We start from the raw sequence: 56053 nt of genomic DNA, 5'->3' as shown, positions 1-56053 counted from the left end.
CGCTCGGCCGGTCACCCTCGATGAACAGAAACGGGCTGCTGTTGTCGGGGCCGGCTTCTGTTACAACCAGACTCAATGCTGGCGGCACGCGATTGACAATTACGAGGCTGTCGCTGTCGAGTGCTTCACGCCCCGAATAAGTTACCTGCGTCCGGAACTCGACGATCGAACCCTGCAATGTTTTCGGATTGCTACTGCTCACCGGGTCGGAAATGACCTGTCCGGTCATCGATATTCTGACGTCCGGGCTGGCCATTGCCGAAGGGCTGATCAGCATCAGGCACAGTGGAAATATGGTTACAAGCTGCCGCAGCCAGTCTGCGTAAACCGGTAAAGCCAGCGCGCGCGCTGCCATGAGGATCTGCGAATATTGGCTCATGGCAAATCGATGATGAACTGCCATGTCGCGGGTCGCTCCGAAGTCAGCCGATCCCCAACCAGACGCCTCCGCACGGGGTGCCGTGTTCCATTGATCGAGATTTCTGTGCTCCGGCCATCGGTGAGCAGACGGGAACTGACGATAATTGGACTGAGGATTTCCACGCGTGCGTCTGCTTTCTCGATATTGATCTGCGCCGGAGCCTGTGGAAGTGGGAAAGGCCCCGGCGCAGATGCGAAAGCGACTGCGCCCATGATGCACCCACGTAGGACCAGTACAGGTGGAGTGGCGGCAGACAGTGCTTCCATGAGAGGGATAATGACCGGTCAAGGCATCATTGCGCAGTTTTACACGGTTGCAGAACGAAATTAGGTCGCATCTTGTTAGTCAATGGATAATGACCACTATATATAGTAGTTGAACTGTAACTGGGTTAATTTCGATTAACGATTGTAACGGCTGGTAAAGCGGCAGATCTCGGTCATGCAGGAGGCAGCACGGTCATGAGCCGCAGATAGGCGATCGTGCGGTCACGCACCTGCCGCGACAGGATCAGCGGCTGCATCATCTCGTCCGGCGTGCCGTCAGGTGCAGCTGAAACCGCAGCAAATTTTTGCCATTGCGCCCTTGCTCCTGGCAGGTCACCCGATGCAGCGGCAATCAGCGTTTCGCACAGATGGTGGTAGGCAGGGTTTGTGCCGGGGATGTTTTCGGCTTCGGCAGACAGCGAACCCAGCAAATCGGTTCGCCCGCTTCGTATTGCCGCGAGGATGAGCGAGAGCCGGGCATAGGATTCGCCAGGTGACCTGACCGCGAACGCCCGGGCCAGCAGCTGCTCACCTCGGGGATCGCCGCACAGCGCGGAAAAATTGCCAAGTACTGCCAGCAATACGGGGTCATAGGGATTGGCTTCGGCGGCGTGACCGGTATGCAGCACGCCCTTTGGGCAATTGCCCGACACGAAATAGATACGGGCCATCGCAAAATGGCCGTAAGCCTCTTTGGGATCTGACCGTATCGCCTGTTGCGCAAGCGACAGCGCATTGCCCATTGCAGCGCTCCGGCCCGACAGTGGCGCGGTCTCGACGACATGGAAGGACAATAGGCCGAGACGAACGGCATCGAGACGGCCGTCGCCGATCGGTACTTTCAGACAGTCGGAAAGCTGCGAACGCAGCGCCATATCCTGCGTATTCAGAAAATCGAGATAGCCGAGCAGACAGGGATATCCGGGCCCGTAAACGCGCCTGCTGGCTTTTGTTTCTCTGGCGGCGATCATGCCAAATGGTCCGGCCAGCTGTACGATGCTCCTGCCTAGATTGTCCGAAAGCGGTTTCACAGAATCGAAGCTCGCGCTACTTGACCATAAGAGCTCATCGCTGCGGTTGTCGGTCAGTCTAAGGTAAAGCGAGCGTTCGCCTGCCTGCGGCTCACCCAGCTGTAACGCCAGACGGTAGCTGGCTTTTCCTGATTGCGATGCCGCGGCTCCCGGTTCGTCCAGAAGCAGGCGCACCACCCAGGAGCGGCTGATGCTGTCGGCAAGTTTGGCATGGACTTCCCCAGCAATGGCCTGCGACTGCGTATCGGACGCTGAGCCGGGTCGCTCGAGGAACAATATGGGGCGTTCGGCTGTCGCGCTCACTTTCGCAGCAGGAGGCGCAGCGTTGCCCCACAGATAATAGCCGCCTGCAAGTCCTGCGATCAGCGTCAGTAGCGCAAACAGCGCCCATGGGAATTCGGGCCAGCTGCGGCGCCGACCCTCGGGCTGAAAGACCGGGCGAGCTTCGATATCCTGTGCATGGCTGATTGAGACGGTATTTTCGTTCGCTTCTGCCGGTGCGGGAAATTCCGGCACCCGGCTGCTACCGGCACGGGTCTCGCCGGGAGAACTTATCAGTTCGGGATAGGCCTTTGCCCGGCGTGCCAGCCGGACGCCATAGCTTCCTCCGGGAATATACAGGCACATGTCGCCGACAGGATCATGCCGCGCATAATAACCTTCGAGCATCTTGCGCAGCCGCAGCACCTGCACTCTTGGATAGCTGTCGATATTGGGATCGAAATCGGGAGTTCTGCCCAATCCGTCGACGCCCACTACATAGCTTTTGAGAAGTTCGCCCTTACCCTCCAGCGTCTGCTCGACAAGATAGCTGAGCAGTCGCTCCAGCTTCGGCGCTTTCCTGAAATGGCCGCATGCCAGTATGGCAGCAAGCTCGGCCCGAGCAGCACTGACCCAGCGCGGGTTCTTATTGTCCTGTCCGGTCAAAGCCGCACGACTGGCCCATGCATCGTCACCCATATCTGTTCCCTGGTAACGGCTTAAGCCGTTGGTAAATTGAATGATGTGGCCGCTGGATCATCCCCACGGATCGATCGACCTGTGAAATCGCATGCTGTGATAACTTCTGGAGGAGACGATGAAGTGATCGTGAAATGCAATGCCGAGTGTGTCGGCGGCGGTAAGAAGCCTGCGCGTCATCTCAATATCGGCCTGGCTTGGCAGCACCGCATGGCTCGGGTGGTTATGGGCTGCAATAAACGCCGAACAGTCCAGCTCGAGCGCCCTGCGCATGACCTCCCGCGGATATACCTGAACCTCTGAAACGGTGCCCCTCCAGAGCAGCTCGTCCGCAATGATCCTGTTATGGGCATCGAGAAACAGCACGCGGAAGCTCTCGACCCGGCCATCACCCATCGTTGCCTGCAGATAGTGCACGAGATCGACGCAGTTTTTGATCGCCGGATGTTCGATAGTGGTCGGCTTGCCGATTTCAGCGGCAATCTGAAGAATCGCTTTGAGCTTTGCTGCCTGTTGCGGGTCATGAATGATCTCGGTGAGCTCGTGCAGATCCACAAAATACAGGCTTGCCGCATTGCCGAAGCGCGCAATGAGCGCGCGGAGTTTTTCGTCGCCGATGTCGGGTCCGAGAACCGTTCGCAGAAGGTCTACTTCTGTTTGCGGCGTGCCAGCATGGTAGCTGCGAATATTGTCCCGAACTGCAGATAGGCCCAGATTCCCTGGCTGATCCCATAGGCCCTGGGCAGCAGGTTCTGCGCAAAACTGCTCGCTATGTGAATTGTCACTGCGGCTAGTTGCCAGCCCACGAGCAGAAGAGGCCAGACTTCGCGCGAGCGCACCGCGATCCATATGAACGCCAGAAGCGCGATCACATCGATCACCAGTACGCTGATATTTAGGGGGAGCCATTTATGACTTCCTGTCACGTAAACGAGAGTGGTCGCGAGTATGCCGGCAATCATGACGCCGATTGCCGCCCGCTTCTGGTGGTCGCCCCTGACCAGCACATAACCCGCCGCCGAGAGAAAAAGCAGCCAGAAGATCATGCCCCATAACATGCCGCTAAATCAGCATGTACGGGCCTGCCGGTCAAGGGTGTGCACGGCGATCAGGCAGCCTGCTCTGTCACCAGCGTCAGCCGCTCGGCCTGGCCTTTTTCGAAAATCTTCCAGCCATCGCCCATGGCATAAGCGCCGAGCCCGATATCGCGCTGGGTGCCAGCCAGGACTTCATGGGCTTCGACGGTCTGTCTGCGGCACTCGATCAGCGAATGCAGAGCCTGAGCCGACAGATCGAAGGCGGGCTGGCAGACGGTTGCCGAGAGCCTGGCTTCCATCCGCGCTGCCGGCAGTTCGCTGTTCAGTTCGGACAGCTTTATGATTGCGAGATCGATGGCTTCTTCTGCTGCATGGAGCTTGGCTGCAACACCCCGTACGACGGCTATTTTGGTGGATAAATCGGCTCGACGGTCAGACATGACAATTCCTTTCAGCACACGCAGTGCTTCCAAAATCAGGCAATATTGCCTTTGATTAAATGCGGGAGAGAACCTCTAACGCGGCTATGGCTGCTGCGAAGGCCAGAAGCGAAATTGCGGCGATGCCGACAATGATCACTGACTTTGCACGCAGGCTAAGCGGCGATGACGGCGCTTTCCCAGTTGGGACCGGTACGGAAAACAGCGCCTCGATCTTCGACGCGTCACCGAACATATATGGTGTCTGCGCATCGTGTAATTTCGAGCTTGCTGTGCCGGAGAGCAGGTCCTTTTCACGACCCGGCCCACCATCCCTAGCGCCATCGGCGTTAACCGGAATATACGCCGTGTCGTATAATACCGGATCGCATAAATCGGATCGTTGTGCGATCTGCCCTATGTCGTCGTCGCAGAAGCGACGGGCAGCCTCGAACCTCGATGCAGCCCCCATCTGCCGGGTGGCAAAACGCAGTCTCTGATCGACGGTATGTTTGGAGATGCCCAGCAAACGAGCAATTTCCTTGGAACTATAATGTCGACCGGCGAGCCTGAGGCATTCCTTGTGAATGTCCTTAAGCCCGGTCGGTCCCAATTCGGTTGGTCCCATCGTAACACCTGCGGTCAATATTTCCGGATTATGTGCGGCGGCGCACAATTTTGCAATGAGAGACTCGGCGCTGCCTGACGGATTAACGGGGTGGATGGCCGTCGGCCAGGCCGTCCGGTGACAGAATCCACCGCGCTTTACCCGCGCCGAAAAGTTACCGGCATTGCAGCGCAATGCCGGTAACTCCCCCAGCAGTCGGTAGCCCTGTCTTCCGTAAGTGCGACCCGGACGAAGAAACTACCGACTGATAGCTCTTAGAACGCAGCCGACAGCGAGACGCGGGCACCCACAACTACGTTGTCTTGTTGTTCTTCAACATTGACCTCACCGCCGATACGAAAGCCTTCGCCTCCGCCAGAGAGACGTGCAGCACCGGTCCAGCCGCTCGTGCGTTCTTCAGGGGTCAGCGTGAAGCTGGTGCCGTTTTTGAACTTCGCGATTGTCGCTCCGAGGTCGCCGCTCAGGATCTGCCGGCGTCCGCCTTCGATCTCGATACGCGGACGACCGATGCCATCTTCGACTTCACCAAAATCATAGGCCACGGCAAGTCCGGCATTCAGAGCGAGTTCGTCGCTACGTCGCTTTTCGACAAACAGGTCAATTGCATCGCCGCCGCCAGTTTCCTGATGCGCGTCTTCGGTAAGGCGGTAATAATCCAGCGACGCCGATGGACGAATGCTCAGTCGGCCAGCCGGGATCGCATATGATAGTCCACCGGAGGCCGTGATCAGCTTCCCATCCCATTCGGCTTCCGAAGTCTTTTGAACCGCACCTTGCAAATCCGTTCCGAAGAAATTGCGCGTGCTGTCAAATCCGATTTGACCGTAACCAGCCTTGGCGAATGTGTGGAGGCCAGGGTAGACAACCGCGGCTTGCTCAACATTGTTAGGGCCGACAGCACGGTCCAACCCTCTCACTTAAACCTGGCAATCGAATGTCGTGCTATGAGGCTGCGCCGCGGGAAAGCAATGCGACTTGTCATACCTGCGCCATCATCAGGTGACGCCATTCAGATGCGAGATGACAAGCTGATCGCGCTAATTGCTGAATCACGAACTATCATGGCGCAGATCACCGATAACCCAGGCAAATCAATCCCTATTCTCGCCGCGGAGCAAGGCCGCTGCCGTGTTCGGATGATGAAGATTGCAAAGCTGGCTTGCCTCGACCCCGATATTGTTGCCGCAATTGTTAACGGGCGGCAGCCACTAAAACTCACACCAGCCAAGCTCCTTGCCAACGAACTCCCCCTCGCGTGGGCTGAACAGAAGCGCACGCTCGGATTCGGCTGACCGCTTCCGACAATCCAACAGAAGTCTGTTTTTTGGGCCCCTGAGACGGGCCCTATTTTTTTGCCAAATGAGATCGCAACAGAGACCGTTTTGGCTTCTGGACGAATTTTGCACCGGCGGAAGCCCGCAGAACTCCGCCGTAATTGGCGCTATGCATCAAAAGTCTCTGGATAACTGTGATTTTAAGGACTGCGTGGCGCGCCCTACAGGAGTCGAACCTGTGGCCTCAAGATTAGAAGTCTCGCGCTCTATCCAGCTGAGCTAAGGGCGCGCGCCGTGGAGCGCAATAACCACTTTGCGCGCGCCTGCAAAGCTGCTTATGACGACAAATATGCAAGACACCTCAATTATCGCCGAAAGCGCCAGTGCTTCGACCGGTCGCCACTTTCGATATTATGATTTTGTCATGGCCGCGTTTGTTGCTGTGCTGTTGCTGTCCAACGTTATAGGCGCGGCCAAGCCGGCTGCCCTTACACTTGGCGGGGAACAATGGGTTTTTGGTGCCGGAATTTTGTTTTTCCCTCTCGGTTATGTGATCGGTGATGTTTTAACCGAAGTCTATGGATACGCCCGCGCGCGCCGGGTGATTTGGGCCGGTTTCGTAGGTCTTATTTTTATGGCATTCATGAGCTGGGTTGTCGTTGCCCTGCCGCCCGCGTCCGGTTGGGAAGGGCAAGCGGCTTATGAAGCGGTTTTTGGTCAGGTCTGGCGGATTGTGGCCGCGTCCATAACCGCGTTTTGGGCAGGCGAGTTCGTCAATAGCTATGTGATGGCAAGGATGAAAGTCTGGACCGCTGGCAAGCATTTGTGGACACGGACAATTGGCTCCACGGTGGTGGGCCAAGGGGTAGATAGCGTGATTTTCTATCCGCTTGCCTTTTGGGGGGTGTGGTCGAACGAACAAGTCATTATTGTCATGATAACCAACTGGCTGTTGAAAGTGGGTTGGGAAGTGGTGCTGACGCCGGTTACGTATCTGGTGGTCGGATGGCTGAAGAATAAAGAAGGTGTCGACATTTTTGACCAGGACACCGATTTCTCCCCGTTCAAGACGAAAGTATGATGCAGGAAATCTTACAGAAATTGGCCGATCAATGGATCGGTTATAAAATCTGGCTGACTGATTTTGTCGGCTTAACCAATGATGCGATGCACATTCACGGTTCGATTTTGATTCTATTCGTTTCGGCCGTACTGCTTCGACGCCGACCGGATAGCTTATGGTGCTGGTTTATTGTTTTGATTGCTGAATTGTTTAACGAATATGCCGACTTTCATGGTGTGGCTCCCGCCGAGGCAACGATCGATGCTGCGGTCCACGATCTTTATAATACAATGTTTTGGCCAACAGTAATTGTGGTGCTTGGACGTTTTCTGTTTCCACCGCAAAGGAAGCTGCGCGAACCCGAACCTGATGTTTCAGGCGATCTCGCGGATGAGTCCTTCAAAGAGCCTGCGGCCGTCTGATCCACCTTGCAGTGGCTCAATCATGCGTTCGGGGTGGGGCATCATACCTAGGACATTCCCCGAAAGATTCAGAATTCCGGCAATATTGCGCGCTGAACCGTTTACAGGCTCGGCGTAACGAAATGCAATTCGGCCATCGCCTTCAAGACGGTTAAGGGTTTCATCATCAGCAAAATAATTACCGTCATGATGGGCGACAGGACAGATAATTGACTGGCCTGCTTCATATTGATTTGTAAAAGTCGATTGGCTGTTTTCGACCGTCAATTGCACATTACGACAGACAAAGCGGATTCCTGCGTTACGCATCAATGCGCCGGGCAATAGGCCGGCCTCGGTCAATATCTGGAAACCGTTACACACGCCCAATACAGGCACGCCGCGATGCGCAGTAGCAACCACAGCCTGCATGATTGGCGACCGCGCCGCCATTGCGCCTGAACGGAGATAATCGCCGTAAGAAAATCCTCCGGGAATGGCTATCAGGTCCAGCTTCTCCGGCAGCTCCGTCTCGCGGTGCCACATTATGCGCGTATCAGCGCCGGTTATCTGACGTATCGCCACCGCCATGTCGCGGTCACAATTTGAACCGGGAAATTGTATGACGGCCGCGCGCATCAGGCGGCCTGCTCAATCTCGAAGTTTTCGATGACCATATTGGCGAGCAACTTGGTGCACATCGCTTCTATATCGGTAGCCGAAAGGCCCGGCTCATGTTCGATTTCAAAAAGTCGGCCCGCGCGCACATCATTTACGCCCGAAAAACCGAGACTTTCGATTGCGTGATGAATGGCTTTGCCTTGCGGATCAAGCACGCCATTTTTTAAGGTTACGAAGACGCGGGTTTTCATGGCACTCACCTGTGTTGCTTGTCTTGCGTTTCCTATAGAAGGCACGCGAATTGAAACAAGAGGGCAGGTGTCCGATAACCAGATTTTAACCATGTTAGGCAATGCTGTATTGAGGGTAATGGGTTTAAGCGCATTCACCACAATTAGTTCGTGGAAGTAATTGCGCTGATCGGAGGGACCTATGGTTGGGCTGGCAACTGCGATGTTTATAGGGCTATTTGCTTTCGGGCATGAAATGCTCGGCTGGAGTGGTGTGCCCAATGATGAGGTTCAACTGGGACTGTTTATCGCGTTCATTTTGGGTATTGTCTGCGGCTATAAAACCAGAGGATAGGGATGTAATGCCCCGAACCTCGTTAGTTGCCTACCTCCAGAGAGTTCACCGCATTTTTATCGACCAATTCGTCGGGTAAAGCCCGGAACGTAAACGGCGCCGGCTTGCCGATCCACTTAATTGCCAATTGCCATATATCGTCCGCTGTGATCGATTTGAACAGATCCTCGCTTTTACGAAACCGGTTCAGCCTTTCCGGCTTGCTTTGGGCAATTGAGGCGATGCCGATCCATGTGCCATTTTGCCTTTTCCAGTCGGCATAACTTTCCAGCACTGGTTTGCGAGCCCGTTCGAAGAGGTCGGCTTCGACCGGTTTTGCCAGAATTTCCGATATGATCGCATCTACAGTTGCTTCGATTACCGGAAGATCTTTGGGATCGCCGCTTGTGCCGATGGTGAAAGTTCCCCGGCCCGGATACACGCCCGACATAAATGAATTGGCACCGCCGCCATAAGTCGCGCCTAGCTTTTCGCGCAACTCATCGGTCAGCCGCAAAGTGATGACCCGCGCGAGCAGATCCATGCCTTGGCTGGTCTTCTGGTCACTGTCGTCAGTCGTGGTCCATATTCTGCGCCAGCCCAATTGGTTGGCTTCACCTTTGTGGGGCAGGTCGAACTTCCCACCGGCTTTGTTCCACGCCGTTTTACGTTGTTCGGTATATCCGTTTTTATCGGAACTGCGGTGGGGCAGGGCACCAAAGGTGCGGGCAACGCTCGCAATTGCAGCGTCTTCGTCAATATCGCCTACAAGCGCGATTTCGACCGGGTTTTTTGTCAAGGCGTCGCCCAGGATCGACTTGAGTGATGCAAAATCGAGAGCTTGCATCGTTGCAAGGGGTGCAATGCTAAAACGCGGGTCGTTGTCGGTTATGACTTTGATCGAGGATACACCCAATACCGAACCTGGCGTTGCATCAAGCCGGGCGTAAAATTCGGGCAATGGCCGCTGAAATAAACGAAGTGCGTTGTCCGAATAGCCGGGATATTTTGTAAAAGCCGCCATAACCTGTAACTGTCGTTCAAGGTCGGCTGGCGCGATGGAGCCTGAGCTACCAAAATATTCATCGGCTACACTTAAGCTTGCGGAAACGGTTGTACCCGCCAGCAACGAACGCAAATCCTCTACATCATGCGCTTCGAGGCCACCAGAAACAAAAGCGCCGGACATCAAAGCGGCCATTGCGGCATGGTCCTTACCGAAATGCAATTCACCGCCATCGATTCGCAGGGAATAACGCAGTCTATTATCTTCAAAATCGGTTTTTTTAATGTTGAGCAAAACACCGTTGGCAAATTTCAGGGTACGGATGCCGAGGTCAGCAACGGTGATATCGCTGACCACGATACCTGCCGAACCGAAGTCGGTATAGGCGAATAGCTGCTCTTTTCGTGCCGCCGGAGGCGCGACCGCCACATTGCGGCTTGCCGTAAACTGGGTGAGCAGTTGTTCGCCGGTAAAACCCTCATCCTTTTTTGTGGTGTAAAATATGATTGGCTGCTCCAGCTTGCCAAACCATTGCGAAAAAATGCTGTCGATTGCCGTTTTTGTCATGAAAGGTCGCAACTGTCGCCAAAGCAGGAGGCGATAGGCGGCGGAATTCAGAACATCGTCGTCCAGTCCGGCCAGTTCATTGGCAAATGTGACGCTGAGTTTGGTAGCTTCGCTTTTCGCCGCATTATCAAAGGCAGAATCAAGCCGCTTTATTTGTTCGGCAATTTCGGTTTCGTTAAAGCCATATTGGGTGGCCTGACGGACAATCTGTTCGGCAAATGGCAGCAATTCCTGCCAGCTTCCGTCTTTTCCAGATGCACCAAATCCGATACGTGCATATTGGTCACAAAAGCCGACATCGAAACTCGTTCCGCCACCCAGAAATGCGACATCATTCTCCCGCGACTTGCGGCTCATCCGTTGGGCGATGATAGAGGACGCGATCTGCATTTTCAGGTCTAACAACGCACGGTCAACTGTATCGGGACGGGGTTGATCCGGAATGAATTGCTGAATGTTGATGGCTTCCCCGATTTTCGGATGCACAAAAAAGCTGCTGGCTCCGCCGCGATTTGTGTCGATGGTGCACGTGTCAAAATCGGGTAAGGCCGGGTCTTTATTTTCCCAATCGGCGAATTTACGAACTATTTCCCGTTCGATTGCGCCAACGTCGATAGGGCCCACGATGATAATTCTGGTGCGGTCCGGCCTATACCATTTTTTGTAAAGCGCGCGCATCCGTTCCGCCGGGGCGGTTTCCAGTATTTCCTGTTGTCCGATCGGATACCGGGTTGCGTAATACGTTCCGGGATAGAAAAGGTCGTTGGCGGCACGTGCACTTTGAAAACCATAATTTTCCCGTTCGCGCTTTTCAGCGATCACGATACCGCGTTCTCTATCGACTGCGCCGGCATTGAACAGAACTTCACTGGCAGTTTCCCGCATCAGGAAGAGTGCGCGCTCGATCAAAGATGTATCAGCACGCGGCAGGTCCAGCTTATATTGTGTCTGGGTATAGCCCGTGGACGCATTGGTGTCGGCGCCAAAAGATAGCCCCAGCCGTTCGAGCATCTTGACCATTTCGCCTTCGGGCACATGAGTCGTCCCGTTAAAGGCCATATGCTCGATAAAATGGGCGAGCCCTTGTTCGTCATCGGCTTCTGCGGCAGACCCGAAGTCGATCGCCATTCTGACAATGACCTGATTTTCAGGCCTTTGGTTCGGTCGGATAGCATAACGCAACCCGTTGGAAAGCCTCCCATAAACTATGCTTGGGTCAGGTTCTAGATTAGACGTTTCGGCATTCCACGGAGCCGTCCGTTCCGCCCCCTCAGGGGCCTTTCCCGATGCCGCAGACACAGGCGCAGCGATTATCAGCAAAGCCGATAGCGCTAACCCCAAAATTCCGCACTTTAGCACCCCGGCTTATTTCCCCTTGCGAAGGCGATGGCTAACCATGTCGAGAACCGCCCCTTCGTTTTCGTCGGGCATCAGTCCCAAACGGCGGGCCACTTCCTGATATGCTTCGGCCTCTCCGCCTAAATCGCGGCGGAACCGGTCTTTATCAAGTTTTTCCCCGGTCTCGATATCCCATAAGCGGCAACCATCCGGGCTGATTTCGTCCGCCAGGATAATCCGTGAAAAATCGCCATCGAACAATCGGCCAAATTCAAGTTTGAAGTCGATAAGCCGGATGCCAATCGCCGCGAACATACCGCACATGAAATCGTTGATCCTGATGGCCATCGAGCTGATGTCCTGCATCTCTTCTTGTGTCGCCCATCCGAAGCAGGCGATATGTTCCTCGGCGACCAACGGATCACCCAAAGCGTCATCTTTGTAGCAATATTCAAGCAGGGTATGCGGTAAAGGCGTGCCTTCTTCGATACCGAGCCGCTTCGACAAAGACCCTGCGGCGACATTCCGTACGATGACTTCGATAGGAACAATTTCCACCTGCCGGACCAATTGTTCGCGCATATTGAGGCGGCGGATGAAATGGGTCGGGATTCCGATATGCGACAGTCGCGTAAAAACATGTTCTGACACGCGATTGTTTATGACGCCCTTACCGGAAATCGTACCCTTTTTCTGGGCATTGAATGCGGTCGCATCATCCTTGAAATATTGGATAATCGTGCCCGGTTCAGGACCTTCATAAAGGATCTTGGCCTTGCCTTCATAGATTTTGCGACGGCGGGTCATATATGGTCCCTGACTTACCTAGAAATGATAGGCCCCGGCAGTGAAGGTCCTATACGGACTCAACACAGCCGGGGCTAATTTGTGTTCTATAATCCATTGCATGCGCCGGTGCAATTCGAGATAGGATATTAGGCGTAATTGCCAAGCAGCAGAGGATCGCTATTGCCCATCGACCTGAATTTACTGATGCGCGCTTATGCCAGCGGGATATTTCCGATGTCGGATGCCAGAGATGATCCCGATACATTCTGGATTGAGCCCGAACAAAGAGCAATATTGCCATTGAACGGCTTCAAATTGTCAAAGTCCCTGGCCAAAACGATCCGGCAAGATCGGTTTAGGGTAACAGCCGATACTGCCTTTGCTCGGGTAATTGCGACCTGCGCTGAATCGCGCGAGGATCGCCGGGATACTTGGATAAACCCGGACATCGAAAATGCTTTTTGCGAATTGCATCAACGCGGCCATGCCCATAGCATCGAATGCTGGGTTGGTGACGAGTTGGTTGGCGGACTTTACGGCATGGCGATGGGCCGGGCATTTTTTGGCGAAAGTATGTTTTCGCGCGCGACCGATGCCTCAAAAGTCGCTTTGGCGTGGCTTGTGGCACGACTAAAAATTGGCGGTTTCGTACTTCTCGATTGCCAGTTTATTACCGATCATCTGCAAAGTTTGGGCGCAATCGAAATCAGCCAGGTCGATTATCTGGTGCTTCTGGAAGAAGCACTCGGGCGCGACTTTCAAGTTTCTGTAGTATTTTCAGTATCGCCCGCTGCATCAGCAGCAGGGGCTTCTGGGGCGGGTGACTGGGGCGCGCTTGATGGCTTTTTGGCTTCGGGTGCTGCATCGACACCAGAGGATTTTTCTTCGTCTTCCTCGCCGGGGAAGGTCATTTTGCAGGCTTTGACCCAAATATCATAAATGGGGTGTTCAACGACATTTGCGGCGGGATTTTCCTTGAACAACCATCCCGAAAAAACCTGACGCCAGCGCTCGGGCTGTGTTGTGCCTTGCGGACGTTCGTTGATTATGAGCTGGACGAATGCCCCTTCATCTGGATGCGTTTCCCAAGGGGCCGTTTTTTCACAAGCACGCACTCTTACTACGACCTTGCCAAATCTGATGGCTTCCCCCGGCTTCAACTCGATATCGCGGGTTTGGCCGTTGCGTTTGTTCAGCATTCCCAGAACCGCGACGCGTTCTGCCATCGGTGTGCCCAATGTTGTGCTGGTAGAAACAGATATTTTATCACGCGTTACCTGCGCTTTTCCGGATTTAACCGGGGCCAGCGCATCGTCACTCTCTTTTGGCGATCCGCACGCAGCCACCATTGCCAAAAATGGCATCAGCATCAGACCGCGAAGCAGCGTCATGATGCGTCGGGACTCCACGCGTCATAATCACCGGTAGCGCGGGCGCGACGGCCGCCATGTTCGATGGCACCGTTTGGACGATAGGCACTGTCAGTGCCCGTCAGGTTCGGAACCGGGGCAGTTTTGAAGCCCCGGACGGGCGGCAAGTAGCTTTCAGGTTCCCCGTCATGGGTTCCATGCAGCCATCCATGCCAGTCGGGCGAGACCCGGCTTGCGTCATTTGCACCATTATAAATGACCCAGCGGCGCTTGCCATCGACGGACTGATAATAATTGTTTCCGGCATCATCCTGCCCAACCGGCTTGCCTTTGCGCCAGCTATAGATGGATGTGCCAATGGTGGCGCCGTCCCACCAGGTGAAGATTTTTCCGAGAATTCCCATGCTTGTGCGATTAGGGCGAAGCGGTCGCGTGTGCAATCCCTATTTGGCCTGCCAAATGACCTTGTCGCCCGCTTTGATGCCAAGTTCAAAGGTCAGTCCTCCCCGTAATTCGAGAACGGAGACGACAGGCTCACCGGCACTCACCGGCTCGGTCGAATAAGGGATAGTATTTTCCGCAATGCTCTCGATTGTCCCATTTTCGCGGATGAAGATGATGTCTAATGGAATGACGGTATTCTTCATCCAGAAACTTGCAACCTTCGGCTCAGGAAATGGAAAAATCATGCCTGCGTCATCTGCTAGCTCGGTTCGGAACATCATGCCCTTGGCTTGTTCCATCGAACTGCGCGCAATTTCGACAGTGAAGGTGTGTTTCTTGGTACCGCTGGTGATACATAACTGTGTTTGCGACAGCCCGGCCGCGGATGGTGCCAATGCTGCACCGGTTGCACAAGCATTGGCTTTGCTGCCTCCATTAGCTGGCAGTGTGCAAGCTGATATCGCCAATGCGAAAATTAAGCCGCCATATTTCATGAATTCTTCGCACTTCATTTGCTCGAACCAGTGTCTATTTTTGCACAGTTGATAGCTGCCGCGCCAGCCTGTTTTATAAAGCAAGTGCCTTTGCCACTTATGCTGATTTTGCCGGAGCCACGATTATAAATATCGGTTCCTTCCCGGACAGTTGCGGTTGAAACAGCATTGCCGATATGTTCAAGGTGCAACTTTCGCATGGATACTTTCTCTGCTTCGAAAGATCCTGATCCATCGACTGTCACTCGCCCATCGCTGATGTCACCACCGCCCAAAAGGATTTTACCGTTACCAATGATATTAGCGGTAAACTGGTCAGCTACCAATTTACCGATATCGATCGAACCATTCCCGGACAGCAATATCCGTGCGAGATTCTGTTGCCGCACTTCTGATATATTAAGCTTGCCATTTCCGCTTAGGGTGATGTCCTTGATATCTTGCGTTGTCAGCTTTAGCTGCAAGGGTGCGGTGATGGGAACGCCGCGGTTGTTGTTGATTATGTTTTGCAACCGGACGCGCAATGTCGTGCCGACCCGCTCCAGCTTGAGCGATTCAAGCACACGCTTGTCCCCATTGGCAATTGCCGAGGGTGACTTTCCGGTCACGATGGTGACATCGATATCGCCGATCACCACGATGTTTTCAAAGCTGGCGACCAATAATTTGCGTTCAATCGGCTTGTTGGTTTGAGCCATCGACGAACTGCCAACACATATAATTGATATTAAGAAGCCAATCGCGCCTCGCCCCATTCGACCCAGCCCAGCCATCGCGGTGTCCTTTTCATATATTGCCCTTGCGTCGCATTGGTCGCAAAGCCTGCGGATGATATGGCGCTTGTTACTGGACGGGTCAAATGGCAACCGCCTGCGATATGTTTCCATGCAGGCTCGATCCGTTCCTGCCATTTGGCAGGAGCCGAATCCGGAGCAAGGCCATGTTCGGCAAATAGCAGCTTTCCACCCGGTTTAAGGACCCGCCTTGCCTCGGCCAGAGCGGCGTCCGGGTCTTGCACCGAGCACAGCGTGAAAGTCGTGACAATGGTGTCAAAACTGCCGCTTGCATAGGGCAGAGCCTCGGCAATGCCAGTTATGAAATTTGCCCGTCGTCCCTGTTGCATCAATTCCGCATTGGCACGTTCCAGCAATTCTGCGGATGGATCTATGCCTGAAAGACTGCGTATCTTGTACCAATCATAAAATTGCAGATTGGCCGCGCCGCCACAGCCCAGTTCAAGGACATCGCCCGATGCTTGGGGAATTATCTTGGCGCGGCTTTTCATGATGCCCGGCTGTCGGCAGGCACAGCCGATCAGTCTGGGTACAACATGCTTGTCCCAAAAACTGCTCATGAACAAGTGACGTTGCCCGACCCCATTTTTGAAGTCGTGCATTTTGCTCCGCCAGTCACCTCGACATCGCCGCTACCTGCGATGCTGACTTCCACTGTACCTGTGGCGTTCAGTTTCAGGTCACCCGATCCGGCGATGGACACTTCGGCGTCGGTAGTCGCTAGCTTGGCAGCATCTACGGTGCCTGCGCCTGCGATGGAATATTCTGCTTTGTCAACTTTTCCGGCCAGTGTTGCTTCGCCCGAACCGGCGATGCTGACGTCGAGCTTTTTACCGGTAAGCGCGCCGACTTTGATGTTGCCCGATCCGGCAATGGACAGGTCAAGGCCGTCGGCCGTCATGGCGTCTGCGGTAAAGTCACCCGATCCCGCCATTGCGGCTTTGTCGAGGAACGGGGCGGTGATTGTGATATTGGCGGCATTGGCACTGTTGCCGAACCATTTGCCCCTGGTGCGACCAATGCGGAGTGAACCTTCTTCCAGTTTATAGCGCAAGGTGGCGAGGGCTTCGTCATTCCCTTCGGCCTTGATGCTGAAAGTGTCGCCGACGACGTAGATGATATTGTCCGGTCCGACACCTTCGAGTTCGGTAAACGCGCCAATTTTTGTATTAGCGGTGCTAATCTTGGTTCCGTTGGCAAGGCCGTTATCCGATCCGGAAATATCCTCCGCCGCATCCATGACCGAATAGCCGCAGGCCGAAACTGTTAATGCGGCTGAAGCTACAAGCAGTAATTTTGTTTTCATGATCCACTCCATCTGTATTGCGTACATAATACACTGAGTTGGCTTGAAAACAAGAAAAAAGGGACGCCGTTGCCAGCGCCCCTCCAGTTTTCCGGTAAGGAAAGTCTTTGGCCTCAGGCCTTATTCCGCTTTTTCGTAATATTGTGGCGCTGCTTCGTTAAGAACGGCCAGGATTTTCTGGAGAGCCGCCTTTTCGTCAGTCTTTTCCAAAGCGGCCAGTTCGCGGGCCAAACGGCTTGATGCCGCTTCAAAAATCTGGCGCTCGGAATAGCTTTGCTCTGGCTGGTCGTCCGGACGGAACAGGTCGCGCGTCACTTCGGCAATGGATACCAGATCGCCTGAATTGATCTTCGCTTCATATTCCTGTGCACGACGCGACCACATGGTGCGCTTTACCTTTGGCTTGCCGGTCAGCGTGAACATCGCCTCTTTCAGCGTCTTGTCCGACGAAAGCTTCCGCATTCCGACGCCTTCGGCCTTGTTGAAAGGAACGCGCAGGGTCATTTTTTCTTTTTCGAAACGCAGCACGTAAAGTTGAAGCTGCATCCCTGCGATTTCGGAGTCTTGCAGTTCAATCACACGGCCTACGCCATGCTTTGGATAAACTACATAATCACCTACATCAAATATCGCCGCGTTGGACGTCATGTTCGGACCCTTTCTGATTTTTCGGGATAAATTAGCTTTGACGGTAACGTAGGGTTACCCATAAGACTGATCTGTTTATCCCTTGCGCTTGTCGTTTGCAGGACCCTATAGCCCTTGCAAATCCTGACCATTTTTGGCCTGTTGACACCTAGTGTAACAGATTCGCAATAAAATTTCAATGCCTGCTTTACAGAGATGTTAATAAGGCCGCCTTGGTTGTTTTTCCAGCCCGGCTTTGCGCGGTTGAACAGTAGAACGGCATCCACCCCCAACCCTTGTCTTCTTGACGCTAAATCGCGCTCAACCTTCTGACCCGGTCATTATTTTCGCTATGGTCATCATTGCTGATCGGTTTGATATCGGCCGAATTCATCCAGCATAGGTCCATATGTGCCAGAACACGGTCGTCATGGCTGCGAATCGTAACGGGTAAAATGGGTTGCCTGTCTTGTTCATCGACCAACACCGGATTGGAAGGCACGCCGGTTCCCCATTTTTCGCCCCATTGGCGCAGGGCAATCATGGTCGGCAACAGGCCCAGCCCTTTCTCAGTCAGGCGATATTCCACTTTACGCCGGTCATCGGGGCAGGGCGTGCGGTGCAGGATGCCGCTTTCTGTCAGCCGTGTCAGCCGGTTTGCAAGTATATTGCGCGCGATGCTGATTTCCGACAGAAATTCCTCGAAATGGCGGATGCCATTGAATGCAGCGCGCAGGATCATGAAGGACCATTTCTCGCCCATCGCTTCAAGCGCAGTGGGCAACCCACATTCCACAATATCCTGAAGCGACTCTCTTAATTCACCCATAATCCATCCTCTTGCGAACAGCCTGTGCCGCCTTCTAAAAAAATGCAACACATAATCAGTTTTAAGTTGCAACTAGAAACCTAATATATTAGGTAGTGATTCGCAACTGGTTTTCCAGAGGCGCAGGACGCAAGCATAAGAACATAATGTTCCGGTTGGCGTTTTGCAGATTTAGCAAAGCTAAAAGGAATTGAATATGACTCTCTCCCAAGTTTCTTCGCGCATCGGCGCACTCGCCGCTGCATCCGTCATCAGCGCCACTTTGTTGTTTGTTGCACCTCAGGCGCACGCCGCCCCGAATGGCCCTTATTACAAGGCTGAACTGGTCCAGCCCGCAGCGTCCAAGCAGGAATTGCTTCGCAGCGTGTTTGTAAAGTGCGAAGGCACCGCCTGCCGTGCGCCGGTGGCTTCGACTGCACCAAAGAATATGTGCATCAGCATTGCCCGCGAATTCGGTCAGGTTTCCGCGTTCAGCGCTGGTGACCGCGTTTTCACAGCTGAAGAAATCGCTGCATGCAATGGCAACCAGAAAGAAGTCATCGCAAAGAATTGATGACTGACTGAATTTTTCGGCTCCTCTCTCCTTCTACCCCCCCCTTGCTGTCCAATGGACGGCGAACAGAGAGCCGAAAACCTTAGCGCCGGAGCGCCTCGATGGAGAAATATCACCGTCGGAGCGCGACCGGTGCATTTTTTTGTTGCATGCTCAAGGCAATAACCCAACGTGTCATCTTATGATGCGGCAATATGAATTGGTTGAACGGGTCCGAGCTTATGCGCCCGATGTCGATGAAGATCGGCTAAACAGGGCGTATGTGTTCACGGTACAGATGCATGGCGCGCAGAAACGGGCCAGCGGCGACCCGTATTTCAGCCATCCGGTAGAGGTCGCCGGTTTAATGACCGACCTCAAAATGGATGAAGACACCATCATAACGGCGTTGCTCCACGACACCGTGGAGGACACGCTTACAACGATAGAAGACATCGAGGCTAAATTCGGACTTGAGGTGGCCCGTTTGGTTGACGGGGTGACAAAGCTATCGAAAATCGAGGCGCAGACCGAAGATGAGCGCGCTGCGGAGAATTTGCGTAAATTCCTGCTCGCTATTTCCGATGATATCCGTGTGCTGTTGGTCAAACTGGCTGACCGGCTGCACAATATGCGAACGTTACACTTCATCAAAAGCCCTGAAAAGCGCCGTCGTATTGCAAGGGAAACGATGGATATCTATGCCCCGCTCGCTGAGCGTATTGGCATGTATGAATATATGCGGGAAATGCAGTTGCTCGCCTTTCAGCAACTTGAACCCGAAGCCTTTGAAACCATTACCGGCCGCCTGAAACAGATCAGGGAAAAAGCGGACGTTGAAATTGACCAGATCAATCAGACCATTGGGTGGGAAATGGAACAGGCCGGATTGAAAATCGGCATTTCGGGACGCGAAAAGCATCCATATTCCATCTGGAAAAAAATGCAGGAGCGCCATGTTGCGTTCGAACAGTTGACTGACATCAACGCTTTCAGGGTCATCGCGGAGAGCGAGGATGACTGTTACCGGGCCTTGGGGGTGCTGCATCGAAGGTGGCAGATGGTGCCCGGCCGGTTCAAGGATTTCATTTCAACGCCAAAACGCAACGGCTATAAATCAATTCACACCACTATTATGTTCGCCAAGAATATGCGCGTCGAAGTCCAGATTAGGAGCCGGGATATGCACCGGGCCTCCGAATACGGGTTTGCGGCGCACTGGGCTTACAAGCAGTCAGACAAGTCCGACGGTCAGGCGGGATGGTTGCGCGACCTGATCGAAATTCTCGAAACCAGTCAAGACGCAGAAGATATTCTCGAAAACACCCGTATGGCGATGTATCAGGATCGCATATTTGCTTTTACGCCCAAGGGTGCATTGCACCAATTGCCAAAAGGGTCGACTGCCATCGACTTTGCGTATGCAGTACACACGGATCTTGGGGACAAAACCGTAGGCGCAAAGGTCAACGGCCGTCATGTCCCGCTTCGCACGCAACTCACTAATGGTGACATGGTTGAAATCCTGAAATCCAAGGCACAGGAACCGCAATCAACCTGGCTGAATTTTGTCACAACCGGCAAGGCCCGCGCGGCTATCAGGCGGCACGTCCGGCATCGCGAGCGGGACGAACTGGTTGCGATAGGGCGCAAGCTTTATGACGAGATAGCCGAAAGATTGCCGGGCAAAATTGGCAAGAAAGCCTTGAACGCAGCCATTGATCGAATGAAGCTGGAGGGCGAAGAAGAATTGATGCACCGGATCGGGGCTGGCAAAATCAATGACCGTAGTTTGATGGAAATGCTTGTCCCGGGATTTGACGCCGACGGCACGCAAACCGATTTTCCCAATCAGGAACGGGCGATATCGATCAAGGGATTGACCCCGGGCGTTGGCTATCATCTGGGTGAATGCTGCCATCCAATTCCCGGTGACCGCATCGTTGGTCTGCGACTACCGGGGCAGCCGGTCGAGGTGCACACCATCGATTGCGACCGGTTGGCGTCGGGCGTCGATGCCGACTGGGTCGATCTCAGCTGGGGTCAGGGTAGCGATGGTGCATCGGCAAGGCTGCGCGTCGTCATCCATAACCGCCCGGGCACATTGGGAGAAATCGCAGGTATTTTCGGATATCACAAGGCTAATATCATCAACCTTCGCATGTCAGCCCGTGACGTCGAGTTTCACACATTTGAAGTTGATTTGGAGGTGCATGACTTACCGCACTTGATGCGGATAATTTCTGCATTGCGCGCATCGGAGGCCGTTGCGACGGCAGACCGGGTATATGGCTAGGTTGTGAGCTCGACCTGCGTGATTATGGTGCAGGCCGGCATTTAATGACCATGCCCGAAGTAAAATTGGAGCAATCTTGCGATTGCTCCAATTTTTAGGTTTGGTCCATATTTATAATACCGGAAAACGATAGTCCGTGGACTTTTGCAGAACTCTTAAAAAATATTCTTTCATCATCAGAAATGTATGATCCGAAATTTTGACAAATATCCGGCGACCATCCCAATCATCACGTTCGCGATAAATATATCCTATTTTCTCCAACGTATCGATATAACGAAGCCCTGTTGTATGAGGCATATTCCCGGCAGTTGCGACCGCGCTAACAGAAATGTTTTTTTCATTTAATCTGGCGGAAAATACATCAATTAAAATATCCCAACACGGGTCGGAAAACAAATCTTTGTTAATCATCTTATTACGCAGATTCCTGTTTTCAATATATCTTTGAACAAAGTGGCTTAGATATTTGTCATCATTACTTTCGAAAATTTCGTTTCTGATTTCATTTTCGACTTTTTCGGAAATTTCAACAATATTAGACTTAATAGCCGAAAGCTCATCTATTATCTGGTTAATCCCCATACGGCCCCCTTATCAGCGGCGGCTTAGGTTTCCTTGAACGTTTGCAACTGTTCCGCATTGTAAAGACGACAATAAAATCACCAGCAATATCGGATATGCGATGTACATGGAAAGCAGGCCATAAGGCTTTTCCAATATGTCATCAAACATCAGTCGCTGGATATGAACCAGCAACCCGACCAACTGCCATCCTGTCGCCCAATATGGCCAAAAACGGCTACTGAATAACGCAAGGGACCAAAACCCCGCCAAAACCAAAAGATCAATAATGAAAACCGGAACCGCAAACGCTTCCCAAATACCCCCCCAGGCCACTGTGCTTGTGAACAATGACCCGGAAAGAGCTATCCATGCACCTGCTTTTTCAACTGACTTGCCCCGCCAATGTGCAGCAAATACCGTCGCGACCAACATTGTATAATAAGTGGCGACATGCGGTTCCATTATTTCAGGCGACTGCCCTTGGACGAAGAACGGTTTCGTTCGCCGCGTCCCGATCGCTCGTAATGGATTGGCCTTTTGGCTTTTCAGTGCCTGCACCAAACATACGTGCACCCAAGCCAACTTGACGTTGCGTTTCACTTAAGGCGTGATGGGCCTCGGTTACCATTTGGCGAACCTGACCAGCGGCTGCGATGGCTTGCGTCACTTTTGTAACGGCATCTTGGCCGACGATTGCGGACATGTTGGTTTCGAACCGTGCGACGGGAAGGGTCCCTGCCAACTTTGCAAGTTTGATAATTGCTTGATCGATGGCGTCTTCGGCTTCGTGGAGTTCTGCGGCTATTTTTTCTGCAGCTATTACTCTTTGTTTCAACATGGGTTTGTATCCTTAGCCTATCGGAAGATGCAATTTTGGCATTCGTCCGTTTTGAGAGAAAGCTCGGTCAGGATAACATTGCCCCCAGTCCGAGCATTACGGCGTAGAGAGCGGCAAAAGCCATTATTGTTCCCATGGCTATCAGCACCGGCCACAGCAAACGCTCTCCAAATGAGTCGGTATTATGTGGCCTCCTATTGGTGGGGAAGGGCGGTCGCAACCACATTGGTGTCGACTGCCATTCTTCCTGCTGAGGAGACGAGGGGTGACTAAAATCTCTTTCAAAACCAATAACCGATGGTTGATAACTCAATGGTTGATAGGTATTGGGATCAAGATATTCGGCAACTAATATTGCCGCTTTCGTTCGGGAATGTACACCAAGTTTGCGAATAGCTGTCCGGATCCGTTCATCGACCGTATGCGATGACACGCCCATGATCCTGGCGATTTCCTTGGAGTTTTTATGTGCGTAAACAAAGCGCAACGTTTCGATTTGAACGGCGCTAAGACGAGTGACTGGATGTCCCTGTTCGATGCCCACGGTATTTTGTTATACGATTTTACAGTCAATTTCGACAATTTTCGGATAAAATTCGCGAATATAATTTATGATAGTGATAAACCATCATTATTATCTAACAAAGATGGGATTCGTCGCCCGTTCAGTCTGTGTCTAGGCTATGATAAAGGGTATGCTAGTCGGGTCAGCTTGGGTCGATCTGCTCCTCGGGTTCCGCATGGACGAACCGCTTCGCAAAATCGAATGAATGTCCGGCTCTTAAAAAAGCCTGCAACTGCTTCTGCCTTTTTTCTAGGGTCGCGGGTTCGTTTGCGAACGGGCCGATGCGTTTGCGGCGCGCAAAATTTTCGGCCGATTCAAAACCGGATATTTCGGCGTTTTCACGGGCGAGTTGTGCATCTTGTACATCTACACCCGCGGACCGAAGATCATCATCCAGCCGTCTTTTGCCAAATCCCCGGCGAACAAGCGCGCGGCTGCGTGCTTCGGCAAATTGCGCGTCGTTTATATAACCCAGCTCGCACAATCTTTCGATGAGCGCTTCGATTTCAGGGCCGCTGGCATCGTCCCAACCGCGCTCGTTGATCTTGCGATGAAGATAGTTTGCCAATTTAGCCCGGGTTGTCGCATATTTACCGACATAATGCAGCGCCAAGCCGCGTAAACGCTCTTGATTCAACGGTGGCGGTGGAGTTTTGGCGGCGTGTCTGCTCATTGCGCCCTATTCTTGCCACAGTCGGGTCGAATTTTGAACTGGTATCAGTGACTAGACCATAGCCTTAATAAAATTGTAATGTGGGCTCCGGTCCGGAAATTAATGGGATATAGTATGAGCGAACTTTCGAGCACGCCGACGCAAGACAGCTTGCCACGCCGTTTTTCGGATTTTGCAACTTTAGGTGAAGCGCTGGATTATGCCGCGACCGGCAATCGCGGATTGAATTTCCATGACATGCGCGGCGCCTTGGCGCGGCCTTATCCTTACCGCGAAATGCGCGGCGATGCGCTGCAAATGGCCTATCGCCTGATCGGTCACGGCATCGAAAAAGGCGACCGCGTCGCTCTTGTTGCCGAAACAGGGACCGATTTTGCCGCGCTGTTCTTTGGTTGTGTCTATGCAGGTGCATGGCCGGTGCCACTGCCGCTGCCCACGTCCTTTGGCGGCAAGGAGAGCTATGTCGATCAATTGTCGGTTCAGCTTAAAAGCTGCGATCCCAAGATTTTATTCTTTCCCGCCGAATTGTCCGAAATGGCGGGCGAAGCCGCCGTCGCATGTGGGGTCGAGGGACTGGATTGGGAGAGCTTTACCGATCGAATCGCCCTGAAAACCGAATTGCCGCAGGCGTCATCCGACGAAATTTGCTATTTGCAATATAGCAGCGGTTCGACACGTTTTCCCCATGGTGTGGCGGTGACGCACAACGCGTTGCTCAACAATCTTTCGGCGCACTCGCATGGGATGGAAGTGACCGAGAACGATCGCTGTGTATCATGGTTGCCGTGGTATCATGACATGGGTCTGGTCGGGTGCTTCCTGTCGCCGGTAGCAAATCAGGTTTCGACCGATTACATGAAAACCGAGGATTTCGCCCGTCGCCCGCTGGCCTGGCTTGATGTCATCAGCGCCGCCGACGGGACGGTGATCAGCTATTCGCCGACTTTTGGCTATGACATTTGCGCGCGCCGGATATCCAGCCAGAGCCATGTCAACGACCGGTTCGACCTGTCGAAATGGCGGCTCGCGGGGAACGGAGCCGACATGATCCGCCCCGATGTCATGCAGGCTTTTGTCGACGCGTTCGGTGATGCCGGCTTCAAGGCATCATCCTTTTTACCCAGCTATGGTCTGGCCGAGACAACTCTGGCGGTGTCGATCATGCCGCCGGGTGAAGGCATCCAGGTTGAACTGGTCGAAGAAACCGAACTCACCGGACATCCGGGTGCGGCGGACCGGCCAGTGCGGTATCGGGCTATCGTAAACTGCGGCAAAGCGGTGAAAGATATGACAATCGAAATTCGTGGAGAAAACGGGGCTGTATTGGCTGACAGGTCGATCGGTAAAGTCTGGTGCAGCGGGCCGTCCTTGATGAAGGAATATTTCCGCGACAAGGAATCGACGGACGCCTGCCTGGTAGATGGCTGGCTCGACACCGGTGATATGGGCTATATGTCAAACGGTTATATTTACATTGTCGGCCGCGCCAAGGACATGATTATCATCAACGGCAAGAACCATTGGCCGCAGGATATCGAATGGGCAGTTGAGCAGCTTCCCGGGTTCAAGGCCGGTGACATTGCCGCCTTTTCCGTCACTACCCCGGGCGGCGAAGAAACTCCTGCAGTTTTGGTGCAATGCCGGACAACCGATGAAGAGGAGCGCGCAAAGCTTCGCGAGCAGATTCGCGATAAAGTGCGCTCGGTCACGGGTATGAATTGTGTGGTCGAATTGGTTCCACCAAGGACGTTACCGCGCACAAGTTCCGGCAAAATGAGCCGCGCAAAGGCCCGGAATCTTTATCTTTCCGGAGAGATCCAGCCTTATGCGATTGCGGCCTAGCCTGAATACATCGCCAGATGCAATGTGGTTGATATCCGGTAAAGATTAAGAGCTGTTGATTTTAAACAGTAAAATTGTTCCCTGACGCGATATTTCGTGGTGCATGATTACCTTTGAGTAAGGTTCCCGCGCTAAACGAAACAGGTGATAAAAAAAGACGCGTATCTGGAATTGCCAAGCGAGCTGTCGTTCAGGGCGTTATTGGGCCTTGCCGAACCGGTGGGCATGGATGGCGACGTCATGCGCGGTATCCAGGCCAGGACCATGCGCCAACGCACAACCCTGCGGGTTGCGTTGAATCTGGTCTGCGCCATCATGGCGATTCTTCTGTATAAGGGCGTTGCGCCGGTTTGGGCTACGGCATCGTGGGCGGCGATATTTAGCGGTTTTCATCTGTACTCGTTTCACCAGTTCGGGACAAAGTGGGTGTGGGATCGCCCCCAATTGAACCGCGAAGATGTCAACAAACTGAACGCTCATTCGGCCGTAACCGCCATCATGTGGGGGTCGGCATTCGGCTTCCTTGGAACCAGCGGCTCGATTATGGAACTGCTCGGGCTATGGTCGATCGTGCTCGGAATGATGGTCTATGCCTCGTTACTTCTGCCAACTGCGCCAATGGCGGCCACCATCTTCATTGGAATAACCAGCCTTTGTGCCGGTCTCGGCTTTATCTACCATGGCGGCTATTACCTGACTGTGTCGTCGTGTGGCATAGGCGCGTTGTTGATTATGGCGTGCTTGCGTTCCGCACGAGCGCAAATTCTGTTCGAAGTCGCCAACAGCATTGTTCAGGAAAAATCGGAAACGGTAAGCCTTTTGCTGCGTGAATTTGAAGACAGCGGCGCGGATTGGCTATGGCAGACAGATACGTCGCGTTGCGCCACCCATGTGTCGCCGCGATTTGCCTATGCATTGGGCGAAGATGCCAAAATCATTGAAGGGCAGCCGCTGTTGAAACTCATCGCCGGTGACGCTTGGGAAAAGGGCCAATATCCCGAAGCATTGCACAGCCTAGCGGACCGGCTGAAACGGCGGGAGTCCTTCAGCAACCTGATCGTGCCCGTCACGATCAAGGGCATCACCCGCTGGTGGGAATTATCAGCCTCGCCGCGCCATGCCGAAGACGGCAGCTTTCTGGGTTTCAGGGGCGTCGGATCGGACGTCACCGAACAACGTGAATCGGCGGACAAGATTTCGCATCTGGCGCGCTTTGATACCCTGACCGGTTTGCCAAACCGGCTTCAGTTGACAGAGACATTGGCCGATGCACTTACAGATGCCGACAAATGGCGCCGTCGCTGCGGCTTTATGATGATCGACCTTGATCGGTTCAAGGCCGTCAATGATACATTGGGTCATCCGGTCGGCGACCGCCTGTTGGCGCAAGTTGCCAGACGATTGCAGTTGATAATGTCGGATAATGAATTGTGTGGCCGTTTGGGCGGCGATGAATTTGCGGTGGTCATCAAGGATGCAACCGACAGCAAATATGTCTCGGCCTTGGCGCGGCGGATCATCGAAAGTCTCTCGCGCCCTTATGAGGTCGATCAAAATACCCTCTATATTGGCGCGAGTATCGGCAGCGCATTGGGGCCGATGGATGGCCGGACGGTGGAATTGCTCATGCGGAGCGCCGATCTGGCTTTGTACCGGTCGAAAGATCAGGGCGGAAATACGCACCACAATTACCAGCACAAGCTGCACGCCAATGCCGAAGAGCGCAGGTTGATGGAGTTCGAGCTGCGAAATGCACTTGAACGCGAACAATTGCACGTCGAATATCAACCCGTCGTCAATGCCGATGGTGACAATTTATTGGTCGGTTTCGAAGCCCTGGTGCGTTGGAACAACCCCAAGTTCGGCAATGTGTCGCCAGCGAAATTCGTGCCTGTGGCAGAGGATGCGCGGTTGATTGTTCCGATTGGCGATTTTGTTCTGCGCCGTGCGTGTAAAGACGCGATGAGCTGGCCCGAAACAACGCGGATTGCGGTCAATATTTCGGTGGACCAGTTGACCAGCACCAATTTTGTGGAAACCGTAATTTCCGCATTGCACGACAGCGGAATGCCCGCGTGGCGGCTGGAACTGGAAGTGACCGAAAGCATATTCTTGCGCGACGGCACGTTGGCGGTGCAAGTATTGGATCGCCTGCGCGGTTTGGGCATCAAGCTTTCGCTCGACGACTTTGGAACGGGATATTCCTCGCTGGGATATTTACGCAATGTCCGGTTTGACACGATCAAGGTTGACCGCAGCTTTGTACAAGGCGCGGCGAAGAACAAGCCCGAGAGCCTGGCGATAATCCGCGCCGTTGTTGCCCTTGCCGACAGTCTGAATATCGCGACAACCGCAGAAGGTGTTGAAACCGAGAGCGAACTGGCCATGATCCAGCAATTGGGTTGCAAGAAGATACAAGGCTATTATTTCGGGCGACCGATGGTTTTTGCCGATAGCCTTGAATTGTTCAAAGGCCCACGTCGCAACGTCGCCTAGGTCCTAGAGTATTCCCAATACCTTTTCCTGTGGCCGGCACAGCAGCACGCCCTTTTCGGTTTCTACAAATGGACGCTCAACCAAAATCGGGTGCAAGACCATGGCATCCAAGATGGCATCGGCAGAAGCCCCTTCGAGTAGACCCAGTTCTTCGGCGGGCGATCCTCTCGTCCGCAATGCTTCGCGCGGCGTCAGCCCTGCGTCACTGAAAAGTTGGACGAGCTTGCCGCGTTCGAATGGTTCGTCGAGATAGTGATGGATCGTTAATTCGACATCGGGTGCAGATTGCAAAATTTCCAATGTTTTGCGTGAAGTACCGCAATTGGGATTGTGCCAGATCGATGCCAACATATGAATTACCCTAAATCCGTTTTCGGGAATTTTCACATATCGCCTGAACCGGCGAGTTGCAAAAAACTTCGACATGATTGTGCGATTAATATTTGCATATGATAACAATTCTCAATAACGATACGAGCATGTTTTGCGAATCATTCGCAATATAACGGTTCAAGGGGTTCCAGTGCGTTATTCAATACCATCAAACATCGCCATCGCAGTCGCCATTTTGACAAGCAATCCCGTCCTTGCCGAAGACGCCGCGTTTGATGACGACAGCCGCACCATTATCGTAACCGGAGCCAGCAAGGGTTATGTTGCGTCCAATTCGGTCACGGCGACAAAAACAGACACACCATTGCTCGACATTCCGCAAAGCATCAGCGTCGTCACCCGCGAACAACTGGAGGATCAGTCGCATCATTCCTTGGCGGACGTGCTGCGTTATGTACCCGGCACTACGGTCGGGCAGGGCGAGGGCAATCGGGACCAGATTACCTTGCGCGGCCAAAACACGACCGCTGACTTTTTCCTCGATGGAGTCCGCGATGATGTCCAATATTATCGCGGCCTATATAATATTGAACGGGTCGAAATCCTCAAAGGCCCCTATGCCTTGATATTCGGCCGTGGCGGCGGGGGCGGAATTATCAACCGTGTCCAGAAATCTCCCCAGACCGAAGTCTTTTATGCGGGTCAAGCCAGCATCAATAGCTTTGGAGCTTATGACGTATCGGCCGACCTGAACGCGCCCCTAAATGATGCGATCGCTGTGCGGTTGAATGCGGTTTATGAAGAGCAAAAGGGCCATCGCGATTTTGTCGACGGATCGCGATACGCATGGAATCCTTACATCGCGTTCAAATTGGGCGAAGATTGGAAACTTGGCCTTTCTTATGAATATGTCGATGATGACCGCGTAACAGATCGGGGTGTTCCGTCTATTGCGACCACGACAGGTCAGCCAAACAAGCCGATTAGTGGTTTTCGCGATCAATTTTTTGGCGTTCCCGGTGTCAACCGGACTTGGCTGGAGGCGCAGATTGCCAAACTGCGGCTTGATGGACAGATTGCCGACAATCTGAGCTTTAGTGCAACCGTACTCTATGGCGACTATGACAAGACGTATGAAAATGTGTTCGCCAACGGTGCGGCCACCGCGCAAAATGGAACCGTGGCGCTGTCCGCCTATAGTGACCCGACCACGCGGGAAAACTTCATCGCCCAAAGCAATCTGGTCTGGGATATTTCGACTGGTCCGCTCGCGCACAAACTGCTGTTCGGCATTGAATATGGCGATCAAAAGTCGACCAACAGCCGCGTCAATGGCACATTATCATCTTCGACGTTCAATTTGGCCAACCCCGTTTTCCCAACGGTTGCTTTCAACGTGCCGAACCGGAATACCGTTTCCGATGTCGAATTTTTCTCGGCCTATGTTCAGGACCAGATCAGCATCGGCGAACATATCGATGTCGTGGCCGGCCTTCGCTACGACCGATTTGACATAGAGGGTGTTGACCTTTTCCCGCTGGTGGATCGTCCCTTTGCGCGCAAGGATGACAAGATCAGTCCGCGCGTCGGTTTGATAATAAAGCCGCGCGAGAATATTTCCCTGTACAGCAGCTACAGCCAGTCATTCCTGCCGCGATCCGGCGACCAGTTTCTGACATTGTCGGCCACCCAGCAAAATCTTGCACCGGAAAAGTTCACGAACTACGAAATCGGTGCGAAATGGGATATCAGGCCCCATTTGAATGTGACGTTGGCGTTGTTCCAGCTTGATCGTAGCAACGCGACTACGCCTGATCCCGCCAACCCTCTTGTTACCGTCAATGTGGGCGAAACGCGGACCAAAGGGGTGGAGTTTTCTGTCGCTGGTCAAGTAACGTCCCAATGGCAAGTGCATGGGGGATATAGCTATCAGGATGCGACTCTTGCCGGAAATGATTTCGTTCGATTAGGGCAAGTGCCAAAGCATCAGGCAAGTTTGTGGAACCGTTATGACTTTAACGATCGCCTTGCCGCTGGGGTTGGGATCATCCACCAGTCCAGCCAGTTTGCAGCCATCCGGACCAGTGAGACGACAACGCGATTGCCGGCCTTCACCCGGGTTGATGCGGCGTTATATTATGATGTGAGCGACAATGTGCAGGTGCAATTGAATGTCGAAAATCTGTTCGACACCGCTTATTTCTCGGACGCGCATAACAACAACAATATTTCGACGGGCGCACCAATCAACGGCCGGTTCACGATACGCGCCAAAATCTAGCCGTTGGTTATCGCGGCGGCATGGGCTTTGGCGTTTTCGACATAATGCGCCACGCCCATCCGCATGCCCATGACGGCAGCATCGTCCAGATCCCGGAGGAAACGCGCTGGCGATCCGGCCCATAATTGACGGCTTTCGATCCGTTTGCCTTGGGTCAACATGGCACCGGCGGCCAGCATGGCGTCGCCTCCGATGACTGCGCCGTTCATGACCGTTGCCGACAGGCCCACAAAGGCGCGGTCCTGCAAAATGCAACCGTGCAGCAGTACATTATGCCCGACCAGCACATCGTCGCCGATCAATGTCGGAAAGCCATCAGGATAGCCGGGGGCAGGGCCGTCGCAATGGACCACGCTGCCATCCTGGATATTGGTACGTGCGCCAATCACGATGCGGTTCACCTCTGCACGCACGACGCAATTATACCAGATGCTGGATTCCGGACCGATGACAACATCGCCGATAATGCGGCAACCCGGCGCGATGAAGGCGCTATCGTCGATCTGGGGTGTCTTGCCGTTCAGGGATATGATGCTGACATCGGGGCGCGAAATGGTCATAAAATTTTCCAGAGAGAAAGGTGCGGCAGGACAGAAGCATAGTCGTCGGTCCACGGCTCGACATTGCCCGGCGGATCAAGGTGTAGCCACTGGTCTGAATCATAGTATCGGCTTTTGACGCGGTTGACGGGACCGGTAAGTTGCGCCAATTTGGCGGGATCGGGGCTGAGCGCGATCCATTGCGATGCCCTGTTTCCCCTGTTTATCATATCCTGTGTCGGGCTGTCGTGGCGCAGTGCAGCATACCAGCCATTGGCCTTTGCCTCTGCGGCGATAACCGGATTGAGATCAATATAGCGATTGGAAATGTGCACCAGAAGCAGCCCGTCCGGCTTCAATGTCCGGCGATATGTCGCAAACGCCTCTTTGGTAAGCAGATGCAGAGGAATGGAATCTGATGAAAATGCATCAAGAGCGAGAATGTCAAAGCGGCCCTTTGGAACATCCGCCAAAGTGAGGCGGGCGTCGCCCAAAGTGATCTTTACATCCGGCGCACATTTTTCGAGGAACGAGAATATTTTACGGTCGCGAGCGATTTCGATTACCAGCGGGTCGATTTCGAAAAATGTCCAGTTTTGCCCCGGCTTTTTGTAACAGCCCAGTGTTCCCGTGCCCAGGCCGACTATTCCGACCGTCGCATTTGGACCAAATAGCGCCGGGGCCTTTTGCAGGGCAATGCCGACACCGGACGTTTCAGGATAATAGCTTATCGGGCGCGTTGGATCGTCGAGCAACTGCATACCATGCATGGTCGTGCCATGGTTCAGCCATCTAACCCGGCCGCTTTCGGTGGAATTTACGGTGTAGGTGCCGAAATAGCTTCGCATCCGGACGCCATCGAGCGTTTGCTGAAAGCTGCGATAGCCCCCGTTTATCGTCAATAGCCCCGCCACCGCCAGCAGGAATGGCAAGCGGAAACCGGCAACTGCCAGCCCTAACATGACAATCACCGAGGCGAGCATTATGCTGAGAAAGCTGGGTTCGGCCGGTTCGGTTATGCCGCCAAAAATCCCGAGACCAAGAGCGGTTAAGCCGACGATTGTCATGACAACAGCGATGCGCTTGTTATTTTCATCAACGCGCAGCAGTGGCACCGCCGGAAGCAACGCGGCGGCAAGCAGGATCAGGATTGGATGCTCCCAAGTCCAGTCAAACAATAATGGTGCAACAATGGCGCAGAAAAACCCGCCAATAACGCCGCCGAGCGACATCATGAGGTAAAAGCTGGTCAATTCGCTCGGTGCCGGTCGGGTGCGATACATTTCATGATGGAGCGCAACGGCGACAAAAAACAGCAAGCTCAGGCTCGCCGCAAGCCCGCTGATGGCGGCCTTGCCCCAGACGACAAAAACAAAGGCGCCGGAAACGATAAGCACGATGGGTGCAAGGCGGCTGATCCAATATGCCGGTTTCTGATTATCGGCAAAGGCGACGCTGAAGCTGAGCAGATAGATGCCCAACGGGATGACCCAGATTAACGGCATGGCCATCAGGTCTGTCGTGAGATGAGAGGTTGTCGACAGCATCAGGCCAGAGGGGACTGCCGCAAGAATAATCCAGTACAGACGCCGTTTCCACGCTATGGATACGCGTTCGCCGATATGTTCCGGTTGAACTTTGCCTGCGTCATCGCTCCGCCAGACCTGAAGGGCGCAGATACACACCAGCAACAGTAAAGCGACATAGATGCTGCTCCAAATCCATTTCTGGCTGTTCAATGTTGTGAAGGGTTCGACCAATAACGGATATGCAATCAGACCACCGAAACTGCCGATATTGGACGCAGCATATAGCGCATAGGGCTCACCCTGATTGCCCGACAGGGCGTACCATCGCTGCATCAGCGGTGCCTGCGAGGCGACCATGAAAAACAGGGGGCCAATGGAGGCTATCAAGAGCCACGGTACCCAGAAAATGGGCGATCCATCCGCAGGCGGTTGTAAATTCGCAAGGCCGATGGGCAACCACATCAGGGCGACAACAAATAGGGCAATGTGTATAATCGCCTGTTGCCGCGACGTCGCCTGTGTCAACCGGTGGGCATAAGCATAGCCCGCCAGAAGCAATGCCTGATAGACCAGCATGGCGGAGTTCCATACCGCTGGCGCGCCACCGAGGCGGGGCAGGGCCATGCGTGCGATCATGGGCTGAACCAGAAACAGCAGGAAACTGCCGGTTAAAATTGTTAGGAGGAAAAGTGCGCGGCTGTTTCCCGCCGCTTTCATCATGGTTTGGACCGGAGCAAGCGTGCCGCGTGCGCCGCGTGATACGTCAGGATTCCGGAACAACCCGCCCGTTTGAATGCGATGAGCGTTTCCAATACCAAGGCATCACGATCCCCCGCTCCCGCTGCTGCTGCGGCCTCGATCATCGCATACTCACCGGACACCTGATATGCAAAAACCGGAATGTCAAAGCGGTCCTTCACGCGGCGGATTATATCGAGATAAGGCAGGCCCGGCTTGACCATCACGCTGTCGGCACCCTCGGCGATATCCATTGCCACTTCACGCAAGGCTTCGTCGCTGTTCGCAGGGTCCATCTGATAGCCCTTTTTGTCGCCTTTCAACAAACCGCGCGACCCGACGGCATCGCGGAACGGGCCATAAAAGGCGCTGGCATATTTGGCGGCATAAGACATGATCTGGACATTGTGGTGTCCGTTCATTTCCAATGCCTTGCGGATTGCGCCGATCCGGCCATCCATCATATCGCTGGGGGCAATAATATCGGCACCGGCATCCGCCTGGTTCACCGCCTGGTCGACCAGAACGGCGACGGTTTCATCATTCAGGACATAGCCGGATTCATCAATCAGCCCATCCTGACCATGGGCGGTATAAGGGTCCAGCGCGACATCGGTCAATACACCGATCGCATCACCATGCGCCGCCTTAATCGCGCGAATGGCCCGGCACATCAGATTGTCGGGGTTAAACGCTTCGGCGCCGTCATCGCTTCGGCGGTCGGCTTGTGTGTTCGGAAACAACGCGATGCAGGGGATGCCTAACTCGATCGCCTCTGTCGCGCGCGCCACGATCAGGTCGACTGACCATCGAGACACGCCGGGCAGGGCAGCGATAGGCTCTTCAACCGCTTCCCCTTGTGTGATGAACAGCGGCCAGATAAGATCAGCCGGGCGGAGCATCGTTTCGGATACCATATTGCGGCTCCACGATGTGGCGCGACTGCGCCGCAGGCGGGTGTTAGGGAAGCTAGAAATATCACTCATGCCCGCTGTCTAGCGAAGCATTGCGCTATGCTCAACGGCTTATCCGCGTGGGGCGCGTCCATCCATGTTTTGGGACAAGCGATCGATTTCGCGCTTGGGTTCTTCAATGACGCGTCCGGTCGGCTTTAACGGGGCCAGCGCGGCACCGGCCTTGACCGATTTCAGACTTGCGAGACGTCCTTTGAAACGGGCAAGGTCGCCGCCGGCCAGTTGCGCGCGCTGCGTGAATTTGATCGACGTCGGGTTTACCGGTCGGCCACCACGATATAGTTCATAATGAAGATGCGGACCGGTGGAAAGTCCGGTCGATCCGACATAGCCGATAATCTGGCCCCGACGGACGCGGGTGCCCGATGACACCGCAAAACGGCTCATATGCCCATAGCCCGAGGCAAGTCCGCCGCCGTGGTTGACCTGAACAAAATTGCCATAACCACCCTTGCGACCGGCATAGGCGACCGTTCCGTCCGTGACCGAATAAATGGGCATGCCGTAACTGGCCTTGAAATCAAGCCCACTATGCATTCGTGCATAGCCAAGAATGGGATGGCGGCGCATACCGAAGCCTGAAGTCACAGCGCCATTCACCGGGCGGCTCAATGCACCTTTGGATTCACCGACGCCGGATGCCTCAAACCATTGGTTCGTGTCACCCATTGTCCATTTCAACATCTGGATTGCGGATTTCCCATCCCGATCCACGCCTGCATAGAGCAGACCGCCGACTTTAACTTCGCCGGTCTCAGCGCGTTTATAATCGACGATAATGTCAAATTCGTCGCTAGACCGAATCGAAGACAATGATGTTCTGCCCGAAATGACTTTGAGATAGTCCTGTATGGCACTGGCAGGGGCACCGGCTGCACGGGCCGACCGATAGAGGCTATCGCCAACAATTCCGCGAACCCGCAACGGGGTGCCATCAACGGCTATCGGTTTGCGGCTAAGCTGGAGCGCGCTGCCATTTCTGTTGACCGCAAGATTGAGGTCGAAACGTGCACGAAATACCACCGACTCAATTGGGCGGGCCTGATTCTTGGAGGTTCTTTTGCCCAGGATGATTTCGATAGGCGTGCCTGGTTCAATGGCCGCTAAAGAAGTGACACCTGACACCATCGAAGCAACCTCGGACGCTTCGCCACCGCCTACTCCTGCGCGCTGAAGCACGCGGCTAAAGCTGTCTCCCCGGCCGAGTGTGGCCGTTAATTCTATCCGGGGGCGTTCGGGGCTGCCGGCCAAAGCGACCACGGTATCGGTCGATGCCATCCGCTTGCCACTATCGCTTCCGTAAGCAATGGGCATAATCATCTGCGCGCGCGCTTCTTCAAATTCGGCTTCGGTTGGAATGGGCGGTTGCGCGCCATATACAGGCCCAAAATCCGGGAGCAGCGCCAGCGCAAAAACACTCAGCGCCGTTAATGTGGCAAGACCGCGAAACCAGCGCAAAGAACCGATGTCTTCGCCAAGATCGGGAACGAGATCCAATTCCGAGATAGTGTCGACCCAAGTTTTGATTGCATTATGGCGCAAAGGCATAACCATCGCGTCCGCCAACGCGACGCTGCCACTTGCTCCGGCACTGGCAAAGCCAATTTCTTTGCCTTCAAACATCAACGACCCTTGTCCTTATCCAAACTGGACGGATTTTTATGCCCCGTTTCCTGTGACGCGATATGGTTAAAGTCAATTTAAGACGTGAAAACTTGTACGATACATGCGGCCAAATGTGTAAATTCGCCGACAAGCGTTGGAACATTCGAAAATAATGCGGAAATTCATATTTAATCGCTTCATTAAAAATGATCGAATGCTATGAATCGGGCCGCAAGGGAGAAGGCGATGACAGGTGCGCGGATCGAATTTTTCTATGATCTTTCCAGCCCGTGGACATATTTGGCTTTCACCAATTTGCAGCCGATTTTGGCGCGAACCGGCACCGAAGCGGTGTTGCGGCCGATATTGGTTGGCGGCGTTTTCAACGCAGTTAATCAATCCGTTTATGCGGCGCGCGAAGCGACCGACAACCGCAAATTGAACCATGCCTGGAAAGTTATGAAAGACTGGTCCAAATTGGCCGGTGTCGAAATGCACTTTCCAAGCCAATATCACCCGGCAAAAAGCGTTGTTGCAATGCGGATGGCTTGCACTTTGGCCGACGACATGCCTGCTTTGACGAAATTCACGAAGGCGGCGTTTGAAAGCTATTTTGGCAGGCAAGAGAATTTGGACGATCCCGAAACATTGGTGGCCGTGGCCAAGGCCGCCGGGTTGGACGGAGACGCCATGCAGGCGGCGGCGCAAACGGACGCGGTAAAGGCTTTACTGCGTTCCAACACCGAAGAGGTGATTGCGCGCGGCGGCTATGGTTCGCCGACGATATTTGTCGATGGGACAAAGATGTATTTTGGCAATGACCAATTGCCGCTCGTGGAATTTGCTTTGAAGGAAAAACCCGCATGAACGATCGCGTTAGTATCACCGTCGAAAACCATATTGCCGATGTGCGCCTGACACGGGCAGACAAGATGAATGCCCTCGACCCCGCCATGTTTGAGGGAATTATTGCTGCTGGTGAAGAACTTGCGGCTATGCAGGGCGTTCGTGCAGTCGTGCTATCGGGTGAGGGGCGCAGCTTTTGTGCCGGCCTCGATATGGCCAGCATGGCAGGCGGCGGTGCCAGCGCGAGCGGCGGCATCAAGAGTTTGACCGATCGCACCCATGGCAATGCAAATACTTTCCAGCAGGTGGCCATGCTATGGCGCAAGCTGCCAATGCCGGTCATCGCAGCGGTGCATGGTGTGTGCTTTGGCGGTGGCCTGCAAATTGCCAGCGGCGCTGATATCCGTGTCGTCGCCCCCGATGCGCGGATGGCGGTGATGGAAATGAAATGGGGGCTTATCCCTGATATGGGTGGCTATGCGCTGTGGCGCGGGATGGTGCGTGAGGACGTTCTTCGGGAACTGACCTACACCAATCGGGAATTTTCCGGTGCAGCTGCGTTGGAGCTGGGATTTGCGACCTATGTGGATGACAATCCGCATGCACGGGCGATGGGAATCGCTCGGGAAATTGCCAACCGCAATCCGGAAGCCATGCGCGAGGCAAAGGCCCTGTTCAACGAATATGCCGACTTGGATGAAGATGCGATATTGATGGCCGAAAGTGTTCGCCAGAACCGCGTCATCCGTACACCCAACCAGATCGAGGCAGTGATGTCGCAGATGCAAAAGCGGGCGGCGAATTTTACCGACTAATTACCGTCGGACGGTCAACCGCTCGAATTCCGAGCGCAAATCCGCGTTGATTGCGGTAGGGCCATTGGCGTCGGTTAAGACAATCGTCGTGATGCAGGTCGCCTTGCATGCCCCGCCTTGGAAGGCGGCGGAGGCAATGTCCCAACTGGTGGTGCCAATTCTCAATATACCGCTGGCCACATCGACATGTTCGGGGAAATGCGCCTCGGCGATATAATCTAGCGAAACGCTTACGATCAGCCAGCGCTGACCGGCGGCTCTGCGCTGCACTTCGATGGCATGGTTGAACATGCCGCGGCCATGTTCGAACAGCCCAGCCATCGAAACATTGTTGATATGCCCCAGCACATCCATGTCAGCAAAGCGTGTTTCGGTACGGTGATTGAACGGGTAACTTGATGGATCAAGTTGCCATGACTTGGGTTTGGGCATTCATAATACTTTCAATTTACTCAATGCGCGAAATCCAGTTCAGCGCAAAATGCGGGGGTGTTAAAGCCCCCGACCAATCAGTTCTTTCATGATTTCATTCGTGCCGCCGAATATCCGCGTGACACGCGCAGCGCGCCACATACGGGCGATGGGATATTCATTCATATATCCTGCGCCACCATGCAATTGCAGGCAGGCATCAACGACTTCCCATTGTAATTCGGTGTGCCAGAGCTTTGCAGCTGCACCTTCTTCGGCGGTCAGTTCTTTTTTATAGTGGCGGTTGAGTGCCCAATCGAGATGCGCCCAACCCACCTGCAATTTGGATTTGATGTCAGCTAAAATGAAACGCGTGTTCTGAAAATCAAGCAATGGCTTACCAAATACGATGCGGTCGCGCGCAAAGGCAACGGTTTCGTCAAACGCCTTTTGCGTGCTGGCCATCGCAGAGACAGCGATGGAAAGCCGTTCTTGCGGCAGTTCGCTCATCAGATAGATGAAACCCTTGCCTTCTTCGCCAAGGCAATTGGTCATAGGTACGCGGACATCTTCAAAGAAGAGTTCCGATGTATCGGCTTCATCCATGCCGATCTTGTCGAGATTACGGCCCCGCTTGAACCCTTCGCGGTCGGACTCGACCAAAACGATCGACATGCCCTTCCATGCAGGTTGTACCTCGGTGTCTGTTTTGACGCAAACAAGGATGAGGTCGGCATTCTGGCCGTTGGTGATATAGGTTTTGCTGCCGTTGATGACATAATGATTGCCATCTTTGCGGGCCGTTGCCTTCATGCCTTGCAAATCGGATCCTGTGCCCGGTTCGGTCATGGCGATAGCGGTAATTACCTCGCCAGAGATCATCTTGGGCAGCCAGTGCTTTTTCTGTTCTTCGCTGCCATAGCTGACCAGATAATTGACGACGATGTCGGATTGGAGAGAGAAGCCAGTTGCCGCGCCGCCATAATAAGCCGACTCTTCGTCAACAATGGCGTTGTATCCAAAATCGAGACCCAGACCGCCATATTCGGCTGGCACGGTGGGGCATAGCATCCCGACTTCACCGGCTTTCGGCCAAATCGATTTGGGGACAATCCCGTCTTCCTGCCACTGCTTCGCGTTTGGCGCGACTTCTTTCAGCAGGAACTGACGCACCGACTGGCGGAATGCTTCATGGTCTTCATTATAGGCAGCACGCGGGATGGTATCGAGCGACATGGGACTCTCCGGAAATTATCAACAATGATGCTAGAGACAACAAGTTGACGTTAGGGTCAAGTAGAATTTAATCAGGCGATTAAATAGATTCTCCGGCGTCACGCGCGCGTTCGATGATGCTGGCTTCCGCTTTGGGGACAAGGCGATAGGCGAAGAAGAGTAATGTTACGGCAATTGGTGCTACTGCAATCAATGACAAGATGCCGACCCGCAAATTGCCGACCAGCTTGCCATCGACCATTGTTCCGGTCAGATCGGAAATCTGGCCCACCATATAAGGGCCAAAGGAAAGCCCCACGAGGGTCGTGCCGAGGAAAAAGGCAGCAGTTGCCGTGCCGCGCATGCGTGGCAGGACAAGATCCTGAGTGGTAGCCGCCGCCGCACCCAGCGCTGTCGCGCCCAGCATACCGGCTAAAAAGTTCATGATATAGAAGAGCATGGCATTTTCTGTCGTATAGCCGATCCATATCGGGACAATTGGTCCCACGACACCAAGCATGATGACCAAAATCCGGCCCGCCGGAATCTTGGTGCGTAAGGAATCTGCAATAGCGCCGCCTAAAATGACACCTAAAAATCCGCTCACCGCACCATTGGCACCTAAAAACAGCGCCAGTTCCTGCTTTGGCAATTTGAGGATGATTTCGGCATAGGGTGCTGACCAGAACGCAAGCGCATAAGCCGCCAAAGCGACTAGTCCGTAACCCAATGTGGTGCAAATAAAGGCAGGGGTTCCCCAAATCAGCCTGAAAGTCGCCGGGTCCTTGGCCCGCAAGGCCGATGCCCAAGAAAAGACGGCATAATAACCGAAACCGACAGCTGACCATTGCGGAAAATTCCCGGTGAGTTGTATCATCCAATAAGCAAAAGCGGCGATAGCCACACCGGTCATAATGTTTATGACAAGGGCCGATGTCCCGCGTTGCCATGCGCCAATTATCGTAAACGGTGGCACGATCATTGAAAGGTCGCTGGCAAATGCGCGGAATGGCGCGGGTGAACCCTGTGTATCCAAACCGTCCATCGCCCCGCGTTTGGGTTCACGCAAGGTTGCAACCCACAAAGCGACAATGACGCCGGGAATGCCGACCGCCAGAAATGCAGCTTGCCACCCCACCAGACCCAAGGGTCCGCCGTCGGGATAGGCTTGGTTCCATGCCTTGACGATCAAGGCACCGATAAACAGCGATACCCCGCCGCCAATATACAGACCTGATGAATAGATGGCCAGCGCCGTGGCTCGTTGCCGTTTAGGAAAATAGTCGGAAATCAGCGAGTAAGCGGTCGGACTTGCCGTCGCTTCACCAACGCCGACCCCCATTCTGGCCATTGTGAGTTCCACCTGATTGCGGGCAAATCCCGACAACGCGGTCATAAGCGACCATAAGGCCAGGCCGATGGAAAGCAGTTTCACGCGGCTCCAATTATCCGCCAGTCGTCCCAGAGGGATGCCGAACAATGCGTAAAAGACGGCAAATGCGGCGCCTCCCAGAAAACCCATGTCGGAATCGGTCAGCCCAAGGTCGGCCTTTATATCGACGGCGAGGATACTCAGGATCTGGCGATCGATGAAGTTGAGTATGTAAACAACCACCAAAACACCCAGCACATACCAGCTATAACCGCTGGCTTCGGGTAAGGGCGTAGTGACCTGACCGGCTTCAGCGTTCGGCTTCGCGCTTTCAACCATATCACTCACATCTCTCTCCTTTGTGGCTGTTTTCGCCGAATATTATCATGGCTAGCAGAACAAAATTGCCGTGCAACCTGAATTGCCATTCAACTTTGCAATGCCTTGTGATGCCCTGCCATGATGGATTTTGCAATAAATCCCAAAACGCCATGTCGTGTTTTGCTTGAAATTAGAGCAATTTCATCCAATATTGCGGTCATGCGGCTATGGTGCCGTGTTTTGAGGAGAATTTAGTCATGGCACAGTGGTCCGATCCACGGGTAACCGGGACCCAGTCAAGTCTTGCAGGTGTAGGCACGCAAGCCGGTGATGTCGCTCTCGACGCCGGTCTTCGCGCGCACATGCTCAAGGTTTACAATTATATGACCTCGGGCGTCTTGCTGACGGGCATTGTTGCAATGCTTTTCGCGCAGACCGAATTGGCGCAAAACCTAATGCTGAACCCAAGCCTTTTGAGTTGGGTCATCATATTGTCTCCTATGGCGATCGTTTTGGTGATGAGCTTTGGTCAAAACCGTTTGTCCACACCGGCATTGCAGGCAATGTTCTGGGCGTTCGCAGTTTTGATGGGCCTTTCCCTTTCGCGCATTTTCATGATGTTCACCGGCGAATCGATTGCCCAGACATTTTTTGCAACAGCTGCCGCTTTTGCGGGTCTTAGCCTTTGGGGCTATACCACTAAAAAGGACCTTAGCGGTTGGGGAACGTTCCTGATCATGGGTGTCGTAGGTCTTCTTGTTGCATCCATTGCAAACATCTGGCTCGCATCCGACACGATGCAGTGGGTCATTAGCGCCGCCGGCGTTTTGATTTTTGCAGGTCTTACCGCATATGACACCCAAACCATCAAGAGCATTTATTTGCAGGTGCGGGGGTCCGACATGGTTGGCAAAGCGGCGATCATGGGCGCGTTGAACCTGTATCTGGACTTTATCAATATGTTCCAGTTTCTACTCAGCTTTTTGGGTAACCGCGAATAAAAGTCACCTTCGGTTAAGGTTGAAAATATAAATATGGCCCGGCGGGAAACTGCCGGGCCTTTTTTTTACGCGCCTTGTCGAACACGGCTTTTCTTTGGCCACAAAATCCTGTTTTGAAGTCTGAATTTGGTTGGAGATAATGATATGCGTCGCGGTTATAAAAATGTTGCGGCTATTATATTTACAGTGGCAACCATTTCCGCCTGTGCGCCGGTTCCAAAGCAAGTCGTGGTCGCGCCTCCTCCACCGGTTGTAGTTCCGCCTCCGCCACCTCCGCCCGTCATGCCACGTCCACCCGGCGGAGCGGCCACTTCGATGCGCGTTCCTGCTTTGGGTCTGGATGGGGTTCGTATTACGCCCAATAGGGGGCTCAGCCGTGACGAACAAATATGGCATTTCCGGTCGGCGCTAAACGTAGCGGCATTGAATTGCCAGGGACCGGTCTGGAGCCAGATTGCAACGCACTATAACAAGTTCATCATTACGCATAAGGTGCAATTGTCGAAAAGCAGCAAAACCGTCGATCGTGAATATGTCGCCAGATATCGCGGTCAGAATGGACTTCGTGTCCGGGACACCAAGTTGACGGATCTCTATAATTATTTTGCATTACCGCCAGTGAGGTCGGAATATTGCGATACGGCCCTTCGCAAAGTGACTGAGGCAAACACAGTACCGGTCGCAGCTTTCCCCGAATATGCGATGGGTGGGCTGAATGATCTGGACGGCGTTTTTATCCGCTTCTTCGACGCTTATGCCCAATATGAGCGCGATCTGGTCGACTGGAATATGAAATACGCGCCCATTCCGGCCATTATGTCAACGCCAAGTCCAGTGACATCGTCCTCGACCGTTTCCCAACCATCTGCGGTGCAAACGACTACTAGGCCATACTGATATAGTCACGCATGGCCGCCGCTTCGGCTTCGATTTTTTCGATACGGAATTTTACGAGATCGCCAATTGAAACAAACCCCGTAAGGCGGCCCTGATCGACGACCGGCAAATGGCGGATACGGCGACGCGTCATCAGGGACAGTGCGGAAAGTATCGCAGAATCTGACGTCACCGTAATTGCCGGTGCGGTCATCGTTTCGCCAACGGTTTTTGCCAGAAACGCAGCGCCGTGCTTTGCGACGCCATACACAATATCGCGTTCCGAAAAAATGCCGACAACGGCCGGACCGTCAATAACGGGCAAAGCGCCAATACGGTTCTCCGCCAGTCGGGCAACGACTTCGCCGACGCTTTCATGCGGCTTGGCTGAGAATACATCCCCGTTTCGCCCACTTAAAATCGCTGTAATTGTCATCACCGCTCTCCTGTCATCTTGCCCATTCTTGACTTTACAGCATAAAGAGCGCTTCGCAAGAACATGCCTCGACCCTCTCGCCTCGATGACCCCGAATATGCCAGCTTTGCGTGGAAACGCTATTGGCGTTTGATGCGCTGGATGCTTGTGGTCACTGTGCTTGTTACCATATTGGTGCTCGGGACTTTCTGGTGGAATAACGGGATGGTTTCGATCCATTTTTTCATCGCGACTGCCGGTGCGATTACGGCGTCAATCATGTTGACCGCAGCCCTCATGGGACTGGTGTTCCTTTCCAGTGGATCTGGCCATGACGAGTCGGTCGAAGATCCGTTTGAAGAGGAAGCCGACCGTTGAGTGACAATGTTCGTAATCTGCCAAAGCGTTCCGATCCGGTTTTAAGGGTCATTCCCGGGCCGGGCGATATCAACGCAAATGGGCATATATTTGGCGGATGGGTGTTGGGTGTCATGGATCAGGCCGGTGGCATCATCGCAGGCCGTGTGTCGCAGGGCGCGTGTGCAACCGTTGCAATTGAGAAGATGGAATTTATTGCGCCGATTTTGTTACGTGACATTATCTCCGTCTATGCCAGCATCGAACGGCGCGGACGGACATCGATGGGAATCCGCATCGAGGTTATTGCAACACGGGAACGGGGGCAGCAGGAGGTCAAGGTGACCGAAGGGTTGTTTACTTTTGTAGCTCTCGACGAAAATCACAAGCCACGGCCGCTACCCGAAAGTTAATTACGCTCCAGTTTCAATTCATATATGAGCGTCGCGCTATCGTTGCCGGCGACTGATGTTTTCCATGTCGGGACACCGTCGATTTTGGGTGCGGCCTTAGATTTGTCGCGTAGCTCATAGGGTATCTCGACTTCGATATTGACGGGCGAACTGCGTGCATTGGTAATTTTGATTTCCCAACGCTGATTATCGGCCTTTTCAGATTGTGGCTTCACCTGAATGCGGACATCTGCGGAACTGCCGACAGCGATTTCTACATCTTCACCAATAGCGCGATCCTTGAGCGTTGTTTCACCAGTGAGCAGGGGGCCATGTTCGCTGTTTTCGAAAATCATCATCTGGCCTTGAGGCATGGGCAGCCCGAGACCTTTTTCGGGGGTATTTTTGCCACGCAACATGAGCGTCATGGGCGTGCTTTGCATGGCATAATTTTGAACTGAAGCGCCATAATAATGTGTGAAAGCTGCGCCTGGTTTGACTAGCATGGCGACCTGTTTCTGGCCCTTGGCATTGACCGTAACCGGCTCCGGAATGCGATAAAGTTTGAGATCGCCCAAATCTTCCTGTTCGGCAACCATTACTGCAACGGGTGCGGCAGAAGCAAAGGACTCCCGTCGCATTTTCTGCGCAGTTACGATGATGTTGTCGCTCTCTTCATCCATATAGGCGATCGGGGCAGGTGGCGAAGGTGGAGAATGCGGGAAATAACCCGGGCGGTAAGGCACTTCATGTGTACGCTGTGTCGGCCAGCATTTCAGACTTAGTCCGCCGCCTGCTGGCCGTGCCTGTGGACCGCGCGCAACGCGATTGGGCTTTCCGGCGATTGCCATCGTGTTGGCATTGACGAAACTCTGATTCCCGCCATTAGCCAGTGTAAGCCAGGCAAACAGATCTACCTTACCCGCCCCGCCCGGACCCCGCTCCTGCACTTGCGCGATATAGTTGGCTTCCCAGTCAAATCCGGCGGCCAGATAAGTCAAACTCACTTTGACCGTTGCAGCGCGATCACTTTGCGTGATGACCGAAAGCGTCGGTTTTGCCGATAGATTCTGAGGCAGATTTGCGAAGGCCATGCGTTCTGGAAGACCGGTACAATGCAAGGCTTCATAGCCGTCGCCGGTCTGCAGAATGACGGCCCCGCCCGGCGCTGATGTAATCATTGCCGGATACTCGCGCGTTTTTCCTGTCGCCCGTTGGGTGCGGGTAATCGTCACTTGCCGTTTCAGGTAGGCGTCCACCAGACCCAATGGCGACAGCAGCCGTGCATCTCGGTTCTTTTCTTTGACGCTTTTGGGAAGGCCCGTGACAATGGCGCTTTCGGGGAACATCCCTTCGGCGACGCCTTCAAAGCGTATGACACTTTCCCCCGCAGGAATATTGAGTGTGCGCGTTTCCGTAACTAGGGCGTAGCCGGTGGGCCAATTGGGATCAATTGGCTGCCCTCCATATTTATCGCCACGGTAAACGGCAAGGGAGACCGCTTCGGGTTCAGCTGAAACCACGACTGTCTGTGCCGCGACGGGGACCGCGGACAGCAGGATGAATAGGGCAGTCAGCCCACGCACAGCTTAGTAACGGCTGTCGAAAGTGGCGGTCACGGTCGCCTTGCCATTTGCCGCCACCGGGACACTCCATTCGATGCGGTCGGCAGATACGCGTTTGCCCTCCTGGCTTTGCTCGCTGATCCGCACATCGCCCCACAGCCCGTTTTGGCCAAGGTCAACGGTAATGGCATTTCCGCGCGCGTTGGTGATTTCGTAGCGCATACGGGTTTTCCAGCGGCTGGCATTGATCCGTGTGCGTTCCTCCACGACGGTTTTGACTTTGACGTCAAAGGCTTCGCCGGTGCGGATCGACATGGCGCTGCCCATCGGTGTTGCCTCGATCTGGCTTTCGCCGATGAATTGCGGGTCGCCACGTTTGTCGCGCATATAGACCCGCATTGTGCCCGATGGGAGTTGGTCGCCAAGCCCACCGCCTTTTGAGGTGGAGAATTTCAAGACGGATGCCGCGCTTGCCGCCTCATTTGTGGCCAGCCAACCATTGTTGAATTCATAAGTGTTACGCGCTGGAGCCGATTTTACATCGAGAAAGCTGACCTGTTTTTGCTGTGCATTCGCAATCGTTGTGCGCTCGCCAAGCGGGTAGAGATAATAATCTCCCAAACGCTCACGGTCGTTCGATTCTGTGCCCGCTTCGTCGATAGTGCCTGTCGATCCATTATATGGCGTCTGATACACGCGGCGATTACCGCCTTGATTGGGGTTGCCCGCAACGAGCAGCACATCGGCGCTGGCATAGTCGGTGCCTGTATTGTTGGTGAGCGTGACCCAGCCTTGTACATCGATAGTTTGCTTTGCATCATCGAAGAGCGTCACATAATCCGACGTCCAGCCAAGACCGGGTGTAAGATACGTCAATGTCGTTGGGGTCACCCCCCCCTTTGATTCCAGTGTCACTGACAATGTCGGACGCGCACGCAGGTTTGGCGGGACCTTATCGAAGATGACCCGCACCGGAAGCCCGTCATCGCGTAACACCTCGATGGTCTCGCCAATTTGCAGAACAACCCCGCCATTGGCCGCAAGAACCTTGGCACGGAGACGTGATTCTGCGCCGGTGGCGACATTTGTTCGCAGCAGGGTTACCGTTTGCCCCACTGCCTTTTCCATCAGTTTGGCAGGGGTCAGCAAGTCATAGTCGAAATTCTGTTCGACAATGCCTATTCCGGGTCCTGTCAGGGTCACCGTTTCGGCGCGGATTTGTGCAGAAACGTCGGGGAATTCCTGTTTGGAGCGGCCCGACGGCAGGTTCATTTGCCTTGTATCCTGCACAAGGCTTTGGCCGTTCTGATAGATGGTGACCGCGACGTCGCCTTGCGCGCTGGTTACGTCACCCTGTGCACACAGGGGCGCTGCGATGACGCATCCCATTCCCAAAAGCAGCAAATGGCGCATTTCATCTCTCCCCCGTTACAGACTATTGGAGAGTTAGCTAAATTTTACCAGATGACCAGATGCTTAACGCAGGGTCGGGATTTATTCCGCCGCTGTCGCTGTTTCCTCGTCATTTGCCGATTTGGGGCGGCGTGCGCGGGGCTTGCGGGCTGGTTTGACAGCTTCGACCTCGACATCAGTGTCTTCTGAAGAAGCAATGGCGATCGAAGGCGGCAATACAGCAAGATCCAACCCTGCAGGTTCGTCGTCATTCACTTCGCTATGGTGACGGCGCGGGCTGCGATTGCTATCCCGATTTCCGACGCGATCACTCCGATTGGTACGCTCTGGGCGATCATTCCGGCGCGGGCGATTGTCGCGTGATTCGCGGCGGGGCTGCTCTTCAGCTTCTTCCGCATTGTTCTCAGCTTCGCTCTCGCGCTCTGCATTTTCGCCAGGATCCATCTCGTCATAGCTGCCTTCGCGATCCTGATCGCGCCATTCGTCACGAGGGCGGCGTTCGCCTTGCTGATCCTGACGCGTCTCTTGACGGCTGCGGAAATCGGCGAGGACGCGGAAATAATGGTCGGCAAATTGCAGATGATATTCGGCGTTTACACGGTCACCGTTAAACTGTGCATCCTGTGCCAGTTTCTTGTACTTTTCCAGCATCTGCGCCGCGTTGCCGCGCGCACGATTGTCAATCTGGTTCTGATAGTCGAAACCGCTGCGATTGTTGTTTTGCTGCCGGTTGTTGTTGTTGTTACGACCGCGACGCCGGTTGTTGTTGCTCTGCTGCTGCCGGTTGTTGGTGTTCATCAGGATTTGCCCTGTCCTCTGCTTTGCATATTTCTGTTGCCTGGTGCTTCCCTGAACCCAGTCTTTCGGGTTCGATCAAGATCCGTCCCGATCTTAAAATTTTCCATCTGCGCTGGGAGGCGGCTTCGCATGAAAGGCCCGGATCGAGGCGTTTTTGCTGCGATGCACTATGCGTCCTAGCCGTTCATATCCCCGATTCCAAGCGAAAAGCGCAAGGCGCGTGGTTTGCCGGCTAGATCGCGGCGCATTTCAGTGGATAACCCCGAATTGCTTGCCAAATCGCTAACGGCCTCAGCCTGTGTGTGGCCGATTTCAAACACGGCGATACCACCGGGCGAGAGCATCGATGACAAATGCGGGACAAGAATGCGGTAATCGTCCAGCCCGTCCGGGCCTGCAAACAGGGCCGCATGTGGCTCATAGGCGGCAACCATGGCGTCCAGACCGGCATCTGTTTCGACATAAGGTGGGTTGGAGATGATGAGGTCAAACTGCCCAAGGTCGCTGCTCCAGGCTGGATCGGTCCAACTGCGGTGTATCCATTGGGACCGTGGTTCCAACCCCAGCCGGGCAGCATTCGCCCGCGCCACGGCTAAGGCTGCAGAACTTGCATCCATGCCGACGCCGCTGGCGTCCGGAAAGGCCGACAGACATGCGAGCACAAGCGCGCCTGAGCCTGTACCAAGGTCCAATAAGCGCGCCGGGCCTGTTTCGCCGACCGCTTTGGCGCCTTGGAAATATTCGACCGCGACATCGATCAAGGTTTCGCTATCAGCCCGGGGGATCAAGACATCGGGCGTGACGACAAGGTCCAAATCCCAGAAAGCCTGCCGACCCGTAATATAGGCGACGGGTTCATTGCGTAACCGGCGATCCGTCATATCCGTCAGGCTCGGCGGTGTTTCGAGGTCGGTCAGCCGGAGCAGCATCTGCGACCGTTCCAAACCGAGCGCGTGCGCCGCCAGCAATTCGGCGTCGAGGCGCGGGGTGGTGCTGACCTCTGCCAGATGAATGGCGGTTTCGCGCAATGTGTCGGCCAGATTACCCATCACTTCTGCCCATAGCGTGGATGCGGGGCGGTGCAAGTTGTCTCATGCAGGGCACAAGATTCGATGAGCCGGTTTTTACAGGCGATTTTTTTGTTGGACCGATGCAACCTTTTGCCCTGCTCCTACGTTACTGAATACCGAGGGGTAGTCCTTCCAAAGGAACCATTTTTATGAACACCGCAAAAATCGCATTCATTACCACTTTGTCAGCATTGTCGCTGGCCGCATGTTCCAACGAAACTCCTGCCGATCCGGTCGCAACCGACACCGAAGTCGTGCAGGACGACACCGCTGGCGCCAATATGGTCGCGCAGGCACCTGTTGGTGACCAGACCATTGTTGGCTTGGCACAAAGCAATTCGCAGGCTTCGACGCTTGTGTCTGCATTGACCGCTGCCGGACTGGTGGAAACGCTCAATGGCGTAGGACCTTTCACAGTCTTTGCCCCGACCAACGATGCTTTCGCCAAGGTCGACAAGGCCACGCTGGACGGTTTGATGAAGCCGGAAAGCAAGGCCAAGCTGGGCGAAATCCTGAAATATCACGTCGTGTCCGGTAACGTGAAGTCGGGCGACCTCGCCCAGCTGATCACCGCCGGTAACGGCACCGCCACCATTAAGACGCTGAACGGCGGAAGCCTGAAGGCCAGCATGGATGGCGACAAGATCGTCCTGACCGACGCCAAGGGTGGCAAGTCCACCGTCACCGGCCCGGACATGATTGGATCGAACGGCACCATCCACGCCGTCGATACGGTCGTTATGCCCTGAGTTTTCAGGCTCCCCTTTTAAAGGGAGCCTGAAAATAAAGTCCTCCCTTTCCCCCTAGCATGTTGGGTGGACTTAAAGACCCCGTCCGGAATGGTGCCTCCCTTCCGGGCGGGGTTTTTGTATCCCCGCCGCGTTAAGGCTCCTCGTCTTACAAGCCCAGTGCCGCACGCATGATGTGGAAGATCGTGTTCTGCTCGATCGTGCCCTTGAACAGATGCGCCTTTGGCCCCGCCGCCCGCGCCACGACATCATCGCCGCCATGGGTTTCGGATGACAGGCCGACCAGCGACTGCTGACGATAATTCAGCGCCCCTGTATCTTCCTTCGAAGGATCAGGCCGTTCGGTGGCGGAAACTGCGCCCGGGCCGTTGGCATAGCCCAGGGTCGTATAGGCCTTGCCGTCCTTGGCCAGCGTCGGTGTGCCGATCGGCGCCGACACCACGCCCAGTATCGGATTGCCGCGTTCGGGATAGCCAGCCATCGTGAAAGCGTGGCTATGGTCCGATGTCACGACGATCAGCGTATCGCGCAGGTCGACGCTGTCCATCGCCGCCTTCAACGCCTGATTGAGCGCGACCGTATCCTGCAGAGCACGGCGCGCATTGCCGCCATGGTGCGCGTGGTCGATGCGTCCGGCCTCGACCATCAGGACATAGCCTTTCCGGTTTTTCGACAGCATCGCAATCGCCTTGGTCGTCATCTCGGCGAGCGAAGGCTCCTTGCCTCCAGCCGCCGTCCGGTCAGCCTCGAACTGCATATGCGAAGGCTCGAACAGGCCGAGCAGCTTGCTGGTTTTCGTCGGATCGACCGCGGCAAAGCTTTCGCTGTTCCATACATAAGCGCCATTCGGGTTGGCGGCCTTCCAGACGGCGGGCAGGTCCTTGCCATCGGCGCGCTTGCCCTTCGCGTTGGGATATTCAGGATCAGCCACCGTCGCGGGAATGAAATGCTGACGCCCGCCGCCGAGCATGACCTCAAGTCCGTTGCCATGCGGCCATTCGATCATCTGACGCGCGATGTCGGTGCAGCCTGCGGCCTTCGCAGCGTCGGGCATATTGGCATCCACCTCCCAGTCGCGCTGCGCCGTGTGGGCGTAGGTCGAGGCAGGAGTGGCGTGGGTGATCGTCGCGGTGGAGACGATGCCGGTGGCATAGCCCTTGTCCTCGGCCATCCCGAACAGCGAGGGCACCTTGAACGGAGCCGTTGCGGCGCAGTCATTCTCGATGGCTTCTGGCCCGACGCCGATCACGCCGTTCTTGGTCTTGATCCCGGCAACGATGGCCGTGGCGGTCGGCGCGCTGTCGGCGACCTGCGCATCATGCGAGTAGGTTTTGACCAGAGCAGTGTGGGGCAGACGGTCCATCTCGGCGACATAGGATTCGCCGTCGAGGCCAAGCTGCTGCCCTTCGAAAATGCGGCCAGCGGTCAGCGTGGCAACGCCCATGCCGTCGCCGATGAAGATGATGACATTACGCGCCTTGCGGTTGTTGGGCCTGTCCGCGATCAGGCGCTTTAGCTCGGCCTGACCGGCTTTCAGATAGCCGTCGCTGGTGGTGACCGGCGGTTTGGCTATGGCGGCGGGGGCAGGGGGGGTGGCAGGGGCGGTCTGGCCCAGCGCAGGCGCGGCGATCAGGCAGGTCGCCAGCAACAGGGAAGACGATTTACGCATTGCACTCTCCTTCATTACCCACCGGCGGCGTTACAGAAAAACATGACGCCCGCGTGACATACGCCCGCTTACACCGGCGCATTTGCCTTGGCGAGCGTGGCGTTCATAAAGATACAAAAGATACGCAAAACGAAGGTGAAAATGGATACTTTGTTGCTTTAACTCAGCGGGGCAGAAGGTGAAGGCGACGGGGAGACAGGCGCGGTCATGGTCGGACGCTGACATCAGAAGTCCTACATTTCAAGGGCCAGTTACCAGCGGACATAAGAAGGGTTTGGCGGATTGGGGGTGGGTTGGGAAGGGGGTTTTGATTGTGCTAATTAGTATTGCGTCCCCGGAATTTCACGACAGCAGGAGTTCCCGAAGTTGACACTAAGTTGACAGGTAAGCGCCTGTCGGGAGGCAGCTGACGAAGCGCCATTTCCGCTTCGCGCGCAGATGCCGGAATTCTTCGCCGTCGGCCAAGCGGGGGGATCAACGGGTTCAAAGAACATGCACCCCGCAAAGGCGGGCAGCGATGAGAACATTACAGGAACATTGCTGACAAGTCAAGCACTATCCATTTGTAATGGCGCTTTTGTTCGGCGGATTGCGGCTTCAGCTCCTTCACCTCGCCATCGACCCGGAAAGGACCTTGGCGAGGGCTGCAAAGATAAAGATACAAAAGGCACGCAAAACGGGCCTGAAACTGTATCCGTTGTTGCTTTAAGCTAGGAGCGGGGGAGCGAAGCGTCGGAGCAGATGCGCGCGCAGTCATGCGGGCAGGGTGGCAAGGGTTTGCCTACAATTCGATGGTACGTTCTGGCAAAATCCGCCTTCACGTAAACACACCACCCAAGTCGCGTCCGGCATGGGCGATGGCAAGAATTTCGACTATATCGTCCAAGACTTGATAGGCGATCACGGTACGACGGCGGTAGGGGATTGTGCGGACACCTAGTGCCAGATCATCCCGCGCCGTTCCGCGTTCGGGATAGGCGGAAAGCGCTGCGGCGTGCGCCTCTATCTTGCTCACATATTCATAGGCAGTATCGGGATCAACCTGTTCCGCAATCCATTCATATAATGCCAGCAAATCGCCACGCGCCTGTGGCCGCCACGTAACGTTGTAATTCTTCACACAGATTTGCGCTTTTCGTGGACTGCTTTGAGCTCGGCAAAAACATCAGACTGCGGTATTGAGGGGGCTGGGTCAGCCAGTGCCGCCTGTACCTTTCCCTGCAATATTGCATCGAGAGCGGCTTCTTCCCGTTCCAACGCCCGCAAACCGGCGCGAACCACTTCGCTCACCGAAGCAAAACGCCCCGATGCCACCCGCGATTGCGCCATGTCCGTCAATGGGCCAAGGGTTACGGTGACGGGCTTTGTGGTTCTGCTGTACATGGGCGAAGTGTATGACATTGTCATAGCTTTGGCAAGGAGCGGGTTTCACTGCCTTGAATCGCTGATGTCTGCTAATGGGAAATATGATACGAAAGCGGACTTTCCGGAAACGACAACATTGCAGACAGGACCGGATCAGTGCTTTGCGTTATCTAGTTCTATGTCGCGACGAAGCCGATCGGCTTTCCGGATGACGCTGTCATTCGCGGCCCGCAGCTCGCGCAACTGTGCGACGTAGGCGCGAAACTCAGGCTTAAGCCGCCCATCCACCCAAGCGTCTGCCTGGTCGGGATCTAGCCCGAAGACAAGTGTCTCGGTGACGGCGTTGTAGCGGAGGTAGCGGTCCCCAACAGAGTTTAACTCATTGTAAAATGCAGCCAAACGCCAAACCATATCAGGCTTCAGGGCTTTCAAGGCACCCGTCGACATGAGCCCGTCCCAGATTTGGGTTGGGGGCCCTTCACCACCCGGCTCACGGTAGACGGGTAGTTTAGGCTGGTCGCCTCGCGCCACACCGTCGTCGAAAACACGGAGCTTATCGGAAATTGCACGGCTTATTCCGCGTCCATGCGTGGCAACGCTCCCAAATGTCTGCCCCACTGCGACAACCACTGTTGATCGATAGCGCGCTTCTTCGGCCTCCTGCCGCCAATTCTCTATTGCAAAAGCGGCTGTGACACCAATGAACACAACCACTAGCTCAAACGCGAACTTCCCAAAAAGACCGCGATGCTCTCCGTAGGTGGTCGCCAGAAGTCGCCGCAACGATTTGATCATGCTATTCCCCCGCTCTTGGTTCGTACTGTGACAAAAGCCGCGCAGCCATCCCAACTGCTGTTTATTCTGAATTGCGCTGGTATGTAAAGCAGTGGCGGGCATTAGACAGGCGCTCTCCGCAATCTAGGTGAAAGGCGGTGAACCTCCCGCCGACTAGATGCGACCGGCGGCTAAACGCCAATGCCGCTTGTTCGAAAAGATCCCCCTAGCAGTTGTGAACGCACGACCGCTTTTGGGATCGTGTAGCAGGTCGCTAAACATGTTCATTTGGCGCGAAGCTGTCGTCGCCAAAATTGTATGAATGACTGCTACTGGCCTCAACCTCCTGAAAGCTGCCTGTCCGCAAACCACAACTTACCGGTCATTAACCCAAGCTGCATAGCGCGCTGATAGCCGACATTCGTTCAGGGACCGAATAGCTAACCCTTGCCCAACATCGGCTTCAAATAATGCCCCGTATAACTCGCGGGCACTTTCACCACATCTTCCGGCGTACCCTCGGCCACAATCTCCCCGCCGTTGACCTTCGGTCGCCTGACGGCCCGACACCACCCTCCGGCCCCAGGTCGATCACCCAGTCGGCGGTCTTGATGACGTCGAGATTATGTTCGATCACCACCACGCTGTTGCCCTGTTCGACCGCCGGTAAAGCACGTTGACCTGTTTGCGCCAAACCAAAAACAAGTTTAGTGCGCGATACAAGGCCAGACCGGGGGCATATCATGAGTGGGTTCGAATTTATCTTTACGCTGTTCGGCTTGCTGCTTGGGCTGGCGCTTGCCGAAGGGTTGGGCGGGCTGGCGCGGGCTTTGAAGGCGAGCCATCGCGTTCGCATCGGTTGGCCCACCGCCTTGCTCGGGCTGTTCGTGTCGTGCGATGTCGTCACTTTCTGGATGTACGGCTGGGCGGTGCGCGATCTTTTGCCGGTCAACTGGCCGACTTTGTTCGGCGGATTTGTTGTTACCGCGATCTATTTCGTGTCGGCTTCCCTGGTGTTCCCCGATGGCGACTGGGAGGCGATCGACGCGCATTTCGAGCGGCACTACCGCACGGTGCTGGCCGGTGTTTTCGTCTGCAACGTCGTCTTGCTGGGCGCGGTGCTGGTGCTCACCGGCTTTCCCGCCGCGGCCGATGTGCGGACGTTCGTGATCACATGGTCGTTCTTTCCGGTGTCGCTGATCGCGATATTCGTGCGCGACCGGCGGGTGGTGATGGGCTGCCTTGTTGTGTTGATCGCGCTTTATCCGCTTTCGGCGGTGTGGGTTTAGGTCGGGTTACTTCGCCTTCGCCAACATCGGCGCGAGATAATGGCCGGTGTAGCTGCGCGGCTCCTTGGCGACCTGTTCCGGAGTGCCCTCCGCCACAATCTCCCCGCCCTTGACGCCGCCTTCCGGCCCCAGGTCGATGACCCAGTCCGCGGTCTTGATGACGTCGAGATTATGTTCGATCACCACCACGCTGTTGCCCTGTTCGACCAGGCGGTGGAGGACTTCCAGTAACTTGCGGACATCCTCGAAATGCAGGCCGGTGGTGGGCTCGTCCAAGATGTAAAGCGTCTGGCCGGTGCTGCGCCGGCTGAGTTCCTTGGCGAGTTTGACGCGTTGCGCTTCGCCGCCGGATAGTGTCGTTGCCTGCTGCCCGACCTTGACATAGCCAAGCCCTACCTCGGCCAGCATCGCCATTTTGTCGCGGATCGGGGGGACGGCCTTGAAGACCTCGACCGCGTCCTCGACCGTCATGTCGAGCACGTCGGCGATGCTGAGGCCCTTCCATTTGACCTCCAAAGTCTCACGATTATAGCGCTTGCCGTTGCATTCCTCGCAGGTCACATAGACGTCGGGCAGGAAGTGCATTTCGATCTTGATCAGGCCGTCGCCGCTGCACGTTTCGCAGCGGCCGCCCTTGACGTTGAACGAGAAACGCCCCGGCTTGTAGCCGCGCGCCGCGCTTTCGGGCAGCTGCGCGAACCAGTCGCGGATGTTGGTGAACGCGCCGGTGTAGGTCGCAGGGTTCGACCTTGGCGTGCGGCCGATGGGTGACTGGTCGATGTCGATCACCTTGTCGCAATGTTCGAGGCCGGTGATCTTGTCATGCGCGCCCGCGATGACGCGCGCGCCGTTCAGTTGCCGCGCCGCCGACGCGTAGAGCGTGTCGATGGTGAAGCTCGACTTGCCTGAACCCGACACGCCGGTGATGCAGCAGAAGGTGCCGAGCGGGATGCTCGCGGTGACGTTTTTCAAATTGTTGGCGCGGGCGTTGTGGACGGTCAGCTTTTTCTTGTTGCCCTTGCGCCGCGTCTTGGGGACCGCGATTTCGCGGGTGCCGTTGAGATAATCGGCGGTGAGCGATTTGGCCTTGAGGATCGTTTCCAGCGTGCCTTCGGCCATGACAGTGCCGCCGTGGACGCCAGCGCCGGGGCCGAGGTCGACCACCCAGTCGGCGGTGCGGATTGCGTCTTCGTCATGTTCGACGACGATGACGGTGTTGCCGAGGTCGCGCAGGCGGCGGAGCGTGGCGAGCAGGCGGTCATTGTCCTTCTGGTGCAGGCCGA

Annotated in this window: 59 protein-coding genes, 1 tRNA gene and 2 pseudogenes (1 of these 62 cut by a window edge); 17 read left to right on the top strand and 45 right to left on the bottom strand. The window is 54.7% G+C overall.

The window, feature by feature from the left end; genetic code table 11:
- The 8 genes from ACEW72_RS10020 to ACEW72_RS09985 all read right to left on the bottom strand — a co-directional run.
- Nucleotides 1-403, bottom strand: partial view of a hypothetical protein gene (locus tag ACEW72_RS10020; protein ID WP_373476231.1) — the 5' portion only. The gene continues 215 nt to the left of window position 1, outside the view; 403 of the gene's 618 nt are visible here — the first part of the coding sequence; it begins with the start codon at nt 401-403; its stop codon lies beyond the left edge, outside the window.
- Complete coding sequence (locus tag ACEW72_RS10015; protein WP_373476230.1) at nt 376-687, bottom strand: hypothetical protein; 312 nt, start codon at nt 685-687, stop codon at nt 376-378. Before ACEW72_RS10015 ends, ACEW72_RS10020 begins: the two co-directional genes overlap by 28 nt.
- Nucleotides 688-860: 173 nt before the next feature.
- Entirely contained in the window at nt 861-2678 is a 1818-nt protein-coding gene (locus ACEW72_RS10010) for a tetratricopeptide repeat protein (RefSeq protein WP_373476229.1), read from the bottom strand.
- Nucleotides 2679-2735: 57 nt separating this feature from the next.
- Nucleotides 2736-3269, bottom strand: coding sequence for a RadC family protein (locus ACEW72_RS10005; RefSeq protein WP_373476240.1), 534 nt, complete (start codon nt 3267-3269; stop codon nt 2736-2738).
- Between the two features lie 56 nt (nt 3270-3325).
- Nucleotides 3326-3736, bottom strand: coding sequence for a hypothetical protein (locus tag ACEW72_RS10000; RefSeq protein ID WP_373476241.1), 411 nt, complete (start codon nt 3734-3736; stop codon nt 3326-3328).
- Nucleotides 3737-3786: 50 nt separating this feature from the next.
- Entirely contained in the window at nt 3787-4155 is a 369-nt protein-coding gene (locus tag ACEW72_RS09995) for a hypothetical protein (protein ID WP_373476228.1), read from the bottom strand.
- A 55-nt stretch (nt 4156-4210) separates the two neighbouring features.
- Nucleotides 4211-4936, bottom strand: a complete 726-nt coding sequence (locus ACEW72_RS09990) for a helix-turn-helix transcriptional regulator (protein ID WP_373476227.1) — start codon at nt 4934-4936, stop codon at nt 4211-4213.
- A gap of 80 nt (nt 4937-5016) precedes the next feature.
- A complete protein-coding gene (locus tag ACEW72_RS09985; RefSeq protein ID WP_373476226.1) occupies nt 5017-5679 on the bottom strand; it encodes an autotransporter outer membrane beta-barrel domain-containing protein in 663 nt (220 codons plus the stop codon).
- A gap of 51 nt (nt 5680-5730) precedes the next feature.
- Between ACEW72_RS09985 and ACEW72_RS09980 the strand changes: the two genes are divergently transcribed.
- Nucleotides 5731-6054: a hypothetical protein gene (locus ACEW72_RS09980; protein WP_373476225.1), complete on the top strand. Its 324-nt coding sequence runs from the start codon at nt 5731-5733 to the stop codon at nt 6052-6054.
- A 194-nt stretch (nt 6055-6248) separates the two neighbouring features.
- On the opposite strand, the gene ACEW72_RS09975 is transcribed toward ACEW72_RS09980, so the two are convergent.
- Nucleotides 6249-6325, bottom strand: a tRNA-Arg gene (locus ACEW72_RS09975).
- A gap of 48 nt (nt 6326-6373) precedes the next feature.
- Here ACEW72_RS09975 and ACEW72_RS09970 point away from each other — a divergent pair.
- Complete coding sequence (locus ACEW72_RS09970; protein ID WP_373476224.1) at nt 6374-7117, top strand: queuosine precursor transporter; 744 nt, start codon at nt 6374-6376, stop codon at nt 7115-7117.
- Nucleotides 7114-7521 (top strand): hypothetical protein, encoded by a 408-nt coding sequence (locus ACEW72_RS09965; protein ID WP_373476223.1) that lies wholly within the window; start codon nt 7114-7116, stop codon nt 7519-7521. Before ACEW72_RS09970 ends, ACEW72_RS09965 begins: the two co-directional genes overlap by 4 nt.
- Here the strand turns inward: ACEW72_RS09965 and purQ are convergent.
- The 4 genes from purQ to purC all read right to left on the bottom strand — a co-directional run bounded on the left by purQ (nt 7474) and on the right by purC (nt 12403).
- A complete protein-coding gene (purQ, locus tag ACEW72_RS09960; RefSeq protein WP_373476222.1) occupies nt 7474-8139 on the bottom strand; it encodes a phosphoribosylformylglycinamidine synthase subunit PurQ in 666 nt (221 codons plus the stop codon). The genes ACEW72_RS09965 and purQ overlap by 48 nt on opposite strands.
- The gene (gene purS, locus ACEW72_RS09955; protein ID WP_373476221.1) at nt 8139-8372 is read right to left on the bottom strand and encodes a phosphoribosylformylglycinamidine synthase subunit PurS; all 234 of its coding nucleotides are present in this window, start codon (nt 8370-8372) and stop codon (nt 8139-8141) included. The genes purQ and purS overlap by 1 nt, the downstream gene beginning before the upstream one ends.
- 356 nt (nt 8373-8728) lie before the next feature.
- Nucleotides 8729-11557 carry a M16 family metallopeptidase gene (locus ACEW72_RS09950; protein WP_373476239.1) on the bottom strand — a complete coding sequence of 943 codons (2829 nt, stop codon included), beginning with the start codon at nt 11555-11557 and terminating at the stop codon, nt 8729-8731.
- A gap of 66 nt (nt 11558-11623) precedes the next feature.
- Nucleotides 11624-12403, bottom strand: coding sequence for a phosphoribosylaminoimidazolesuccinocarboxamide synthase (purC, locus tag ACEW72_RS09945; protein WP_373476220.1), 780 nt, complete (start codon nt 12401-12403; stop codon nt 11624-11626).
- Nucleotides 12404-12589: 186 nt separating this feature from the next.
- Here purC and aat point away from each other — a divergent pair, with 186 nt between their 5' ends.
- Entirely contained in the window at nt 12590-13324 is a 735-nt protein-coding gene (aat, locus tag ACEW72_RS09940) for a leucyl/phenylalanyl-tRNA--protein transferase (protein ID WP_373476238.1), read from the top strand.
- Between the two features lie 35 nt (nt 13325-13359).
- On the opposite strand, the pseudogene ACEW72_RS09935 reads toward aat, so the two are convergent.
- The 8 genes and pseudogenes from ACEW72_RS09935 to ACEW72_RS09900 form a co-directional block, all read right to left on the bottom strand.
- Nucleotides 13360-13584, bottom strand: a pseudogene (locus tag ACEW72_RS09935) (DUF2155 domain-containing protein); the annotation flags it as partial.
- A 188-nt stretch (nt 13585-13772) separates the two neighbouring features.
- The gene (locus tag ACEW72_RS09930) at nt 13773-14159 is read right to left on the bottom strand and encodes an NADH:ubiquinone oxidoreductase subunit NDUFA12 (RefSeq protein WP_373476219.1); all 387 of its coding nucleotides are present in this window, start codon (nt 14157-14159) and stop codon (nt 13773-13775) included.
- Nucleotides 14160-14198: 39 nt separating this feature from the next.
- The gene (locus ACEW72_RS09925) at nt 14199-14711 is read right to left on the bottom strand and encodes a DUF192 domain-containing protein (protein ID WP_373476218.1); all 513 of its coding nucleotides are present in this window, start codon (nt 14709-14711) and stop codon (nt 14199-14201) included.
- Nucleotides 14708-15391 carry a GIN domain-containing protein gene (locus ACEW72_RS09920; RefSeq protein ID WP_373476217.1) on the bottom strand — a complete coding sequence of 228 codons (684 nt, stop codon included), beginning with the start codon at nt 15389-15391 and terminating at the stop codon, nt 14708-14710. Before ACEW72_RS09920 ends, ACEW72_RS09925 begins: the two co-directional genes overlap by 4 nt.
- 29 nt (nt 15392-15420) lie before the next feature.
- The gene (locus tag ACEW72_RS09915; RefSeq protein ID WP_373476216.1) at nt 15421-16047 is read right to left on the bottom strand and encodes a class I SAM-dependent methyltransferase; all 627 of its coding nucleotides are present in this window, start codon (nt 16045-16047) and stop codon (nt 15421-15423) included.
- Complete coding sequence (locus ACEW72_RS09910) at nt 16044-16793, bottom strand: head GIN domain-containing protein (protein WP_373476215.1); 750 nt, start codon at nt 16791-16793, stop codon at nt 16044-16046. The genes ACEW72_RS09915 and ACEW72_RS09910 overlap by 4 nt, the downstream gene beginning before the upstream one ends.
- A gap of 120 nt (nt 16794-16913) precedes the next feature.
- Entirely contained in the window at nt 16914-17441 is a 528-nt protein-coding gene (locus ACEW72_RS09905) for a CarD family transcriptional regulator (RefSeq protein ID WP_373476214.1), read from the bottom strand.
- Between the two features lie 289 nt (nt 17442-17730).
- Nucleotides 17731-18249 carry a winged helix-turn-helix transcriptional regulator gene (locus tag ACEW72_RS09900; protein WP_373476213.1) on the bottom strand — a complete coding sequence of 173 codons (519 nt, stop codon included), beginning with the start codon at nt 18247-18249 and terminating at the stop codon, nt 17731-17733.
- A gap of 196 nt (nt 18250-18445) precedes the next feature.
- On the opposite strand from ACEW72_RS09900, the gene ACEW72_RS09895 reads away from it, so the two are divergent.
- Both ACEW72_RS09895 and ACEW72_RS09890 read left to right on the top strand, forming a co-directional pair.
- Nucleotides 18446-18802, top strand: coding sequence for a hypothetical protein (locus ACEW72_RS09895; RefSeq protein WP_373476212.1), 357 nt, complete (start codon nt 18446-18448; stop codon nt 18800-18802).
- A gap of 181 nt (nt 18803-18983) precedes the next feature.
- Nucleotides 18984-21077 (top strand): bifunctional (p)ppGpp synthetase/guanosine-3',5'-bis(diphosphate) 3'-pyrophosphohydrolase, encoded by a 2094-nt coding sequence (locus ACEW72_RS09890; protein ID WP_373476211.1) that lies wholly within the window; start codon nt 18984-18986, stop codon nt 21075-21077.
- Nucleotides 21078-21188: 111 nt separating this feature from the next.
- On the opposite strand, the gene ACEW72_RS09885 is transcribed toward ACEW72_RS09890, so the two are convergent.
- The 5 genes from ACEW72_RS09885 to ACEW72_RS09865 form a co-directional block, all read right to left on the bottom strand.
- Entirely contained in the window at nt 21189-21662 is a 474-nt protein-coding gene (locus ACEW72_RS09885) for a hypothetical protein (protein WP_373476210.1), read from the bottom strand.
- A gap of 12 nt (nt 21663-21674) precedes the next feature.
- Complete coding sequence (locus tag ACEW72_RS09880; protein ID WP_373476209.1) at nt 21675-22106, bottom strand: hypothetical protein; 432 nt, start codon at nt 22104-22106, stop codon at nt 21675-21677.
- A gap of 4 nt (nt 22107-22110) precedes the next feature.
- Complete coding sequence (locus ACEW72_RS09875; protein WP_373476208.1) at nt 22111-22482, bottom strand: hypothetical protein; 372 nt, start codon at nt 22480-22482, stop codon at nt 22111-22113.
- 67 nt (nt 22483-22549) lie between these two features.
- On the bottom strand, nt 22550-23026 hold the full coding sequence (locus ACEW72_RS09870; protein WP_373476207.1) for a helix-turn-helix transcriptional regulator: 477 nt from the start codon (nt 23024-23026) through the stop codon (nt 22550-22552).
- A gap of 163 nt (nt 23027-23189) precedes the next feature.
- A complete protein-coding gene (locus ACEW72_RS09865; protein WP_373476206.1) occupies nt 23190-23720 on the bottom strand; it encodes a regulatory protein RecX in 531 nt (176 codons plus the stop codon).
- 114 nt (nt 23721-23834) lie between these two features.
- On the opposite strand from ACEW72_RS09865, the gene ACEW72_RS09860 reads away from it, so the two are divergent.
- Complete coding sequence (locus tag ACEW72_RS09860; protein WP_373476205.1) at nt 23835-25562, top strand: fatty acyl-AMP ligase; 1728 nt, start codon at nt 23835-23837, stop codon at nt 25560-25562.
- 144 nt (nt 25563-25706) lie between these two features.
- Nucleotides 25707-28058 carry a putative bifunctional diguanylate cyclase/phosphodiesterase gene (locus tag ACEW72_RS09855; protein ID WP_373476204.1) on the top strand — a complete coding sequence of 784 codons (2352 nt, stop codon included), beginning with the start codon at nt 25707-25709 and terminating at the stop codon, nt 28056-28058.
- Nucleotides 28059-28061: 3 nt separating this feature from the next.
- On the opposite strand, the gene ACEW72_RS09850 is transcribed toward ACEW72_RS09855, so the two are convergent.
- Nucleotides 28062-28409, bottom strand: a complete 348-nt coding sequence (locus ACEW72_RS09850) for an arsenate reductase family protein (RefSeq protein WP_373476237.1) — start codon at nt 28407-28409, stop codon at nt 28062-28064.
- A gap of 172 nt (nt 28410-28581) precedes the next feature.
- Between ACEW72_RS09850 and ACEW72_RS09845 the strand changes: the two genes are divergently transcribed.
- Complete coding sequence (locus ACEW72_RS09845; RefSeq protein ID WP_373476203.1) at nt 28582-30672, top strand: TonB-dependent receptor; 2091 nt, start codon at nt 28582-28584, stop codon at nt 30670-30672.
- On the opposite strand, the gene ACEW72_RS09840 is transcribed toward ACEW72_RS09845, so the two are convergent.
- The 4 genes from ACEW72_RS09840 to ACEW72_RS09825 are packed head-to-tail and all read right to left on the bottom strand — an operon-like array spanning nt 30669 to nt 36075.
- Nucleotides 30669-31232 (bottom strand): gamma carbonic anhydrase family protein, encoded by a 564-nt coding sequence (locus ACEW72_RS09840; RefSeq protein ID WP_373476202.1) that lies wholly within the window; start codon nt 31230-31232, stop codon nt 30669-30671. The genes ACEW72_RS09845 and ACEW72_RS09840 overlap by 4 nt on opposite strands.
- Nucleotides 31229-33520: a fused MFS/spermidine synthase gene (locus ACEW72_RS09835; RefSeq protein ID WP_373476201.1), complete on the bottom strand. Its 2292-nt coding sequence runs from the start codon at nt 33518-33520 to the stop codon at nt 31229-31231. Before ACEW72_RS09835 ends, ACEW72_RS09840 begins: the two co-directional genes overlap by 4 nt.
- Entirely contained in the window at nt 33457-34464 is a 1008-nt protein-coding gene (hemB, locus tag ACEW72_RS09830) for a porphobilinogen synthase (RefSeq protein WP_373476200.1), read from the bottom strand. Before hemB ends, ACEW72_RS09835 begins: the two co-directional genes overlap by 64 nt.
- Before the next feature lie 39 nt (nt 34465-34503).
- Nucleotides 34504-36075 carry a M23 family metallopeptidase gene (locus tag ACEW72_RS09825; RefSeq protein WP_373476199.1) on the bottom strand — a complete coding sequence of 524 codons (1572 nt, stop codon included), beginning with the start codon at nt 36073-36075 and terminating at the stop codon, nt 34504-34506.
- A gap of 228 nt (nt 36076-36303) precedes the next feature.
- On the opposite strand from ACEW72_RS09825, the gene ACEW72_RS09820 reads away from it, so the two are divergent.
- Both ACEW72_RS09820 and ACEW72_RS09815 read left to right on the top strand, forming a co-directional pair.
- Entirely contained in the window at nt 36304-36924 is a 621-nt protein-coding gene (locus ACEW72_RS09820; protein WP_373476198.1) for a 2-hydroxychromene-2-carboxylate isomerase, read from the top strand.
- Nucleotides 36921-37718 (top strand): crotonase/enoyl-CoA hydratase family protein, encoded by a 798-nt coding sequence (locus tag ACEW72_RS09815; protein WP_373476197.1) that lies wholly within the window; start codon nt 36921-36923, stop codon nt 37716-37718. Before ACEW72_RS09820 ends, ACEW72_RS09815 begins: the two co-directional genes overlap by 4 nt.
- On the opposite strand, the gene ACEW72_RS09810 is transcribed toward ACEW72_RS09815, so the two are convergent.
- The 3 genes from ACEW72_RS09810 to ACEW72_RS09800 all read right to left on the bottom strand — a co-directional run bounded on the left by ACEW72_RS09810 (nt 37719) and on the right by ACEW72_RS09800 (nt 41055).
- Nucleotides 37719-38150 carry an acyl-CoA thioesterase gene (locus ACEW72_RS09810; RefSeq protein ID WP_373476196.1) on the bottom strand — a complete coding sequence of 144 codons (432 nt, stop codon included), beginning with the start codon at nt 38148-38150 and terminating at the stop codon, nt 37719-37721. It abuts the gene before it with no gap.
- 60 nt (nt 38151-38210) lie between these two features.
- Entirely contained in the window at nt 38211-39365 is a 1155-nt protein-coding gene (locus ACEW72_RS09805) for an acyl-CoA dehydrogenase family protein (RefSeq protein ID WP_373476195.1), read from the bottom strand.
- 79 nt (nt 39366-39444) lie between these two features.
- Nucleotides 39445-41055: a spinster family MFS transporter gene (locus ACEW72_RS09800; protein ID WP_373476236.1), complete on the bottom strand. Its 1611-nt coding sequence runs from the start codon at nt 41053-41055 to the stop codon at nt 39445-39447.
- 239 nt (nt 41056-41294) lie between these two features.
- Between ACEW72_RS09800 and ACEW72_RS09795 the strand changes: the two genes are divergently transcribed.
- Nucleotides 41295-42038 carry a Bax inhibitor-1 family protein gene (locus ACEW72_RS09795; protein ID WP_373476194.1) on the top strand — a complete coding sequence of 248 codons (744 nt, stop codon included), beginning with the start codon at nt 41295-41297 and terminating at the stop codon, nt 42036-42038.
- A gap of 144 nt (nt 42039-42182) precedes the next feature.
- Entirely contained in the window at nt 42183-42935 is a 753-nt protein-coding gene (locus tag ACEW72_RS09790) for a hypothetical protein (protein WP_373476193.1), read from the top strand.
- Here ACEW72_RS09790 and ACEW72_RS09785 read toward each other — a convergent pair.
- On the bottom strand, nt 42922-43350 hold the full coding sequence (locus tag ACEW72_RS09785; protein ID WP_373476192.1) for a CBS domain-containing protein: 429 nt from the start codon (nt 43348-43350) through the stop codon (nt 42922-42924). The genes ACEW72_RS09790 and ACEW72_RS09785 overlap by 14 nt on opposite strands.
- A 63-nt stretch (nt 43351-43413) precedes the next feature.
- Between ACEW72_RS09785 and ACEW72_RS09780 the strand changes: the two genes are divergently transcribed.
- Both ACEW72_RS09780 and ACEW72_RS09775 read left to right on the top strand, forming a co-directional pair.
- Nucleotides 43414-43707, top strand: coding sequence for a hypothetical protein (locus tag ACEW72_RS09780; protein WP_373476191.1), 294 nt, complete (start codon nt 43414-43416; stop codon nt 43705-43707).
- Nucleotides 43704-44099, top strand: a complete 396-nt coding sequence (locus ACEW72_RS09775; RefSeq protein ID WP_373476190.1) for an acyl-CoA thioesterase — start codon at nt 43704-43706, stop codon at nt 44097-44099. Before ACEW72_RS09780 ends, ACEW72_RS09775 begins: the two co-directional genes overlap by 4 nt.
- Here the strand turns inward: ACEW72_RS09775 and ACEW72_RS09770 are convergent.
- From ACEW72_RS09770 to prmC, 4 genes are all read right to left on the bottom strand, one after another.
- On the bottom strand, nt 44096-45664 hold the full coding sequence (locus ACEW72_RS09770) for a DUF4139 domain-containing protein (protein ID WP_373476189.1): 1569 nt from the start codon (nt 45662-45664) through the stop codon (nt 44096-44098). The genes ACEW72_RS09775 and ACEW72_RS09770 overlap by 4 nt on opposite strands.
- A gap of 3 nt (nt 45665-45667) precedes the next feature.
- Nucleotides 45668-47056, bottom strand: coding sequence for a DUF4139 domain-containing protein (locus ACEW72_RS09765; protein WP_373476188.1), 1389 nt, complete (start codon nt 47054-47056; stop codon nt 45668-45670).
- Nucleotides 47057-47137: 81 nt separating this feature from the next.
- Nucleotides 47138-47854 carry a DUF4167 domain-containing protein gene (locus tag ACEW72_RS09760; RefSeq protein ID WP_373476187.1) on the bottom strand — a complete coding sequence of 239 codons (717 nt, stop codon included), beginning with the start codon at nt 47852-47854 and terminating at the stop codon, nt 47138-47140.
- A gap of 176 nt (nt 47855-48030) precedes the next feature.
- The gene (gene prmC / locus ACEW72_RS09755) at nt 48031-48939 is read right to left on the bottom strand and encodes a peptide chain release factor N(5)-glutamine methyltransferase (protein ID WP_373476186.1); all 909 of its coding nucleotides are present in this window, start codon (nt 48937-48939) and stop codon (nt 48031-48033) included.
- Between the two features lie 134 nt (nt 48940-49073).
- Here prmC and ACEW72_RS09750 point away from each other — a divergent pair, with 134 nt between their 5' ends.
- Nucleotides 49074-49673 carry a fasciclin domain-containing protein gene (locus ACEW72_RS09750; protein WP_373476185.1) on the top strand — a complete coding sequence of 200 codons (600 nt, stop codon included), beginning with the start codon at nt 49074-49076 and terminating at the stop codon, nt 49671-49673.
- Nucleotides 49674-49821: 148 nt separating this feature from the next.
- Here ACEW72_RS09750 and ACEW72_RS09745 read toward each other — a convergent pair whose 3' ends face one another.
- The 5 genes and pseudogenes from ACEW72_RS09745 to ACEW72_RS09725 all read right to left on the bottom strand — a co-directional run.
- Nucleotides 49822-51357 carry an alkaline phosphatase gene (locus ACEW72_RS09745; RefSeq protein WP_373476184.1) on the bottom strand — a complete coding sequence of 512 codons (1536 nt, stop codon included), beginning with the start codon at nt 51355-51357 and terminating at the stop codon, nt 49822-49824.
- An 802-nt stretch (nt 51358-52159) separates the two neighbouring features.
- Nucleotides 52160-52462, bottom strand: coding sequence for a type II toxin-antitoxin system RelE/ParE family toxin (locus ACEW72_RS09740; protein ID WP_373476183.1), 303 nt, complete (start codon nt 52460-52462; stop codon nt 52160-52162).
- A complete protein-coding gene (locus tag ACEW72_RS09735) occupies nt 52459-52725 on the bottom strand; it encodes a type II toxin-antitoxin system ParD family antitoxin (RefSeq protein ID WP_373476182.1) in 267 nt (88 codons plus the stop codon). The genes ACEW72_RS09740 and ACEW72_RS09735 overlap by 4 nt, the downstream gene beginning before the upstream one ends.
- 135 nt (nt 52726-52860) lie before the next feature.
- Nucleotides 52861-53502, bottom strand: a complete 642-nt coding sequence (locus ACEW72_RS09730) for a hypothetical protein (protein WP_373476181.1) — start codon at nt 53500-53502, stop codon at nt 52861-52863.
- Between the two features lie 419 nt (nt 53503-53921).
- Nucleotides 53922-54142, bottom strand: a pseudogene (locus tag ACEW72_RS09725) (hypothetical protein); the annotation flags it as partial.
- Between the two features lie 82 nt (nt 54143-54224).
- Between ACEW72_RS09725 and ACEW72_RS09720 the strand changes: the two are divergent.
- The gene (locus ACEW72_RS09720) at nt 54225-54770 is read left to right on the top strand and encodes a hypothetical protein (RefSeq protein ID WP_373476180.1); all 546 of its coding nucleotides are present in this window, start codon (nt 54225-54227) and stop codon (nt 54768-54770) included.
- Between the two features lie 6 nt (nt 54771-54776).
- On the opposite strand, the gene ACEW72_RS09715 is transcribed toward ACEW72_RS09720, so the two are convergent.
- On the bottom strand, nt 54777-56053 hold a 1277-nt coding region (locus tag ACEW72_RS09715; RefSeq protein ID WP_373476179.1), incomplete at its 5' end, for an ATP-binding cassette domain-containing protein.

This window comes from Sphingorhabdus sp., from assembly GCF_041737645.1.
Taxonomy (GTDB): domain Bacteria; phylum Pseudomonadota; class Alphaproteobacteria; order Sphingomonadales; family Sphingomonadaceae; genus Sphingorhabdus_B.
The sequence above is the reverse complement of the archived record's forward strand: the minus strand, read 5'-3'. Positions and strand labels throughout refer to the sequence as shown.

Coding starts and splice junctions, on each gene's coding strand:
- ACEW72_RS10015 (WP_373476230.1), bottom strand. CDS start 687: ATGGAAGCACTGTCTGCCGCCACTCCACCTGTACTGGTCCTACGTGGG.
- ACEW72_RS10010 (WP_373476229.1), bottom strand. CDS start 2,678: ATGGGTGACGATGCATGGGCCAGTCGTGCGGCTTTGACCGGACAGGAC.
- ACEW72_RS10000 (WP_373476241.1), bottom strand. CDS start 3,736: ATGTTATGGGGCATGATCTTCTGGCTGCTTTTTCTCTCGGCGGCGGGT.
- ACEW72_RS09995 (WP_373476228.1), bottom strand. CDS start 4,155: ATGTCTGACCGTCGAGCCGATTTATCCACCAAAATAGCCGTCGTACGG.
- ACEW72_RS09980 (WP_373476225.1), top strand. CDS start 5,731: ATGCGACTTGTCATACCTGCGCCATCATCAGGTGACGCCATTCAGATG.
- ACEW72_RS09970 (WP_373476224.1), top strand. CDS start 6,374: ATGACGACAAATATGCAAGACACCTCAATTATCGCCGAAAGCGCCAGT.
- ACEW72_RS09965 (WP_373476223.1), top strand. CDS start 7,114: ATGATGCAGGAAATCTTACAGAAATTGGCCGATCAATGGATCGGTTAT.
- purQ (WP_373476222.1), bottom strand. CDS start 8,139: ATGCGCGCGGCCGTCATACAATTTCCCGGTTCAAATTGTGACCGCGAC.
- purS (WP_373476221.1), bottom strand. CDS start 8,372: ATGAAAACCCGCGTCTTCGTAACCTTAAAAAATGGCGTGCTTGATCCG.
- purC (WP_373476220.1), bottom strand. CDS start 12,403: ATGACCCGCCGTCGCAAAATCTATGAAGGCAAGGCCAAGATCCTTTAT.
- aat (WP_373476238.1), top strand. CDS start 12,590: ATGCGCGCTTATGCCAGCGGGATATTTCCGATGTCGGATGCCAGAGAT.
- ACEW72_RS09930 (WP_373476219.1), bottom strand. CDS start 14,159: ATGGGAATTCTCGGAAAAATCTTCACCTGGTGGGACGGCGCCACCATT.
- ACEW72_RS09925 (WP_373476218.1), bottom strand. CDS start 14,711: ATGAAGTGCGAAGAATTCATGAAATATGGCGGCTTAATTTTCGCATTG.
- ACEW72_RS09920 (WP_373476217.1), bottom strand. CDS start 15,391: ATGGCTCAAACCAACAAGCCGATTGAACGCAAATTATTGGTCGCCAGC.
- ACEW72_RS09915 (WP_373476216.1), bottom strand. CDS start 16,047: ATGAGCAGTTTTTGGGACAAGCATGTTGTACCCAGACTGATCGGCTGT.
- ACEW72_RS09910 (WP_373476215.1), bottom strand. CDS start 16,793: ATGAAAACAAAATTACTGCTTGTAGCTTCAGCCGCATTAACAGTTTCG.
- ACEW72_RS09905 (WP_373476214.1), bottom strand. CDS start 17,441: ATGACGTCCAACGCGGCGATATTTGATGTAGGTGATTATGTAGTTTAT.
- ACEW72_RS09900 (WP_373476213.1), bottom strand. CDS start 18,249: ATGGGTGAATTAAGAGAGTCGCTTCAGGATATTGTGGAATGTGGGTTG.
- ACEW72_RS09895 (WP_373476212.1), top strand. CDS start 18,446: ATGACTCTCTCCCAAGTTTCTTCGCGCATCGGCGCACTCGCCGCTGCA.
- ACEW72_RS09890 (WP_373476211.1), top strand. CDS start 18,984: ATGATGCGGCAATATGAATTGGTTGAACGGGTCCGAGCTTATGCGCCC.
- ACEW72_RS09885 (WP_373476210.1), bottom strand. CDS start 21,662: ATGGGGATTAACCAGATAATAGATGAGCTTTCGGCTATTAAGTCTAAT.
- ACEW72_RS09880 (WP_373476209.1), bottom strand. CDS start 22,106: ATGGAACCGCATGTCGCCACTTATTATACAATGTTGGTCGCGACGGTA.
- ACEW72_RS09875 (WP_373476208.1), bottom strand. CDS start 22,482: ATGTTGAAACAAAGAGTAATAGCTGCAGAAAAAATAGCCGCAGAACTC.
- ACEW72_RS09865 (WP_373476206.1), bottom strand. CDS start 23,720: ATGAGCAGACACGCCGCCAAAACTCCACCGCCACCGTTGAATCAAGAG.
- ACEW72_RS09860 (WP_373476205.1), top strand. CDS start 23,835: ATGAGCGAACTTTCGAGCACGCCGACGCAAGACAGCTTGCCACGCCGT.
- ACEW72_RS09850 (WP_373476237.1), bottom strand. CDS start 28,409: ATGTTGGCATCGATCTGGCACAATCCCAATTGCGGTACTTCACGCAAA.
- ACEW72_RS09840 (WP_373476202.1), bottom strand. CDS start 31,232: ATGACCATTTCGCGCCCCGATGTCAGCATCATATCCCTGAACGGCAAG.
- hemB (WP_373476200.1), bottom strand. CDS start 34,464: ATGAGTGATATTTCTAGCTTCCCTAACACCCGCCTGCGGCGCAGTCGC.
- ACEW72_RS09825 (WP_373476199.1), bottom strand. CDS start 36,075: ATGTTTGAAGGCAAAGAAATTGGCTTTGCCAGTGCCGGAGCAAGTGGC.
- ACEW72_RS09820 (WP_373476198.1), top strand. CDS start 36,304: ATGACAGGTGCGCGGATCGAATTTTTCTATGATCTTTCCAGCCCGTGG.
- ACEW72_RS09815 (WP_373476197.1), top strand. CDS start 36,921: ATGAACGATCGCGTTAGTATCACCGTCGAAAACCATATTGCCGATGTG.
- ACEW72_RS09810 (WP_373476196.1), bottom strand. CDS start 38,150: ATGCCCAAACCCAAGTCATGGCAACTTGATCCATCAAGTTACCCGTTC.
- ACEW72_RS09805 (WP_373476195.1), bottom strand. CDS start 39,365: ATGTCGCTCGATACCATCCCGCGTGCTGCCTATAATGAAGACCATGAA.
- ACEW72_RS09800 (WP_373476236.1), bottom strand. CDS start 41,055: ATGGTTGAAAGCGCGAAGCCGAACGCTGAAGCCGGTCAGGTCACTACG.
- ACEW72_RS09795 (WP_373476194.1), top strand. CDS start 41,295: ATGGCACAGTGGTCCGATCCACGGGTAACCGGGACCCAGTCAAGTCTT.
- ACEW72_RS09790 (WP_373476193.1), top strand. CDS start 42,183: ATGCGTCGCGGTTATAAAAATGTTGCGGCTATTATATTTACAGTGGCA.
- ACEW72_RS09785 (WP_373476192.1), bottom strand. CDS start 43,350: ATGACAATTACAGCGATTTTAAGTGGGCGAAACGGGGATGTATTCTCA.
- ACEW72_RS09780 (WP_373476191.1), top strand. CDS start 43,414: ATGCCTCGACCCTCTCGCCTCGATGACCCCGAATATGCCAGCTTTGCG.
- ACEW72_RS09765 (WP_373476188.1), bottom strand. CDS start 47,056: ATGCGCCATTTGCTGCTTTTGGGAATGGGATGCGTCATCGCAGCGCCC.
- ACEW72_RS09760 (WP_373476187.1), bottom strand. CDS start 47,854: ATGAACACCAACAACCGGCAGCAGCAGAGCAACAACAACCGGCGTCGC.
- ACEW72_RS09750 (WP_373476185.1), top strand. CDS start 49,074: ATGAACACCGCAAAAATCGCATTCATTACCACTTTGTCAGCATTGTCG.
- ACEW72_RS09745 (WP_373476184.1), bottom strand. CDS start 51,357: ATGAAGGAGAGTGCAATGCGTAAATCGTCTTCCCTGTTGCTGGCGACC.
- ACEW72_RS09735 (WP_373476182.1), bottom strand. CDS start 52,725: ATGTACAGCAGAACCACAAAGCCCGTCACCGTAACCCTTGGCCCATTG.
- ACEW72_RS09730 (WP_373476181.1), bottom strand. CDS start 53,502: ATGATCAAATCGTTGCGGCGACTTCTGGCGACCACCTACGGAGAGCAT.
- ACEW72_RS09720 (WP_373476180.1), top strand. CDS start 54,225: ATGAGTGGGTTCGAATTTATCTTTACGCTGTTCGGCTTGCTGCTTGGG.